Below are 56,220 nucleotides of genomic sequence, written 5' to 3'. Positions count from 1 at the left end.
GATCGTGCTCGCGACGGGGGAGACGATCGCCGTGCGGCCGACCACATTCGGGCGGGATTGGCTGGCGGGTGACCTGCTGGACTCCGTCTCCGCCGGTTCCCAGTGCGTGCTCCCGCTGGCCGCCGTGGCCGGGGTCGTCCTGCGCCGGGGGGAGATCCCCGGATCGCTCGGCACCGAGCCCGAATCCGCAGCCCGGGTCGTGGACCGCATCGGCCTGGCGTTTGTGTTGCGAGACCTCTGCCGACGGCGCTCCAACTTGGAGGTGCACACCCGTGCGGGTGTGCTCCCCGGCACCATCGACCGGGTGGGCCGGGACCACATCGACCTGGCCCTGCACGCGCCGGGTACCCTGCGCCGCGAAGCGGAGGTGCACCAGTACCGCATCGTGCCGGTAGGCGAGATCCAGCTCGTACGGCTGGCCTAACCCTCTGGCCAAACCCTCTGGCCTAATCCTCTGGCCTAATCCTCTGGCCTAATCCTCTGGCCTAATCCTCTGGCCTAATCCTCTGGCCTAATCCTCTGGCCTAACCCTCTGGCCAAACCCTCTGGCCAAACCCTCTGGCCAAACCCTCTGGCCTAATCCTCTGCGCCAACGCTCTGCGCCAACGCTCTGCGCCAACCGTCTGCGCCAACCGTCCGCGCTGAGCCGCCGTGCCTTTCGCGTTCACAGCCCGCAGCAACTCGTCCGAACGAATTCGACGGAGATTTGAGTCTGAACAGCCCGTTTGGTCCCGAGAACGGTTGTTTGACCAAGAATCTCCGTCGAATTGGTTCAACGTCGGGGACAGCGGTCGGCCTGGATGAGCAGCGTGCCCCCGTGCGGTCAGCCCTGACCCTCCGGGAGCGGCACAACCACACGACGAGGATGCATCAATCTAGCCGGGTCAGTCGTCGGGACGGATGATCGTGCCGCCGGACAGCTCGGGGATGTTCCCGAAGTCCGACTGCTGCCACAGCGACATGCGCCGGGCCTCTTCGTACTTGGCCTCGATGAAAGACTCGAGCACGATCCGTTCGACCCGCCACACGCCCGCGCTGCCGGCCCCGATCGTGCCTGCGCCGCCCGCCGGGGTGCTCTGGGTGCCGAGCCGGATGGCCGGCAGCTCACCGGTGCGCACCAGCTCCAGCACCTCGGCCACCGTCAACGAGAGGATCTCCGCGGTGTCGGCCAGGGTGAGGAACCGGCCCACACTGGAAGCAGCCCCGGTATCGTTCATGGATCGATTATCCGTCGGCGGGCGGGCCCTAATCGGGGCGGAGTGAGGCTGTGGATAACTTTCCCGCGTGGGGGCGAAGACGACCACGATGGACGTCGAGGCGGATTCCCGGGTCAAACGGAGTTTCGAGTCGAAACTATTGAGTCGGCACCATCGATCCGGCTCCATCGAGTCAGCACCAATTGAGTCAGTATTGGGGAGGCAGGCGCCCGTGAGCAAGACCGCCAGGAACGCACGACCGAAATTCTGGTTCGATCCGCGATTCGCGATCGGGCTGGCGCTCGTGGTCGCCGCCGTCGGAGGCGTCTATCTGATCGTCTCCGCCGCCGACCGGTCCACGGCGGTGTTCACCGCGCGCTCGGCGCTCGCCGTCGGGGACCGAGTGGAGGCATCCGACCTCGTGGCCACGCAGGTGCGGCTTGGTGTAACGGGAGACCTGTACGTGACCCCCGAAGGGCTGCCGGATGACGGGCTGGTCGTCACCCGCACGATCGCCGCCGGGGAACTCGTGCCTGCGTCCGCGGTCGGGCGCACCGCCGGCACCGAGGTCACGAGCGTGGTCGTTGAGCTGACCAGCGCCCTGGCCTCGAACATCGGTCCCGGCTCCGTGGTCGACGTCTGGTCCGCCCGCAAAACGGACCCGAACACGTTCGGGCCGCCGACGGTGCTCGTCGACCAGGCCGCGGTCGTGCGTCTGGTCGAGCCCACGGGGCTCGTGGCGGGAGGCGGCATCCGAACACTTGAGATCCTGGTGCCGAAGGGAGCCGTCGCGGCGGTGCTGGAGTCCATCGCGAACCGCGACGCCATCGCGGTTGTGCCCGTCAACGCACCGCTGGAGAAGTAAACGTGGCCACCATCGCACTGGCACTCGACCGGAACACCGAAGACCGTCTGCTGATCGACATCATCGAGCAGGGCCATGTGATCGTGGCGCGTTCGACGACTGCGGGCGAAGTGATCCTCGCCCTGCGGCAGTGCGCGCCCGAGGTGGTGATCGTCGGAGCCGGCCGCAGCACGCTCACGGCCGAGCTGATCACCGCCTGCGACGCCCACGGCGCCCGGGTGATCGCGCTCGCCGCCAACGACCAGGACCGACGCAATGCGGCCGGGCTCGGCCTCTTCGACGTGGTCGACGCCGCCGCCGACTGGGCCGAGACTGAGGCGCTGATCGGCGCCGGGGTCGCCATTCCGCTGCGGGTCGGCGATCCGGCGGGCTTGCCCGGCACAAAACGGCAGGGCACGGTCATCGCCGTCTGGGGGCCGGCCGGCGCCCCGGGGCGCACCACTCTGGCGATCAACATCGCGGCGGAGATCGCCGCTGCCGGGCATACCGTCGCCCTGGCGGACATCGACACCTACAGCGGTTCGGTGGCGCCGAGCCTGGGGATGCTCGACGAGGCGCCGGGCTTCGCCGCTGCGTGCCGCCTGGCCGGCTCGGACAGCTTCACCCGGTCCGAATTTGAGCGCATCGCGCAGCGCTACAACTCACCGCAGGGAGCCTTCTGGGTGCTCACCGGCATCGGGCGGCCGTCGCGCTGGCCCGAGCTCTCCACCGAGCGGGTGACGCGCACCATCAACGCGCTCCGTGTCTGGGTCGACTACGTCGTGCTCGACACCGGGTTCAGCCTTGAGAGCGACGAGGAGATCTCCAGTGACCTGTTCGCCCCGCGCCGCAACGCGGCCACCCTGACGGGTCTCGGACTGGCTGACCACGTCGTCGCCTGCGGCCTTGCCGACCCGGTCGGGATGGCCCGGTTCCTGCGCGCCTGGGTGGACCTGGCCGAGGTGGTCACGACCGATCAGGTCAGCGTGGTCATGAACCGGGTGCGCCGGGGCGCGGTCGGGCTGGATGCGAACGGGCAGGTCGTATCGGCGCTCCGCCGGTTCGGCGGCATCGAGTCGCCGATTCTGGTGCCGCAGGACCAGGTGTCCACGGATGCGGCCATCGTCGCCGGGCGCACGCTGCGGGATGCCGCGCCGAAGTCCCCGGCGCGCACCAGCATCCGTCGCTTCGTGCGCACGGAGCTGCTGCCGGTGCCCGCGCCCGCCACGGGGCGACGGCGCCGGGAATCGAGATGGCGCCGGCCAGCGGTGGCCACCTGAGCCCACCGTCGGCGTCGAATCCCGCGTCGAACCCCGCGTCGACTTGCGCGTCGACCCTTGTGCCGACCCCGGTGCGGAAGGCCGCACCGGCGCTCATTCCTGAAGCGGGATCACCTCAACCCGGTCGCCGGGGCCCGTGACGACCAGCACCCGCTTTCCGGTTACGCCGGTGAGGGCCTGGGCGAGATGCTCCACCGTTGCCGAGCTACCGGCGCCGTCGGCGCGCTTCAGCACGAAGACGGCCGCGCCTCCGGTCGCTGCGCCGATTGCGAGGCTGAGGGGTTCCGGGTCGGCGTCCGTTACCAGGAGCACGCGGCCGATGGTGCGCGCCGGCTGCGGGGCCTCTGCACTCACCGAGCGGTCTCGTCGCCAGACAGCGAAATGATACCCAGCGGCGAGGCCGGTGGCTACCAGCAGCCCCAGCGAGGCCCGCACCCGGTCGATCACGCTGTCCCCGGTGAAGTCGCCGAGGGCGAACTCGAAGAGCCGGTAGCCGATCACCAGAAGCGTCACGATGGCAACGACCGCGCTCACGCCGAACACCAGGATCAGGTACACCCTTCGTCCCGTGGAGCGGACCTCCGCGGGGGAGAGCGGCGTCGTAGGCTGCCAGGCCAGCCACCACACCGGGCCGCCGACGACGAGGGCGCTGATGCCGCCCAGCAGGAGGGTTCGGGTTCCTGAACCGGCGAGCGGGGTGGTCGTGGCGGCGAGGATCGCGTTCACGACCACGCCCAGCCCGGAGGCCGCGGCCACGAGACCCACGCCGGAGGTCACAAGCTTCGTCGCCACCCTCGTCGTGTCCGACCGGGCCAGGGTCAGGCCCCGGTGGTAGCTCCAGACGAGTGCGCCGATGAAGGCGACCGAGACGCCGAAACCCAGTAGGTCGAGGATGTCGGTGACCGGGTCGGTGCGGTCGAAAGCCAGTCTGAGCAGCAGGAACAGCACGGTTCCGACCCCGCTCAGCGTCAGGATGGCCGCCCCGGCCACGCCGACGGCCACGACCATTAGATCGGCGAGGCCGCCGCGCAGGTCGCGGGCCTGGCTGCGGATCCAGTGCCACCACCAGATGACCAGCCCGCCGGCGAACCAGATGAGCGCCTGGAGGGTCAACTCCCACCAGGGTTCGCCCGGGGTGAGGCTCGGTGCGGCGTCGACGGCGGCGTCGAGAAGAGAGCTGAGGGCCGTGACGGCGCCGCCCACCGCGATCACGAGACCGAAGACGGAACCGAGGATCGGGGCCACGGTGACCAGCTGGGTGGGGCTCTTCTCCTCGTGCCGGGACATCCACAGGTGCCAGACCCACACGCCGGCCCAGACCACTCCGGTGGCGAAGAGACGCGGTTGCCAGTCCCCGCGCACGAGCACGGCCGCCGTGGTCAGCAGGGCGGTGCTGAACGTGACAAGGGAGACCGTATACAGGCCGGCCAGGTAGAGCCCCCAGGCGACGGATGATCGTTCCGCGCCGTCCATTCGGCGCCACAGCACCCACCAGAGTACGGCCGCGAACGGGCCGGCGATGAGGGTGAACGCGAGCGAGCGGGCGAGCCCGGTGATGTCGCTGGAGGTAAGTGCGTTGCCGGTGTCGAGGAGGCGCCCGAGCAGTCCGCTCACTCCGATGGCGGCAATCACGACCAGGGCGAAGAGCAGAATGTATACGATCACCCGGCGTACCGTGGGCTGGGCCGCGCTCTCCCCGGATGGCGTCGATTTGCGCACCGCGATCACGATGCCGGCGATACCGCCGCCGATCACCAGGACGGCAACCAGCAGCACCACGCTGACCATCAGGAACCGGCCTTCGGATTCGGGCAGATGTTGAGTTCGTAGGGGGCGTCATCGATCAACCACGTGCCGTCGACGGCCACCAGGTCGAAGACACCCTGGGTCTCGTACTCGTCGGCTCCGAAGGGGCCGCTGCCGTAGGAGGTGACGATGGACACCTTCACGTCGGCCGACTCGGCCCGCTCGGTGGTCGACACGAGAGTGACCCGCATGTTGTCGGTGGGGCCCCGGTCGAAGTCCTCGCAGCCATTGAAAGCGTCCTCGGTGAGGTACGCGCCAGCGGCCTGCTCGTCGCCGTCGATGACGGCCGCGGAATAGTCCTGGACGAGGCCTTCCGGGGTGTCGGCGTCAAGCTGTTCGGGTTCGCCGCCGGTGAAGACGACGACGAGGGCGATGACCACCAGCGCTCCGATCACGGACAGTAGGACAACCAGGGTCCGATCGGGCTTTCCATTTGCTGTGCTCATCTGTTCAGCATGGCCCAAACTACGAGACGGCACCACGACGGCGGTGGCACGTGTCCGGGGGACCTAGGCTATTGCTGTGTCGACGCTCAGTAATCTCGTACTTGCCCAGGGCCGCAGCAGTGCGGAGGATGTGGACTGGCTCCATATGCTTGTCGCGGATGGCCAGCTCCTGGCCGATCTCGCCTTCGCGGACATCGTCGTGTGGGTGCCCAGCAGCACCGGGAGCTTCGTGGCCGTCGCCCACGCCAGGCCGTCGAGCGCCGCCACCCTCTTCTATCGTGACTTCGTCGGGCAGAGCATCAAGGTCGAGTGGCGACAGCAGGTCACCGAGGCTTTCGAAACGGCGAAGATCGTCGACACCACGGCCCCCGACTGGTACGAGGAGACCCCTACCCGGGTGCGCGCGATCCCGGTGCGGCGGCGGCTCAGTTCCACGGGTTCCCAGATCTCGGACACGCCGGTGGCGGTGCTCACCCGGCACACCAACCTGAGTGAGGCGCGCACGCCGAGCCGGCAGGAGCTGACCTTCAACGACTGCGCCAATGACCTCTTCGCCATGATCGCGTCCGGCGATTTTCCCGATCTGGGCGCCCCCACCGGCCCGAGGCGCGGCGCCCCGCGCGCCTCGGACGGACTCATCCGTCTCGACGTCGACGGCGTGACCACGTTCGCGAGCCCGAATGCCCTCTCCGCCTTCAACCGAATGGGGTTCGCCGACGAGCTGGAGGGCGAGTCCCTCGCCGAGGTGACCACGAGCCTGCTCACTGGAACGGCGGTTGTCGACGAGACCCTGCCGCTCGTGGTCACCGGCCGGGCGCCATGGCGCACCGACGTGGAGGCCCGCGGCGTGACGGTCTCGCTGCGTGCCATCCCGATCCGCAACCGGGGCGAACGGATCGGAGCCATCGTGCTCTGCCGGGACGTCACCGAGCTGCGGCACCAGGAACGTGAGCTGATCACGAAGGATGCCACCATCCGGGAGATTCACCACCGGGTCAAGAACAACCTGCAGACGGTGGCCTCGCTCCTGCGGATCCAGGCGCGCCGCACGCATTCCGACACGGCCAGGGAAGCGCTCAACCAGGCGATGCGCCGCGTGGCCGCCATCGCCGTCGTGCACGACACACTGTCCGAGGGCCTCAGCCAGAAGGTCGACTTCGACGTGGTGTTCGACCGGGTGTTGCTGCTGATCATGGAGGTGGCGTCCGCGCACAACACGACGGCGCATCCGAAGTCGTCCGGCAGTTTCGGCATTCTTCCCAGCGCCTACGCGACGCCGCTCGCCCTCGCGCTGACAGAGCTCGTGACGAACGCCGTCGAGCATGGGCTGGCCGGACGCGAGGGGGAGGTGTCGATCGAGGCCGAGCGTAACGAGGAGACCCTCACCGTGCGGGTGCGGGACAACGGCACGGGCCTGCCGGAGGGCAAGGTCGGGTCGGGACTCGGAACCCAGATCGTGCGCACCCTGATCCAGGGAGAGCTTAGCGGCAGTATCGACTGGCACACCATGATGGGCAGCGGCACCGAAGTGACCATCGAGATCCCGCTGCGGTACATGCGCGAAGCGTAGGGCCGGGCGCGGGGTGACGCCGTGGGGTGTCGCCTCGGGTTCCGAGCGCGTCGCGCGCAACGAAGAAAGGCCCGGCTGTTCAGCTAGGCCTTTCTCTGTGATCCCGTGGTGCGGGGGGGGGGGGGGGGGGTNNGGGGGGGGGGGGGGGCGTGCTAGGACGCGCGCCGGGCCCGGGCCGCGCGTCGCTTGAGCGCGCGACGCTCGTCTTCGCTCAGTCCACCCCAGACGCCGGAGTCTTGTCCGGTTTCGAGGGCGTACTGCAGACACACCTCGGTGACGTTGCAACGGGCGCAGACCGACTTGGCCTTCTCGATCTGGTCCACAGCGGGGCCAGTATTACCGACCGGAAAGAAGAGTTCCGGGTCGGCGGTGAGGCAGGCAGCTTTGTCGCGCCAGTCCATAGGGGTGCTCCTTTATTGCAGGGATGCCTGGCCGATTGGCCGAAGATGAAAGGCTGCCGATTGCAGGAAGGGTAGTAGATCTACTCGTTCAGATCGACTCACGTCCCTGTGAGCGTCAACCGGGCCTCAAAAATGATCGCATAATGGTGGAGTCAAATCAATAGTTTTGAATGGGATATCTCTGTGAATGCACGGTCAGACCACAGCGGCGACGACGAGAACCAGGCCGGCCGGGTGCGTCGGCCGGGGGCCGTGCTGCTCCTCGCCGCGATCCTCTGCGCGGAGGCGGCCCTCCTCTGGGTCGCGGTCGCGTGGCTCATTCTCGAGTTGCTGATCGCGACGCCGACCTCCCTGGCCACGGCCCTCGCCATCCTGGTGCTGGTGCTGATCGCCGCGTCCTGGGTAACCGCCATCGCGGTCAACTCCCTGCGGCGCCGGTCCTGGATCCGGGGCGCTGCCGTCACCTGGCAGATGGTGCAGATCGCCGTCGCCATCGGCTCCTTCCAGGGGTTCTACGCCCGGCCCGACCTCGGCTGGGCGCTTCTTCTGCCGTCGGTCGTGGTCCTCGTGCTGCTGTTCCAGCGGCGCGTAATCGCAGAAACGACGTCAGCGCGCTCCGAGGACGGCTTGCCGCAGTAGCGGCGCAGTAGCGGCGCAGCAGGGCCGCAGCTGGGCCGCTCCGGCTTCGGCAGCGGCGGGGTGGGTAAGACGTGCGTTCGAGCGCTCCGGGGGCCGGTAGGGGCCACCTGCGGCCGGCGGGGGCAGCGCAGGGACCGTGCCGGGACTGTGCCGGCCGCGTGGCGGCATCCGTTTGGTCAGGCCGGCAGGCCGAGCTTCTTGCGCAGGCTCGCGACATGGCCGGTGGCCTTCACGTTGTAGAGGGCTAGCTCGACCATGCCGGTCTCGTCGATCACGACGGTGGAACGCAGCACGCCCGTGACGGTCTTGCCGTAGAGGTTCTTCTCACCCCAGGCGCCGTAGCCCGTGTGCACCGCGAGGTCGGTGTCGCTGAGGAGCGCGAACGTGAGCTGCTCGGTCTCCTGGAACTTCTTCAGCTTGACCGGGGCATCCTTCGACACGCCGAGCACCTGGTAGCCGGCCGATGCCAGTGAGCTGAGGTTGTCGCGGAAGTCGCAGGCCTGCTTCGTGCAGCCGGGCGTCATCGCCGCCGGGTAGAAGTACACGACGACCTTCGAGCCGGCGAAATCGGCCAGCGACACGGCGTTCCCGTCCTGGTCGGACAGGGTGAACGGAGGGGCTTGGTCGCCGGTCGCGAGCCGCGTGGAATCGGTCATCCCCCCACGCTACTGGTCCCGCCTGTACCCATTTTCCGCCCATCCCTGACGAATTCGACGGTGATTTGGGGTCAGGCACCCGTTTTTTGGCCCTGCACGGCTTTCTAGAGCAAAATCTCCGTCGAATTCGTTCAATGCAGGGGCTGCTGGCTCGGGGTGGTGGGTGACAGGGGCTAGTGGGTGGGGGCGGCGGCGAAGGTGGCGAGCAAACGCTGCAGCGAGTCCAGGCGCACCTTGCCGGTCTCGCCGAGCTTGCCGGCGCTAACGGCCTCATTGATCGCGCAGTCGGGCGAGTTCGGCAGGTGGGTGCAGCCGCGCGGACACTTTTGGGAGATCAGGGCCAGGTCGGTGAAGGCCTTGAGGATGTTGTCGGTGTTGATGTGGCCGAGACCGAAGGAGCGCACGCCGGGGGTGTCGATGACCCAGCCCCGGCCGGCATCCGTTTGCAGTCGCAACGAGATGGTCGACGAAGACGTGTGCCGGCCGCGGCCGGTCACCGTGTTGACGACTCCGACGGCGCGGTGGGCGCCCGGAACCAGGGCGTTGACGAGAGTGGACTTGCCGACGCCGGAGTGACCGACGAAGACCGTGTCGTGGCCGACCAGGGCCGCGGAGATCTCCGCCAGCGGCATGGCGTCGTCGCGGCTCTCGAAGACGGGCAGGTCGAGGCCGGCGAAGTTGCGGAGGAAGGCGGTGGGGTCGGCCAGGTCGGTCTTGGTAATGCAGAGAATGGGATTCACGCCCGCGTCGTAGGCGGCGACGAGGTAGCGATCGACGAGACGGATGCGCGGCTCCGGGTTGGCGGCGGCCACCACGATCAGCATCTGGTCGGCGTTGGCGACGATCACTCGCTCCACGGCGTCGGTGTCGTCTGCGCTGCGGCGCAGCAGCGTCGTGCGCGGCACGATCCGCACGATCCGGGACAGGCTGCCCGGTGCTCCGGTCGTGTCGCCGACGATGTCGACGCGGTCGCCGGTGACGACGGCCTGCTTGCGCAGTTCGCTCGCCCGAGCGGCGGTCACTCGGCGCTCGGCAGGCAAGTTCTCGTCGAGCATGACGGTGTACCGGCCCCGGTCGACCGAGAGGATGCGCCCGGTCAGCGCGTTCTCGTGGTCGGGGCGGGTCTTGGTGCGTGGTTTGCTGCCCTTGCGGTTGGGGCGCACACGCACGCTCGACTCGTCGAACTCGGGCTCATCGTCGTCGGCACTCGCCCACCACGTCACGACGGGGCTCCGGAAACGAGCGTCGACCAGAGGTCGGTGAACTGGGGAAGGGTCTTGGCGGTCGTGTCGATGTTCTCGATCAGCACGCCGGGAACGAGGAGACCGATCAGCGCGCCTGCGGTCGCCATCCGGTGGTCGTCGTAGGTGTTCCACGGCCCACCGTGCAGCGGGCGCGGGTCGATCCGCAACCCGTCGGGCAGCTCGGTGACGGAACCGCCGAGCCCGTTGATCTCCGCGGCGAGGGCCGCCAACCGGTCGGTTTCGTGGTGCCGGATGTGCCCGATCCCGGTGATCGTGCTCGGGGACTCGGCCAGGGCGGCCAGGGCCACGAGCGTGGGCGCGAGCTCTCCGCCGGTCGACAGGTCGAGCTCCACGCCCCGGATGCGGCCGGTCCCGGAGACCGTGAGCCGGTCGCCCTCCCGAGACACCTCGGCGCCGAAGCGCGGCAGCAGGTCGGCCAGGTCGGCGCCGACCTGGGTGGTGGTCTCGGGCCAGCCGGAGATGGTGACGCTGCCCCCGGCCACGAGGGCCGCGGCGAGGAACGGCGCCGCGTTCGAGAGATCGGGTTCGATGTCGACCTCGGCGCCCTGGATCGGGCCGGGAGCCACGATCCACTCGCCGACGGCCGGGCTGTGCACCGTGACGCCGCGCCGGGCCAGCGTGGCGATGGTCATCTCGATGTGCGGCAGGCTGGGCAGGCGCTCGCCGGAATGGCGCAGGTGCAGGCCCTGCCCGAAGCGCGGCGCGGCGAGCAGCAGGCCGGAGACGAACTGGCTCGACGTGGACGCGTCGATGGTGATCTCCCCGCCGACTAGCGTGCCGGTGCCGTGCACGGTGAAGGGCAGGGCGCCGCGACCGTCGTCGTTGATGTCGGCGCCGAGGGCCCGCAGGGACGAGATGGTGGTGCCCATCGGGCGGCGGCGTGCGCCGGCGTCCCCGTCGAAGGTGGTCGGCCCGAGGCCGAGCGTCGCGACCGGCGGCAGGAAACGCATCACGGTGCCGGCGAGACCGCAGTCGACGGTCGTCGACCCGAGCAGCTCCCCGGGGGTGATCCTCAGGTCGGAACCGAACTCCCCGGCGCCGGGGACCTCCTCGATGACGGTGCCCAGTTGACGCAGCGCCGCGACCATCAAGTCGCTGTCCCGCGAGTGCAGCGGGGCACGCAACAGCGACGGATGCGCGGCGAGGGCGCTGAGCACCAGCTCCCGGTTGGTCAGCGACTTCGACCCCGGCAGGGATACGGACGCTGAAAGCGGGCCGGCGGCCGTCGGAGCGTGCCAGCGGGCATCCGTCACTTCGGGCGACGTGTCGCCGTAGGGATCGAACTCAGGCTTGGAATATCTCGAGATCAACATCGGTTATCAGAATAGTCGGTGATGAAAAAAAGAGGGAGGCCAGGGTGACGCTGTCCATGGTGCTGGAGCGACCTGCGGTCGTTTCACGCGACGGCTTAGGATTGTCCGTGATGACAACCGATGCGATCGAAATGCGAGACCTGTTCGAAGAGCAGGCGCTGCCCTTTATCGACCAGCTGTACGCCGCGGCCATGCGCATGACGCGCAACCCCTCCGACGCCCAGGATCTGGTTCAGGAAACGTTCGTGAAAGCGTTCGCTGCGTTCAAACAGTTCGAGCAGGGCACGAATCTCAAGGCCTGGCTGTACCGCATCCTGACCAACACCTTCATCAACACGTACCGCAAGAAGCAGCGTGAGCCGTTCCAGGGCACCATCGACGATCTCGCGGACTGGCAGCTCGGCGGCGCGGAGTCCCGCACGGCGATGGCGAATCGTTCGGCGGAGGCCGAGGCCATCGACCACCTGCCGGACAGCGCCGTCAAGGACGCTTTGCAGTCCATCCCGGAGGACTTCCGGCTGGCTGTCTACTTCGCCGACGTGGAGGGGTTCTCTTACCAGGAGATCGCCGAAATCATGAAAACACCCATTGGCACCGTGATGAGTCGCCTGCATCGTGGCCGGCGCCTCCTGCGCGACCTGTTGGCCGGTTACGCCCTTGAGCGCGGCCTGGGAACAGCGGCGGGCCAGACTCGAACCGGGAGCACACCAGCATGACCGATTATGGCTGCGAGAAGGCCAAGGCCGAACTCGAGGAATACCTGCACAACGAACTGTGCGGCGAAGACGCGTCTGACATTCAGGAGCACCTTGCCCACTGCAGCGACTGCAGCGACGAGCACCTGGTCGGGCGCACACTGACCGAGGCTGTGCAGCGCGCATGCCGTGAAATGGCCCCCGAAGACCTGCGCGACCAGGTGTTGCTGAAGCTGCGCACCATCCAGTCCGCCCACTAGCCGATCGGCAGGTCGGCGTCCTCCTCACCGGCGTCGTCGATGTTCTTCTCCTCGGGGAGCGGCTCGTCGACCGAGCCGAGCACGAACAGGGCCCCGGTCGGGTCGGTGACCAGCGCGAAGGTGCCGAACTCCGCCGTCCACGGCTCACGGACGACCGTGCCGCCGAGCTCTGTCACGGTCGTGACGGCCGCGTGCACGTCAGGCACCCCGAGATAGAGCTGCCAGTGCGAGGGCACGCTGTCGGGCAGGTGTTCCGCGGCGTCGAAGACGCCCGTCACCATCTCACCCTCCGCCCCGATCGTGCTGTAGCGGAAGTCCTCCGTGTCGCTCAGGACGACCGGTTTCCAGCCGAACACCTCGGTGTAGAAATCGAGAGCGGCGGAATAGGAGCGGGTGTTCAGCTCGTGCCAGACCGGTGAGCCCGCCTCGCCGAAGACGTCGAAGCCGGTGAACTCGTCGGCCTGCCACACCCCGAAGGGCGCACCCGTCGGGTCCATCAGGATGGCCATGCGGCCCATGGTTCCCACCGTCATCGGCTCGGCCAGCACGTCTGCGCCGGCCGCGCGGGCGGCGGCGACGGCGGCGTCGGCATCCGTCACCGACAGGTAGGTGGTCCACGCGTCGGGCAGTCGGGAACCCGGCTCCTGTGAGCTCATGCCGGCGACGTCCGCGTCGCCCTTCCGGAAGGTGACGTAGTTGCCGTACTCCGAACCGGAATCGCTGGCCGTCCAGCCGAACAGCCGTGTGTAGAACTCCCGGGCGCGCGGCAGGTCGGAGGTCATCAGGTCGGCCCAGCAGGGCTGACCGGTTCGGTTCGCGTGCGGTGCGGGCATGGCGGATCTCCTTGTCGATGGCCGATGCGTCGGCGGGCGGTGCGGCCAGCCTAGATGAGTGAGTCCTGATAGCCGAGGGGCGATAGGGGTTCGCGGTTCCGAAACGGTTGTTCCCGGTGCTGACGCCGGGCGATCAGGGGACCGTGACGCTGGATGAAGTGTGGCCCGCCGTGTCTTTTGAGTCCGAAGCCGTGCAGTAGCGCTGTCCCGAACGAATTCGACGGAGATTCCGCCCCAAATCAACCCAAAACATCCGGAAATGCTGTTTTGGAAGAAAATCTCCGTCGAATTGGTTCGACGCCGGGTCATGACCAGCGCTACGCGGTCGTCGCCTCTGATCTTGCGGGGGTGACACAGCCCGTCGATCAGGCCTCACCCGTCGAGGACTGGGCCGTAGCGTCCGGTGCGGCCCATTCTGTCGAACGGTTCTGCCGGTCGGCGCAGGTCACAGGGTAAGCGCCTGGCGTAGTAGTTCGGCCTGCTCGACCGCGTGACGCTTCGCCGAGCCCGCCGCCGGCGACGCCGACGCCGCCCGGGAGAACAGGGTCACCGGGCGCGGGCCCAGCTTGTTCGTCTCGAGGTAGAAGAACGGCCAGGCACCCTGGTTCTCCGGCTCGTCCTGCACCCAGGCGAGTTCAGCGTCGGGGTACTGGTCTGCGACCTGCTTGAGTTCGACGGCGGGCAGCGGGTAGAACTGCTCCAGGCGAACCAGCGCGATCTCCGGGTTCGGGTTCTTGTCGAGTTCGGCGAGCAGGTCGTAGTAGAGCTTGCCGGCCAGGAACAGCACCCGCTTGACGCGCGGCTTGTCGGTGATCCGGGCGTCGTCGATGACCGGTTCGAACCGGCCGGTGGTGAAGTCGGCCACCTCGCTGGTCGCGCCGCGCAGGCGCAGCATCGACTTCGGAGTGAAGACGATCAGCGGGCGCCGCGGGCGCATGTAGGCCTGACGGCGCAGCAGGTGGAAGTACGACGCGGGCGTCGACGGGCGAGCGACGGTCATGTTGTCTTCCGCGCACAGCTGCAGGTAGCGCTCGATCCGGGCGGACGAGTGGTCCGGCCCCTGGCCCTCGTAGCCGTGCGGCAGCAGCAGCACAACGGATGACCGCTGGCCCCACTTCTGCTCGGCGGAGGAGACGAACTCGTCGATGACCGTCTGGGCACCGTTGGCGAAGTCGCCGAACTGCGCCTCCCAGAGCACCAGGGCGTCGGCGCGTTCCACCGAGTAGCCGTACTCGAAGCCCATGGCCGCGTATTCGCTGAGCAGCGAGTCGTAGATCCAGAACCGGGCCTGGTCTTCGCTGAGGTTCGCCAAGGGCAGCCATTCCTGGCCGTTGATGCGGTCGTGCAGCACCGCGTGACGCTGCACGAACGTGCCGCGGCGGGCATCCTGGCCGGCGAAGCGCACCGGGGTGCGCTCGAGCAGCAGGGAGCCGAGGGCGAGGAGTTCGCCGAAGCTCCAGTCGATTTTGCCGTTGCGACTCATGTCGTTGCGCTTCTGCATCAGCTGCTGCAGCTTACTGTGCACGGTGAAGCCGGCGGGCTTGTTCAGGAAGGCATCGCCGATCAGGTGCACGACCGCCTCGGGCACCCCGGTGGTGGCCGGTTCCCCGACCGCGTCGTCGTGCTTGTCGGTACCGTGCTTCTCGGCACCGATGCCCTGCGGCGCCGCACCGGCCGCGCTGACGATCGGGATCGACGAGGACTGCGCCGCGTGCGTCTCCATGAACGCGCGCTCGAGGCGGTCCTGGAAATCCGCGTGCGAGGCCTCGTATTCCTCCTGCGTGATGTCGCCGCGACCGACGAGAGCCTCGGTGAAAAGCTTCCGGACGGAGCGCTTGGCCTCGATCAGGTTGTACATCAACGGCTGGGTCATCGAGGGGTCGTCGCCCTCGTTGTGCCCGCGGCGGCGGTAGCAGACGAGGTCGATGACGACGTCCCGCTTGAATTCCTGACGGTAGGCGAAGGCGAGCTCCGCGACCCGCACCACGGCCTCGGGGTCGTCCCCGTTGACGTGGAAGATGGGCGCCTGGATGGTCTTGGCGACATCCGTCGAGTACACCGAGGTGCGTCCGTCACCGGGCAGTGTGGTGAAGCCGACCTGGTTGTTGACGACCAGATGGATGGTGCCGCCGGTGCGGAACCCGCGCAGTTGGGACATCTGGAGCGTCTCCAGGACGATGCCCTGGCCGGCCATGGCCGCGTCGCCGTGCACGAGGACGGGGAGGGTGGAGAAGGTGCCGATCGGCTTGCGGTCCTGCTTGGCGCGCACGATGCCCTCGAGGACGCCGTCGACGGCCTCGAGGTGGGACGGGTTCGCGGCCAGGTAGACCGGCATCTCCGTGCCGTTGGTGGCACGGAAGGTGCCCTCGGTGCCCAGGTGGTACTTGACGTCGCCGGAGCCCTGCACGGTGCGGGGATCCTGCGTGCCCTCGAACTCGCGGAAGATCTGACCGTAGGTCTTGCCTGCGATGTTGGTGAGCACGTTCAGGCGCCCGCGGTGGGCCATGCCGATGCAGACCTCGTCGAGGCCGGCATCCGCGGCACCCTGCAGGATCGAGTCGAGCAGCGCGATGGTGGACTCGCCGCCCTCGAGGCTGAACCGCTTCTGGCCGACGTACTTGGTCTGTAGGAAGGTCTCGAAGGCCTCCGCCTCGTTGAGCTTGCCGAGGATGCGCATCTGCTCGTCATGCGTGGGCTTGACGTAGCTCTTCTCCATCTTTTCCTGCATCCACTTGCGCTGGGCAGGGTCCTGGATGTGCATGTACTCGATGCCGGTCGTGCGGCAGTAGGAGTCGCGCAGCACGCCGAGGATGTCGCGCAGGAGCATCAGGCGTTTGCTGCCGAACCCGCCGGTGACGAACTCGCGGTCCAGGTCCCAGAAGGTCAGCCCGTGGTTCGAGATTTCCAGGTCGGGGTGGGAGCGCTGCGTGTATTCAAGCGGGTCGATGTCGGCCATCAGGTGGCCGCGCACGCGGAACGCGTTGATGAGCTCCTGCACGCGGGCGGTCTTGTCGACGGCGCTGGCCAGGTCGACGCTGATGTCGGGCGCCCAGTGGATCGGGTCGTACGGGATGCGCAGGGCCGAGAAGATGTCCTCGTAGAAGTTGTGCTGCCCGATCAGGAGCTCGTGCACGATCTTGAGGAATTCGCCCGAGCCGGCACCCTGGATGACCCGGTGGTCGTAGGTGCTGGTCAGCGTGATGGTCTTGGAGATGGCGAGGCCGGTCAGGGTCTTGCCGCTGGAACCCTGGAACTCGGCCGGGTAATCGAGGGCGCCGGCGCCGATGATGCAGCCCTGGCCCTTCATCAGGCGCGGCACGGAGTGCACCGTGCCGATGCCACCGGGGTTGGTGAGGGAGACCGTGGCGCCGGAGAAGTCATCCGCCGTCAGCTTGCCCTTGCGGGCCCGAGTGACGAGGTCTTCGTAGGAGGAGAGGTACTCGCCGAAGGTCATCGTGTCCGCGCGCTTGATGGCCGGGACCATCAGGGAGCGGGTGCCATCGGGCTTGGGCAGGTCGATCGCGATGCCGAGGCCGACGTGCGCGGGAGCGATGACCGAGGGCTTGCCCTCAATCTCGTTGTAGTAGACGTTCTGGCTGGGGAACATCTTCAGCGCCTGGATCAGCGCCCAACCGATCAGGTGCGTGAACGACACCTTGCCGCCGCGCGAGCGCTTCATGTGGTTGTTCATCACGATGCGGTTGTCGATGAGGAGCTTCGCCGGGATGGTGCGCACGCTGGTGGCCGTGGGCACGGTCAGGCTGGCCGCCATGTTCGCCGCGAGGCTCTTGGACATGCCGCGGAGCGGGGTGACGACGTCGACCTCGGTGGCCTCGGCGGCGGTCGGCTGCGAGTTCGTGATCGGAATGTCGGCCGGCACGGGGACCCGCTTGGGCGCGCTGGACGTCGTGCGCGCGGTGCGCTGCCCGCCGACGACGGGGATGGGCGCCGTGATCGGGGCCGGCTCCGCCGCTGAGGCGGCCGGGGTTGCGGGGGCGCTTGCCGCGGGCGTGGTCACGTCGGGAGCGATCACGGCGGGCGCGTCGCCTGCGGGTGCGCTGCTCGCGGGAGCCTCTGAACCGTCGCTGCGGCCGTTCGCGGTCCGGTGGTAGCTCTCGAGGACGGGCCACCAGGACTCGTCCACCAGCTTCTTGTCGACGAGGTACCGTTCGTACAGTTCGTCGACGAGCCACTCGTTCGCTCCGAATTCACCCGACGTCGTCTCGTCGGATCCACTACCGGTCAACTGGCTTGACACAGCCGGTTCCCACTCTCTACGTTGATTTTGAATGTCCCGAGCGGTCGTGCACGCCCGGCGCGGTCTGCCCGTCCAGCCTAATCCCCTCGGGCCTGGCTGCGGGCATCCCCGCGGGGCGCTAGCGTTATTTCCATGCAGTTCTATGGAGCGGTACCCAGCCACGACCTCACGTATTCCGACGTCTTCCTTGTGCCGAGTCAATCGGATGTGAGCAGCCGCCTCGATGTCTCCCTCGCCCCGGGCGACGGCAGCGGCGCCACCATCCCCATCGTCTCGGCGAACATGAACTCGGTCACCGGGCCGCGCCTGGCGGCCGCGCTCGCTCGCCGCGGCGGGCTCGGCGTGCTGCCGCAGGACATGCACCTGCAGGAACTCGACGCCGCGATCCGCTGGGTCAAGGCCCAATCCACCCGCTTCGACACCCCCTTCAACTTCGCCCCGGGGGACACCGTGGCGCTCGCCCTGCGGCAAGTGCCGGCTGTGGCCGGCCAGGGATTGGTCATCAACGACCAGAACGGCGACTACCTGGGTGCCATCGACGCGTCCCGGCTGGCGACGGCGCTGCCCGACGCGCTCCTCGGAGACCTCCTGCACGGCACGATGACCTCCCTCGACGCCGACGATATCGAAGGCCCGCGCCGCGCTTTCGACGTGATGACCGCGGCCGAGCTCGACTTCGCCACCGTGCAGCACCACGGCCGGGTGATCGGCACCCTCAGCCGCAAGAGCGCGCTTCGCTCCACCCTGTATCAGCCCGCGCTGGACGCGCAGGGCCGACTGCGCGTGGCCGCGGCGGTCGGCATCAACGGCGACATCGCGGCCAAGGCCCGGGCGCTCGTCGCCGCGGGGGTCGACGTTCTTGTGATCGACACCGCGCACGGCCACCAGGGCGGCATGACGCGGGCGATCGAGATCGTCGCCGACCTGGGCCTCGGCATCCCCATCGTGGCCGGCAACGTCGTGACCGCGGATGCCGTGGGTGACCTCGTTGGCGCCGGCGCCACCATCGTAAAGGTCGGCGTCGGCCCCGGCGCCATGTGCACCACGCGCATGATGACGGCGGTCGGCCGCCCCCAGTTCTCGGCCGTGCTCGAGACCGCGGCCGCCGCCCGGGAACTCGGAGCGCACGTATGGGCCGACGGCGGGGTGCGCTACCCGCGCGACGTGGCGCTCGCGCTCGCCGCCGGCGCGGCATCCGTCATGATCGGATCCTGGTTCGCCGGCACGATCGAGGCACCCGGCCTGCTCGACCGGGACGCCGCCGGCGGCATTTACAAGGAGAGCTGGGGGATGGCCTCCACCAGGGCTGTGCGCCAGCGGTTCGACCGCCTCGACGCCTACGGGCTGGCCCGCAAGACGCTCTTTGCCGAGGGGATCTCCAGCTCGAAGATCTACCTGGACCCGCTGCGGCCGTCCGTCGAGGACCTGCTCGACATGATCACCTCCGGCGTGCGCAGCTCGTTCACTTATGCGGGCGCGACCTCGGTCGCGGAGTTCCACACCCGTTCGCTGGTCGGGATACAGTCGGCGGCCGGCTACGAGGAGGGCAAGGCCCTGCCCGTCTCCTGGTAGAGGTGGGGGGCCTGACACCCGGGAACGACTCGTGGCCTCGGTGCCGGGCGGTAGACTGAGCGGAATAATGGACGACCCCCCTCCTGCGCATGCGCCCGGTTTCTCGCCCGGAAATTCTTCCCGTCACCCGAACGGCGTCTCGGTCATGAACTTCGGCGCCGCCGTCGTCGAGGTCCGCCATGTATGAGTGGATCATGCTCGCCGCGGGGCTCCTCCTCACCATCGGCACCGGCCTGTTCGTCGCCAGCGAGTTCGCCCTGGTCAACCTGGACCGGTCGGAGCTCGAGGCCCGCCGCGATCGAGGAGAGACCCGACTCGGCCTGACCATCGCCGCACTCAGGATCACCTCGACGCACCTCTCCAGCGCCCAACTGGGCATCACCCTCACCACCCTGCTCACCGGTTACACCATGGAGCCGGCTCTGACCATGCTGCTGTCGCCGTCGCTGATCGGCCTGGGACTGTCCACGGCGGTGGTGCCGGTCGTCGCGGTCACGACCGCGGTCATCGTCGCCACACTCGCCTCGATGATCATCGGCGAGCTGGTGCCGAAGAATTTCGCCCTCGCTCTGCCCGTGCAGACCGCGAAGCTGGTCATACCGTTCCAGACACTGTTCACGACCGTGTTCAAACCAGCCGTCGTCGTGCTCAACGGCAGCGCCAACGGTGTGCTGCGGTCGATCGGGATCGAGCCGAAGGAAGAGCTGTCCGGGGCGCGCACCGCGGAGGAGCTGTCCTCCCTCGTGCGGCGCTCGGCCAGTGCCGGGCTGCTGGAGAAAGACACCGCCACACTCCTGCACCGCACGCTGCTCTTCTCCGGGCATACCGCCTCGGACGTGATGACGCCCCGCCCGCGGGTGGCCAGCATCGAGCGCACCGCCTCCGCCCAGGCCGTCATCGACCTCACCCGCCAAACCGGGTATTCCCGCTTCCCAGTCGTCGACGAGGGCGTCGACGACATCGTCGGGATCGTGCACGTGAAGCAGGCCGTGGCCGTTCCCCGACGTCGCCGGGCGGATGTCCCGGTATCGGCCCTGCAGTCCGAGGCCATCCGGGTGCCCGAGACCATGAAACTCGACGGACTGCTGGTCGAGCTGCGCGGCCGCGGTTACCAGATGGCCATCGTCGTCGACGAATACGGCGGCACGGCCGGAGTGGCCACGCTCGAGGACCTGGTCGAGGAACTCGTCGGAGAGGTTGCCGACGAGCACGACCGCACCCGCGCCGGTGTGGTGTTGTCTACCGACTCTCTGACATTCCCTGGCATGCTCCGCCCGGACGAGTTGCTCGACCGCACGGGCATCGTGATCTCGGAGGACGGCCCCTACGAAACCGTGGGTGGGTTCGTGATGAGCGAATTAGGTCGCCTGCCCGTGGTCGGCGACGTCGTGCAGCTGGCCGGCGGCGTGCTGTCCGTGGAACGCCTCGACGGCCGACGGATCGACCGGCTCCGCTTCACACCCTGCGGCGAGCCCGTCGAGCCCGAGGAGGGCGGCGAGCCTGCCCAGGGCGACCGCGGTACCAGGACCGACAAGAAATCCGAAAAAAAGTTGGACAAAAAGGGTGACCGCAAGAAGAACGGCACGGAGCGCACGGTGAGTGACCATGAGTGACTGGGCGGGGCTGGTCTGGCTGGTCGTGCTGCTCGCGGCCAACGCCTTTTTCGTCGCCGCGGAATTCGCGGTCATCTCCGCGCGCCGGTCCCAGATCGAACCTCTCGCCGAGGCCGGCGAGAAGCGCGCAATCACAGCGCTGTGGGCGATGGAACACGCCACCCTCATGTTGGCGACCACCCAGCTGGGCATCACGGTCTGCTCGCTGCTCATCCTGAACGTCTCGGAGCCGGCGATCCACCACCTGCTCGAGATCCCGCTGGGCCTGACCCCGCTACCGGAGGAGGCCATCGGCGTGATCGCCTTCGTGATCACTCTGCTGCTGGTCTCCTACCTGCATGTCGTGTTCGGTGAGATGGTGCCGAAGAACCTGTCGTTCTCCATCCCCGACCGGGCCGTGCTCGTGCTCGCCCCGCCGCTCGTCTTTTTCGGCCGCCTGGTCAAGCCCGTGATCGTGACGCTCAACGCCACCGCCAACCTGGTGGTGCGAATGTTCGGGGTCCAGCCCAAGGAGGAGGCCACCAGCACCTACACGTTGGACGAGGTGGCGACCATCGTCTCCCAGTCGACCCGGGAGGGCGTGCTGCGGGACGGCACCGGGGCACTCAGCGCCACGTTCGAGTTCACCACCCGCAAGGTGCGGGACGTCGCGGTGAACCTCGACGGCCTGATCAGCCTGCCCGAGGCGGCCACCCCCGCAGACGTGGAGAAGGCTGTCACCAGACACGGTTTCTCCCGCTATGTTCTGGTGAACGAGTCAGGTGAACCAACCGGGTACGTTCACCTGAAGGACGTCATCGACCTCGACGGCGACACGGCCACCTCGGTCGGGCAGGGCAGCTACGCGGAGCCGATCCCGGGCAAGCGCATCCGTTTGCTGGCGTCGATCTTCGAGGACACCGACCTCGAAGATGCCCTGGCCACCATGCGGCGTTCCGGCGCGCACCTGGCGCGCTCGTTCACCGCGACCGGTGAGACCGTGGGGGTGCTGTTCCTCGAGGACATCATCGAAGAGCTGGTCGGCGAAGTGCAGGACGCGACCCGCCGCCTGTAGCCGTTCTCAGGCGGCCGGCCACCGGGCGCGCAGGTACTGCGGCGGCCAGTAGTCCACGCCGGCGCCGAGCTCGTGGGCGGCCCGCAGCGGGAAGTGCGGGTCGCGCAGGAGCTCGCGGCCCAGAAGGACCGCGTCGGCCCGGCCGGATGCCACGATCTGCTCGGCCTGGTGCGCGGTGGTGATCAGCCCCACGGCGCTGACCCGCACGTCCGCCGCCGTTTTCACGTGCTCGGCGAGCGGCACCTGGTAGCCGGGACCCAGCGGGATGCGCACCCCGGTCACGTTGCCGCCGGAGGAGATGTCGAAGAAGTCGGCGCCGGCGGCCGCGGCCCAGCCGGCGACCTCGGCCGTCTCGTCTTCGGTCCAGCCGCCCGGGGTGTAATCGGTGGCGGAGAACCGCACGAACAGGGCGCGCTCCTCGCCGATGGCCGCGCGCACGGCGGCCACGACCTGAAGCAGCAGGCGGGCCCGGTTCGGCAGCCCGCCGCCGAACCCGTCGGTGCGCCGGTTGCTCAGCGGGGACAGGAACTGGTGCAGCAGGTAGCCGTGCGCCGCGTGCAGCTCCACGACGTCGAACCCGGCCTCCACCGCCCGGAGCGCGGCGGACGCGAACCCGTCAACGATTCCCTGGATGCCCGCGGCATCCAGGGCCACGGGCGGTGCGTAGCCGGGGAACGGCACGGCCGAGGCCGACACGGTCGGCCAGCCGCCGTCATCCGTCGCCATAGTGCCGTGCCGGTCTCCGCCCCAGGCCGGCCAGACGGAAGCCTTGCGCCCCGCGTGGGAAAGCTGGATGCCGGCCTTCGCGCCCTGCGCATGAAGGAAGGCCACGATCGGTGCCCAGGCGGCGGTCTGTTCCGCGTTCCAAAGGCCGGTGTCGGCGTAGGAGATGCGGCCCTCCGGGCTGATCGCGGTTGCCTCGACCAGGATCAGGCCGGCGCCGCCCGCGGCCAGCGCGCCCAGGTGAACGAGGTGCCAGTCCCGCGGGACGCCGTCTTTCTCCCGCACCGCGTATTGGCACATCGGCGCCGCCCAGATGCGGTTGCGCAGGGTGACGTCGCGCACGGTGAACGGTTCGAACAGGGCGGTAACAGCCACGGATTTCCCCCAAGGGTCGAGTGGGCGGGCGAAGCGGCCGGCCCGACGCACTCAAAACAACCTATCGTGAGTGCATGAGCGAACCACGGGGATGGCTGGAATGGGACGACGCACGGGCGCGCGAGCGGATCGCGGTTCCCCGGGCGGACGACGACAAGTACCGCCGCGGCGTGCTGGGCGTGCGCACGGGCTCCGACGAGTACCCCGGGGCCGCGGTGCTCGGAGTCGAGGCGGCCCTCCGCACCGGGGTCGGGATGGTGCGCTACCTCGGCCCGAGACGGGCGTGCGACCTGGTGCTGCAGCGACGCCCGGAGGCCGTCACCGCCCCCGGGCAGGTGCAGGCCTGGCTGCTCGGCTCGGGCCAGGACGCCGCCGCGCGCGACCGGGTGACCGAGGCCGCGCTGCTCGGCGCCCTGGCCGAGGGGCTGCCCACGGTGTGCGATGCTGGGGCCCTCGACCTGGTCGGCCGGGCGACCGGGCCCGTCGTGATCACCCCGCACTACCGCGAACTCGCCCGGCTGCTTACCCGCCTGCTCTCCCCGCAGGGCGAGTCGGTGGCCGGCTCCGAGGTGGCCGCTGCGCCGGGAGAGTGGGCCGTGCGCGCCGCGTCCGGCCTGGGCGTCACGGTGCTGCTCAAGGGAAGCGTCACCTGGATCGCGGCGCCCGACGGCACCCGGCTGACGGTGTCGAAGGCGCCCTCCTGGCTGGCGACGGCCGGATCCGGGGACGTGCTCGGCGGCATCCTCGGCGCCCTCCTGGCCACGCATTCACGGGCGATCCAGACGGATGCCGCCGCGCCGGCCCATCTCGCGGCGACGGCCGCCCTGGTGCACGCCCGGGCAGCGGCCCGGGCGTCCAACGGAGGTCCGATCACCGCGCTCGACATCGCCGGCGCGGTGCCGGCCACGATCGCGGACCTGCTCGGCTCGCGTTGACCGCCGCGCTGGGCCCCGCGCTGACTGTCCCGGTGCGGCGGCGGAGCCGTGGGGGTGTGCGAAGGTGGAGCGTGCCCCAATCCGTCGCAGAACACCTGGCCGCCGGAGCCGGCGTGCCGACATCGCGAACGCTGCTCTGGGCCGGCTTCGCACTGGTGCACGGCGTGCTCTGGTGGCTCTGTTTCGCGTCCCCCGGCTGGCCGCTGGGCGATGTGGAGGTCGTCTACCTCGGCTGGGCGACCGACGCGGCATCCGGTGCCGACGTCGTGGGCATCACCACCGGCTTCGTCTACCCGCTGCTGGCCCTCCTGCCCATCCTGGCGCCGCTCGCGTTCGGCCCCGACCTCTACGCCGCCGGCTGGCTCGGGCTCGTGACCCTGCTGAACGCCGGGACCTTCGCGCTGCTGCTCGGGCGGGGCCGCAACCGGCGTGCCCTGGCCGCGGCGGCCTGGTGGCTGGGTTTCCTGCTGCTGCTCGGGCCCGTCGCCCTCGCCCGGATCGATGCGGTCACCGTGCCGCTGGCGATCGCCGCACTGCTGTTCGTCGGCGCCCGGCCGGTCTGGGGCACCGTGCTGCTGACTCTGGTCACCTGGGTGAAGATCTGGCCGGTGGCCCTGGTGATCGCGCTATTCGTCGTCTCGAAGGACCGCTGGCGGGTGCTCGTCGCCGCGGCCGGCACGAGCCTGGGCATCGTGCTGGTGGCGCTCGGGCTCGGCAGCGGGCGGAACGTGCTCAGCTTCGTCGGCGAGCAGACGAACCGCGGCATCCAGATCGAGTCCCCGGTCGCCGGCCTCTGGATGTGGCCGGCCGCGCTGGGTCTGCCGGGCAGTTACCTCTACTACGACCGGCAGATCCTCACCTTCCAGATCATCGGCACCGGCACGAACGTCGCCATCGTGGCGATGACCCCCCTGCTCGCCCTCTGCGGGCTGGCCGTGGTGCTCCTGGCCTGCCAGCGGATGCGTGCAGGCGCCGAACCGGCCGGCCTGTTCCCGCCGCTGGCGCTGGCCCTGGTGCTGACCCTGATCGTCGTCAACAAGGTCGGCTCGCCGCAGTTCACGACCTGGCTGGCCGCGCCCATCATTTTCGGGCTGCTGGTGCGGGGGCGTGCCTGGCGGCTCCCGGCCGTGCTCGGGCTTGTCATCGCGGCCCTGACCCAACTCGTCTACCCGCACTTCTACGACCTCTTGCTCGTGGCAGACCCGGCTCTGGTGCTGGTGCTGACCGTGCGCAACGTGCTGGAGGTCGTGCTGCTCGGCTGGGCCGTGTGGCAGATCCTGTTCCCACCCACCCCCTATCAGAAGGAGTAACCCCATGCTGGTTGCATTTTCCGTCGCCCCGTCCGGCTCCCACGATGACGAAGGGTCCGTGCACGACGCGGTCGCCGCGGCCGTGCGCATCGTGCGCGCATCCGGGCTGCCCAACCACACCGATTCGATGTTCACCACCATCGAGGGCGACTGGGACGAGGTCTTCGCGGTGGTCAAGGCCGCCACTGAAGCCGTCGGAGCCTGGGGGCCGCGGGTGTCCCTGGTGCTCAAGGCCGACATCCGGGGCCGCCGCACCGGGGAGCTGACCGGGAAGGTCGAGCGCCTCGAGGCGGCGCTGGCCGAGGCCGCAGCATCGACGGCCGCCACACCGGCCGCGTAGCCAGGTGAATCCCATCTGGTTGCATCGCTCTCCGGGAGTCAGAGCCGACCATACCGCGGGGCGCTGTTTGACCCCGGCGGAACGCCGTACCGGGCGTCTAATCAATTCGACGGAGATTCTGGGTCAAACCCTCGCTTTTGAGCCCAAACGCACTGTTTAGAGCAATATCTCCGTCGAATTCGTTCGGGCCACCGGCCCCGTACTCTGGAGGCAGACCTGCTCACGGCCTCGCCATCGCGGGCAACTTCGGCTACGTCGCCCCGGTCTGGATCGGCCTGGGCCAAAGCTTCTTTGCCCTGTTGCTCACCGTGGGGACGTTCCTCCTGGACCGCACCCGGCGCGGGAACGGTGTGGAGCTCCCGGACGGCACCCAGGCGATCCGCGTGGCCGGCGCGGTCGGCGCGAGGCAGCCGGGCCGTTCGGCAGCCGGGCCGTTCGGCAGCGCCGAAGTCAGTCGCCCTGGAGCAGGATGCCGTCGTGGATGGCGCGCTTGCGCAGGGCGACCTTGGTTCCCACGTCGAAGCCCGCGAGGCGGTACTTCTCCCGGATGCGCTTGAGGTAACTCTTGGCGGTCTCCTCGGAGATGCCGAGCTGGTGCGCGACGGCCTTGACCGGCTCGCCCGCGCCGTAGAGGGCCATCACCCGGCGCTCCTGCGCGCTGAGGCGGGGAGAACCGCCGTTCGCGCCGTTGTTGAGGGCCTCGTCCAGTTCGGCCGAGATGAAGGAGTCGCCGTCATAGGCGGAGCGGATCGCCTCGACGATCATCGTTGCCTCTTCGCTCTTCACCAGGTAGCCGAGCGCACCGGCAGCCAGCGCCTCGCGCACGAGCCCGGCCTCGGAATAGGTGCTCATCAACACCGTCTTCACGCCGGCCGTCTTGAGCGTCGAGATCTTCAGTGAGACCGGGATGTTGTCTTTGAGGTCGAGGTCGAGGAGCACGACGTCGACGGGAAATTCGGGGTGGGTGAGCAGCTCGGGCCAGGTGGTGACGGCGGCGACCATGTTGATGTCGTCCGCGGCCCCCCGGATCCACTCGGTGAGGGCCCCCAACAGCATGCGGTGGTCGTCGACGAGGGCCAACCGGATGGGGTTGTCCTTGCTCGGCGCCTCAGTGCTCAACGTGGTCGTGTTCGTCACTTCTGTCTCCTTGTGCTTCTGGCCCCGAATGAGAAGCTCAACAGCGTAGTTCCACGGACCCTAAGCATCCGCGGGATTGTCGATACTGCATTCGATTTCCAGATGCAGACTTCCGTCCCGGCTGGAATCGACGTGAGGGCCGACTATTCGGATAGCTTGCCACGTCTCGGGGTCCACTCGACGTCGTGGCACACCCGTCGTGGTCAATTCGATCGGAAATCGTAACTTCTGGCGAGCGGAGACGCCGTGCGTGGGTCGGATCGGACCGAGAGAGAGCGAAACGGATGCCTCGTCGCGGGTTGTGTCGCTGATCAGCAGCCAGATCGTGCGCAGAAGGGCATCGCGCTGGTCGGGGTTGAGCATGCCGGCCAGCCCCGCCGGGTCGTGCAGGCCGACGGACGGTCCCAGGAACTCGGACTCGGTGATCGCGTGGTGCAGCCAGGTCTCCCGGCGGCCCCGGATCAGGTGCAGCCGCAGTTGCGTGGCGAGGTCTGCCGCCGTCGTCGACTTCTCGGAACTCAGCGGCAGCGCCGTGCGACCCTTCGCGACGTCGTCGAGCAGAGTCTCCGCGTCGAGGTCGATACGGGCGAGTTCCTCGGAGGCGAACATCCCCACCGCGAACTGCGGCTGGGAGATGGTGCTCTGCACCAGCACCAGGTCGAGCTCACGCTGGGCCATCCGGCGGAATCCCCGCACCGTGGCGACGCCGAGCAGCGGAGGCAGGATGGCGAGGCTGATCGCAAGGAGGTCGGGGGCGAAGGTGAGCGGATCGGCGCGCTCCTCGGTGAGCGCCCCGAGGAAGAGAAGCAGGCCGAGCGCCATCGCGGCCGAGACGAGGTCGTGCCCGCGGCGTACGGTGGCCAGGGAGATGAGCAGGGTGCCGACGGCGGCGGCGGCGGTCGGGTAGACGCCGGAGTCGGTTTCGCCCCACGACCCGATCAGGTCGAGCGCCACCACGGCGGCGCCGGCGGCGATGGCCGCGGCGAACAGCCAGTCCGGCATCCGAGCCGAAAGGCGCTGCACCGTGATCAGTGCCAGGACCGTGCTCGCCATCAGGAGACCCCACGCGATGAGGCTGGGCGTCGGGTCGGGATATTCGGACCACTGCACGGCGAACTGCCCGAACAGGAACAGGGTGATGAAGCCGCCGCTGAACGTCAGGCCGATGCCGAGGTGGCGGCCACCCAGGCCGCTCTGGTTGGCGCGCGTGGTCTGCTCGGTGCGTTCGGGGCGTCGGAAACTGCGCCGGTAAGCCCGGCGTTCCTGGCGGTCCTGATTGCTCGGCTGGTCGGACCCGCCCGCCGCCGCAGCGCGGCGCGCGTCACGGCGGCGGGCGTCGACGATGCCGGGGACGGTCACTTGGGCACCTCGAGCACGACCGTGGTGCCGGAGCCGGGGGAGGAGAAGAGGCGGGCGTTGCCGCCCACGTCGCGCAGGCGGGCCACGACCGATTCGGCGAAACCGAGGCGTTCGGCGCTAACGCCGCTGAGGTCGAAGCCGACCCCTGCGTCGGTGACCATGGCGCGCACGGTTGTGTCGTCATCAGTGATCGTCACGTCGGCGCGGGCGACGCCGGCGTGACGTCGCACGTTCTCGAGGCACTCGCCGAGGGCGAGGAGGAAGGAGTCGAGCACGTCGCTGGGCAGAAGAACCTGTCCGCTGCCGTGCCAGTCCACATCGAGTCCCATCCGCCCGAACCGCTGCTTGACCGATTCGAGGGTGCTTCCGAGCATTGACTCGGTGGCTGGCTCGAGCGTGTAGACCCCGGAGCGGCGCGGGGTGGGGAGGCCGCCGAGCCGTAGCTGCCGCAGCAACCGGGCGTCGTCGCCGGCCTGTTGGCGCAGTGCGGCCGGGCTGACGCCGACGCCGGAGTGCGCGAGGAGGGTGAGGGTGGCTAGCACGGTGTCGTGCAGCAGCCGGGCATCCTGCCGGCGTTGGGCTTCGAGCTCGCTGGCATGGCGCTCGGCGAGGTGGGCGCGGCCGATGAAGGCGATGCGCGCCATGACGCGCGGCACGCTCTGGGCCAGCCACCAGGCCACCAGGGCGATGGCAAGCCAGACGCTGAAGGTGAGCAGGAGGGGCACGGTGGCGTCGGACGAGGCGCGGGTGGCGGCGAGCACGCTGGCAACGGTCGCACCGAATGCCAGGGACAGCACCAGCAGGCGGGCGGCGCTGACAACGAGCACGAGGGCGACGCAGCTCAGGGCTCCGGCGGCGATGCCGCCGATGATGGCCTGCTCGACGAGGTTCAGGCCGGTGGCACGCTGGCCCGACCAGCCCACGAGCAGGATCACGGCGATGCCGGAGACCAGGATCAGAGCGACCCAGCGCATCCGGCCGGACCGGCCGAGCAGGTACTGGCCGGCCACCAGCAGCAGCAGCAGTGGCAGGCTCCGGGCCAGGGTGCTCACGGTCAAGCCGCCCGGGACAAGCATCGCGAGGAGCGCGGCGGCCGAGCCGGCCAATCCGCACAGGCGAGCCGCTCTGCGGAGCAGACGGTCACGTTCCTTGTAGATTCGTTGCATAGCGGCGCTCTCACCCCATTTGCCCTCTATACAGAACCCTACCGGCCCGGTGTCCGTTCCCCCGCGCGCTCCGTGGCATCCGTCGGCGTCCGCGCGACCGACGGCGTTACCAACGGGCGTGACCGGCGACTCAGGGCGTGCTCGATGCCGCTCCGCCGGCAGGTGCGGCGGGTGTGATCGGTGCTCGTGTGACCGCGGCCTCCGGGGTGTCGGCGCCGCCCTGGTCGAGGCGGAACGGCGGGTACTCGTCGCGGAACAGGGCGGTGTAGACGGCTACCCGGAAGATCCAGCGGTCGATGCCGAGGATCAGATCGAACAGGCTGCGCCGGTACCGGCCGGTGAAGAGGAGGATGACCGCGGCGATCAGCACCAGGACCCCGATCAGGGACGGGACGGTGTTCGAGACCGAGTCGCCCTCGTCGTTCCGCCAGATCGTCGCACTTCCGGTCAAGGCCGCCACGATCAGCAGGTGCGGAATCGCCAATAGCCACCATTTGACCAGAACGAGCCCGTGCGAGAGGCGCTCCGGGTAATCGACCTGCAGATCGGCGGGATAGTCGGCCGACGACGCCAGGCTGAAGGGGGGGTACCGGTCGGTGCCGAGCGCCGAGTAGGCGTAGAAGGACACCCGCCAGCTCCAGCGCAGCACCCCGACGTTGAACTGGAAGAGGGCCGTCGGGTATCGACCGGTGAACAGGATGGCGAACCCGGCGACGATGGTGGTGACGACAAACCCGAACCAGAGGAACAGCAGCACCACCACGTGCGGGAAGATCAGGATCCACTTCACCAACCACAACCAGCGGGACAGCCCCTCGTCGAGGGTTCCGGTCAACCGGGCGGGAAACGTCCGTCCACCGGGATGGGCAGGGACCGCGGTCGCCCCGGGTGGGCCTGCTCCGACGAAAGTTGCTGCTCCGAGCGGTGTGTCGGGCGTGGCGCCGGGCCTGGTTGCGGGCAGTGTGCCGCGGCCCAGGCCGATTGCCCCGAACACGGTCAGCATCAGGCCGATGAGAAGGATGAACAGGCCGACCAGAAGCAGCCCCACCGCCAGCGGGGCGAGGAACCCGAGGCGAATGCCGGCCTGCAGGGCGACTGAGACGCCGGAACTGGCATCCTCGTTCATGACGACGACCGCCCAGCTGCCGCTCGTCAGATCCCAGTCGATCTCCTGAGTGCCGGGACCCTCGGCGGAGGACACCCAGAAGTCCTGGGCGCCGGGGGCTTCGGGAGCGCGGCTGCCCGGAATGTCGCGGTACACCGCACGGAAGGGATTGATGTTCAGGTCACGCAGCTCGGTGCTATTCACTCCGGCCAGGTAGCGGTCGACGTCGGCCTGAGACGCGACGCCGATGAAGACGTCCGCTGTGGAGGTGGAGAGCGCGCGGAGTCGGAGAGTGCCGATGTCCGCCGGGACGTCCTTGAGCTCGATCGAGCCGATCCGGGGCGAGGTGAGCGCGAACGACTGTACCGAGAACGAGCGGGCGGGGCTGGTGATGTAGCCGTCCTCGCCCTGCGCGTTGACCACGGCGGTCATCGCCCCGGCCAGGGCCAGCGAGAAGCCGAGCAGGGAGAGGATCGCGCCAAAGATCAACATGATGACGGAACCGGGTTTCATGGCGCGTGTCCTCTCATCGGGTACGTCTCGAGTCAGGGTACGTCTCATTCACGGGCACGACTCGGTTCACGAGGGTGTCGCGTTCCGTGGCCTGCCGGTCGACGTCGTCTTGATCCGGGACCGCGTCAAGCTCGATGCGAGGGAGCGGGACGGCTCAGAACGCGCAGAAGTTGCGCGCCGATGGCCTCGTTCTCGATCAAAAAACCGTCGTGGCCGAAGCCGGAGTGGAGCGTGACGGCATCCGTGTCGTCGATGTTGCCCTGCAGATGGGCGGCGATGACCTGTTGGCCCTCGAGGGGGAAGAGGCGGTCACTGTCGATGCCGACGACGACGCTGAGCGCATCGATGCGGGAGAGGGCGGATGCGACACCGCCGCGGCCGCGGCCGATGTCGTGCGAGTTCATGGCCTCGACCAGCACGATGTAGCTGTTCGCGTCGAACCGCCGGGTGAACTTGTTGCCGTGGAAATCGAGGTAGGACTCGACGGCGAACCGGCCGCCCGCGCCGAGCGGACTGATCTCGCTTTGCCAGCCGCGCTCGAAGCGCAGGTTGAGCTCCTCGGAGCTGCGGTAGTTCAGCAGCGCCATCCGCCGGGCCAGGGCGAGGCCGCGGGTCGGGCCGTCGCCGTCCGCGGCGTCGTAGTAGTCGCCGAAGCGGAAGAGCGGGTCGCTGCGGATGGCTTCGATCTGCACCGAATTCAGCGCGATCTGGTCGGCGGTCGTCACCGGCGGTGCCGCGAGGATTGCCAGGCGGGCGACCCGGGACGGATGCTCGATGGCCCACTCGAGCGCGTGCATCCCGCCCATCGAGCCGCCGACGACGGCGGCCCAACGGTCGATGCCGAGATGGTCTGAGAAGGCGACCTGCGCGGCGACCTGATCGCGAATGGTGAGGTAGGGAAAGCGGGTGCCCCATTCGGAGCCGTCCGGGGCGAGGGAGGCCGGACCGGTGCTGCCCTGGCAGCCACCGATCATGTTCGGGGCAACCACGAACCAGCGGTCGGTGTCGATGGCCAGGCCGGGGCCGACGATCCTGCTCCACCAGCCCGCGGTCGGGTGGCCGTGGCCGGCCGGGCCGACCAGGTGGCTGTCGCCGGTGAGGGCGTGCAGTATGAGCACGGCGTTGTCGCCGCTCGGGGACAGTTCGCCCCAAGTCTCGTAGGCGATCCGCACGGCGCCGAGGCTGCTGCCCCCCTCAAAGTGCAGCGCACCGACGTCGAGGAAACGACGGTTCCCCACGGGGTCGCCGTCGCGCCACGCACCCGTCGCCGGGGGTTTGCCGAGCAGCGACCGCGCCTGGGCTTCGGTCACGAAGCTCGACGGGACGGTGTCTGCCGAATATTGCCAGTCCATAGGCTCCCTATTCTGCCGGGTGAACAGCCCTTCCGGCTTATTGTCACCGCACCGTCTGGTGAGCGCACCGCGCGCCCGGCCGTCGCCGCGGAGTACCCGGCCGGCACTCGGGCCGCACCCGGTTTTCACTCGGGTTGCACTGGGTTTCCACTCCGTTCGCACTCGGCGGAGCCGAATCAGCTCGCCACCCGAACGAATTCGACGGAGATTTTGCCGATTTTGGCCTGAAACGGGCCGAAACCGGGTGTAGAGGGCAAAATCTCCGTCGAATTGGTTACCCACCCGCCTGGGGGGATACCCATCCGGATTGGCAGCGGCTGGGGGCGTGTCAGGCGTTGGCGCGGGATGCCTGCACAACCGCGCGGGCGGCCGCCAGGCCGGTCTCGAGGTCGGCCTTCAAATCGGCGATGTTCTCGATGCCGACGGAGAGGCGTACCAGGCCCGGCGTCACACCGGCCGTGAGCTGCTGCTCCGGGGTGAGCTGCGCGTGCGTGGTCGAGGCCGGGTGGATGACGAGCGACCGCACGTCGCCGATGTTGGCCAGGTGGCTGAACAGGGAAAGGTTGTCGACGAGGGCGCGACCGGCATCCACTCCGCCCTTCAACTCGAAGGACAGCACGGCGCCGACACCGCGGGGCGCGTAGGTGTTGGCGGCGGCGTACCAGGGGCTCGACGGCAGGCCGGCGTAGTTGACCGAGGCGATGTCGGGGTGGTTCTCGAGCCATTCCGCGATGTCCTGGGCGTTCTGCACGTGGCGTTCGATGCGCAGGCTGAGAGTCTCGATGCCCTGGATGAGCTGCCAGGCGCTCGCCGGGGCGATCGCGGATCCGAGGTCGCGCAGCAGCTGCACGCGCGCCTTGATGATGTAGGCGATGCCGTCGCCGACCGCGCCCGTGTAACTGACGCCGTGGTAGGACGGGTCCGGCTCGGTGAGGCCGGGGAACTTCTCCACGTTCTTGGACCATTCGAACGTGCCGCCGTCGACGATGACGCCGCCGATGACGGCACCGTGGCCACCGAGGAACTTGGTCGCCGAGTGGACGACGATGTCCGCGCCGTGCTCGAACGGGCGGATCAGGTAGGGGGTGGCGATGGTGCTGTCGACGATGAGCGGCACCCCGCCGGCGTGCGCCACATCGGCCACGAGACGGATGTCGAGCACATTGATTTTGGGGTTGCCGATGGTCTCGGCGAAGAAGAGCTTGGTGTTGGGGCGCAGCGCCCGGCGCCACTCCTCGGGGTCGTCCTGGTTCTCGACGAAGGTCGTCTCGATGCCCAGCTTGGCCAGCGTGTACTTGAACAGGTTGTAGGTTCCGCCGTAGATTGAACTCGACGAGACGATGTGGTCGCCGGCCTGGGCGATGTTCAGCACCGCGAACGTGGAGGCGGCCTGGCCCGAGGCCAGGAGCAGGGCTGCGGTGCCCCCTTCGAGGGCGGCGACGCGCTCTTCGACGACGGCCTGGGTCGGGTTCATGATACGGGTGTAGATGTTGCCGAATTCGGCCAGTGCGAACAGGTTCTGCGCGTGCTGGGCGCTGTCGAACACGTAGGACGTGGTCTGGTAGATCGGGGTGGCCCTGGCATTGGTGGTCGGGTCGGGCTGGGCACCGGAGTGCACCTGCTTGGTTTCAAACTTCCAGTCTGCAGCGTTGTCGCTCATGAGGTGATCTCCCGGGTGATCCTCGACGAGCGTGGACCTTCCAGCGCTCTGCCAGCGATTCTAGGCAGGGGGTTGTCGAGCTGGCAACGGACACCGCAACACAGCGTCACGAAGCGGTCAGCGCGGCGTGTCGCGCGGTGTGCCGACGGCAGGGTCTGCGGGCGGTGCGTCTGCGGGAGGCTCTGCGGGAGGCTCGGCGGCGAGCGTGCCGGCAGGCGCGTCGAGGTGCGGAAGCACGATAGTGCCGGTGTCGGTGCGCGCCTTCTTGCGGAACAGCCAGCGGGCGCGCGGCTCGATCAGCGGGTGGAACACCCTGCGCACGATCCGCTGCGAGAGGGCGATGGAGATCAGCACGCTGAACCCGATCATCGCGGGCAGCACCCAGCCCGGCTGGGGTCCGCCGAGCACCCCGCTCTCGCGCAGGAGAAACAGCACGAAACTGTGCAGCAGGTAGATGTACATCGTGGCCGCGCCGTAGGGCGTGAACCAGAGCCGTCGCCGGGGCATGAGCACCAGGAATGCCACGATGAGGGCGAACGCGAGCAGCAGCAGACCCAGACGGATGACGCCGGCCCAGAGCTGGTCGTAGCCGAACGCCGGGTAGGCCTCGTCGTAGAGCAGGAACTGGCGCACCTGCGCCTCACGAAGGGCGTCGATGTTCGCCACGATCACGCCCAGCAGTGCCGTGAACAGGGTGAACGCGCCGATCCGCCAGCGCCATACCGCGGTGGCGTGCAGCCCCAGCCAGCGGTCGGTGAGCTTCCACTGGCGTAGCTGCCAGCCGAAGACGAAGAACGGCAGCAGCCCGAGCGTGCGCGACAGCGCGAAGGTGCTGTCGATCGACGCGAAGTACCCGGCGCCGACGGAGATGATCACACTGATCAGCAGCGGATGGCGCAGCAGCACGAGGAAGGGCAGGGCGAGGCGCCAGGCCAGGAGGGCGATCAGGAACCACAGGGTCCAGGAGGGGGACGAGTAGTCCAGGCGGAATTCGCCGCCGAGTAGCCAGTGCACGACTGTCCAGATCGTCTCGAAGATCACGTAGGGGAGCACGATGTCGGTGACCAGACGATGCAGCTGGCGGGTGCCGAGCGGGCCCGACCGGGCGAAGTACCCGCTGACGGCGACGAACAGCGGAACGTGGAAGGCGTAGACGAACAGATAGTACTCGTAGGCGACATCCGACTCGGCGATGAGTTTCAGGATGGCGTGCCCGAGCACAACCAGGGCGATCGCGATCCAGCGCGCATTGTCCCAGAGCGGCACGCGTCGTTTCTGCACGTGCGGAATTCCGGCGGCGCGTGGGCTCATCATGCTGCTTCTCCGACCAGAATGGAACCATGGGTACAAAAAGAGTCGTTGTGACCGGTGCGAGTTCGGGGATCGGTGCCGCCACCGTGCGCCTGTTCCGCCAGCGGGGCTGGGATGTGGTGGGGGTGGCTCGCCGCGCCGACCGCCTCGCGACGCTGCAGGCGGAGACCGGGGCGCAGGTCTTCACGGCCGACCTCACCCGGCAGGCCGACGTGGACGCGCTGCGCGACTATCTCGCGGCGTCCGGGCCGGTGCACGCGCTGGTCAACAACGCGGGCGGCGCAGTGGGGCTGGACACCGTCGAGGAATCGAAGATCGAGGACTGGGCCTGGATGTTCGAGATCAACGTGCTCGCGGTCAAGCGGGTCACGAGCGCCGTGCTGCCCTTGCTGCGGGCCGGGATCCGGGCGGAGGGCGGCGCCGCCGACATCGTCACGGTCACGTCCATTGCGGGTCATGTCGCCTACCTCGGAGGTGGAGGGTATAACGCGGCGAAGTTCGCCGCGCACGCCCTGATGGAAGTCTTGCGCCTGGAATTGAATGGCGAGCCGATCCGGGTGATCGAGGTTGCCCCCGGGATGGTGCAGACCGAGGAATTCGGGCTGGTGCGCTTCAACGGTGATGCGGAGAAGGCTGCCGCGGCCTACGCCGGGGTGCCGAATCCGCTCACCGCCGAAGATATTGCCGAGACGATCGTGTCGAGCGTCGAACGCCCGGCCCACGTCAATCTGGACCTGATCGTGATCAAGCCGGTTGCGCAGGCGGCCCCCACGCGAGTCGCGCGGGGGCCGCTGGCACCCAAAGACTGACGCACTCAAGCGTTCTGCCTAGGGGTGGACCAGGATCTTCACAGCAGTGTCGTTGTGGTTGATCAGGGTGTCGAAGCCCTCGCTGGTGAGGTCGAACTCGTGGCCCATGGTGACCGGGAGGGATTCATGCGAAAGCGGATGCGGGTGGCCGGGCGCCGAGATGAAGATCGGGCCGTCGAGATACTCGTGAAGGTCGGTGCCGCAGATGCCGCACCAGGCGACTGCGATCTTCACTGTGCCGCTGCGGGTCTCCGGATCTTCGATGCTTTCAATGCGGACGTTTTTCTGGCCGTGGAAACGTGCAGCTTTCATTGAGAATCTTCTCCAGTCATGCGTCAAAGGCTCGGCGTAGGCGGATGGTCTGGCCCTCCGGCCCGCGGAACGACACTACTCCCCCCGGCTGGGGTGCAGCCGAGGGGAGTAGTGGTCACGCGGGTCGTACGGTTTCGATCAGTGCTCGGAGGCCTTCTCGGCGCCGAAGCCGGTCATGGACCGCACGGACATTTCCGCGGCCAGCAGCGGGTCTTCCTTGCGAGTGCTGGTGACCGAGCCGAGCCAGCCCAGGAAGAACCCGATTGGGATGGAGATGATGCCGGGGTTGCTCAGTGGGAACCAGGCGAAGTCGACGTCTGCACCGAACATCGACGTCTCCGTGCCGGAGAAGACCGGCGAGAAGATGATCAGACCGACGGTGACCGCAAGGCCGCCGTACATGCTCCACACGGCGCCGCGGGTGGTGAAGCCGCGCCAGAAGAGCGAGTACAGGATGGTCGGCAGGTTGGCGCTCGCCGCGACGGCGAAGGCCAGGGCCACCAGGAAGGCGATGTTCTGCCCCTGCACGCCGATGCCGCCGGCGATCGAGAGGATGCCGATGATGACGACGGTACGACGTGCGACCTTGACCTCGGCGTCGGGGTCACCCTTGCCCTTCTTGATCACGCTCATGTAGATGTCGTGAGCGAAGGAGGTCGCGGCGGTGATCGTGATCCCGGCCACCACGGCCAGGATCGTGGCGAACGCAATGGCCGAGATGAAGCCGAGCAGCAGCGGTCCGCCGAGCGCGAGGGAGAGCAGCGGCGCGGCCGAGTTCACTCCGCCGGGAGCGGCGAGGATGACATCTGCTCCGACGAGCGCGGCGGCACCGAAGCCGAGCACCAGCGTGAACAGATAGAACGCACCGATCAGCCAGATCGCCCAGACGACCGAGCGACGGGCTTCCTTGGCGCTGGGCACCGTGTAGAAGCGCATCAACACGTGCGGCAGGCCCGCGGTGCCGAGCACCAGGGCGATGGCGAGCGAGACGAAGTCGAGCGGGTTCTCGCCGTATTTCAGGCCGGGCACCAGGATGGCGTCGGCCGGCACACTCGTCGAGGCGGCGATGGCCGAGTCGAGAAGCGCCGAGAAGTTGAAGCCGTTGATGGCCAGCACCCAGACGGTCATCGCGAATGCGCCGATGATGAGCAGGAACGCCTTGATGATCTGCACCCAGGTGGTGCCCTTCATGCCACCGATGAGCACGTACATGATCATCAGGCCGCCGACCACGGTGACCACGACGGACTGTCCGACCTTGTCGTTGATGCCGAGGAGCAGCGACACGAGGCCGCCGGCTCCGGCCATCTGGGCGAGGAGGTAGAAGAAGCAGACGGCAAGGGTGGTCGTCGCCGCGGCCACGCGCACGGGACCCTGACGCAGGCGGAAGGAGAGCACATCCGCCATGGTGTACTTGCCGGTGTTGCGCATGAGCTCGGCCACCAGCAGCAGGGCGACGAGCCAGGCCACGAGGAAGCCGATCGAGTACAGGAAGCCGTCGTAACCGCTGACCGCGATCGCCCCGACGATGCCGAGGAACGACGCCGCGGAGAGGTAGTCGCCGGCGATGGCGAACCCGTTCTGCGGGCCGGTGAAGGACCGGCCGCCGGTGTAGTAGTCGGCCGCGGTCTTGTTGTTGCGCCCGGCGCGAATGACGACGATCAGGGTGACCGCCACGAAAGCGAGGAAGATCGAGATGTTCAGCACGGGGTTGTTTTCCGCGGGTTCGACGGCTTGGGCCAGGCGGCCCGGCAGGGACTGCAGAATGCTGGTTGCGATCATTTCTTGTCCATCTCCTCAAGCTCGGCACGCAGCTCGGCCCCGAGGGGGTCGAGACGGCGGTTCGAGTACGACACGTACCACATGGTGATGGCGAAGGTGGTGACGAACTGGCCGAGGCCGAGCACCAGTCCGAGGTTGAACTTGCCGAAGACCGGGATTGCCATCACGTCGGGCAGGTAGGCCGCGACGAGCACGAAGGCGAAGTACCAGATGAAGAAGAAGGCGGCCAGCGGCAGCACGAACCCGCGGCGCTGCTTCTTCAGCTGGATGAACTTCGGCGTCTTCTCATACGCGATGTAGTCGATGGTGGACGGTTTTACTCCGTCCGGGAGTTTGTCTTTCAGTGATTCCGCCATGCGGGCTCCTTTGCTCCGGTGAAGGGATGTGACTGTGTGGGATGGTGCTGGGGTGATCTGTGGGGGTCGACTGGTGCTTCAGGCGTTCGGGCCGACTCCATGCACGGCCTGCTTGAGGGCGTCGAGAACCGTGGGATCCTCGATCGTCGGCGGTACGGTGTAGGCCTCGCCATCGACGATCTGCCGGATGGTCTTGCGGAGAATCTTCCCCGACCGGGTCTTCGGCAGCCTGTCCAGGATGGTCACGTCTCGGAACGCGGCCACCGGCCCGACATGCTCCCGCACCAGCGCGATGAGCTCTGCGCCGAGAGTGTCGTGGTCGATCGTGGCCCCGGACTTGAGCGTGACGAAGCCGGCCGCGCGCTGCCCCTTGAGAGGGTCGCGCACGCCGAGCACCGCGCACTCGGCGACCGCAGGGTGCAGGGTGAGCACCTCCTCGAGCGAGCCGGTGGACAGTCGGTGCCCGGCAACGTTGATCACGTCGTCGGTGCGGCCCATCACATAGAGGTAGCCGTCCTCGTCGAAGTGGCCGGAATCTCCGGTGGCGTAGAAGCCGGGGAAAGCCGACAGGTAGGAGCTTTCGAAGCGGTCTTCGCTGCCCCAGATCCCGAGCAGGGCGCCGGGCGGCAGCGGGAGGCGGATGGCGATGTTGCCGTCCTTGCCGGCCTTCGTGACCGGCTTGCCCTGGGAATCGAGGATGGCGATGTCGTAGCCGGGCACCGGGAACGTGGCCGAGCCCGGTTTCGTCGGGATGTCGGCGATGCCCCGCGGGTTCGCGCAGATCGCCCAGCCGGTCTCGGTCTGCCACCAGTGATCGACCACCGGGCAGTGCAGCCCGTCATTGGCCCAGTGGTATGTCTCCGGGTCGAGGCGTTCGCCGGCCAGGAACAGCCCGTGCAGGCTCTGGATGTCGTGCCCCGCCAGTTCGACCAGGTCAGGGTCGACGCGGCGGATGGCACGGATGGCCGTGGGCGCCGTGAACAGGACTGACACCTGGTAGTCCTCCACCACGCGCCAGAACGCCCCGGCATCCGGGGTGCCGACCGGTTTGCCCTCATAGATGACCGTGGTGGCGCCGACCAGCAGCGGGGCATAGACGATGTAGGAGTGGCCGACCACCCAGCCGACGTCAGAGGCCGCCCAGAAGACGTCGCCGGGCTTGACGTTGTAGATGTTGGCCATCGACCAGGCCAGCGCCACGGCGTGGCCGCCGTTGTCGCGGACGATCCCCTTCGGATTGCCGGTCGTTCCGGAGGTGTACAGGATGTAGAGCGGGTCGTCGGAGCGAAGGCTGATCGGCGCGGCCGGGGAGGCCTCGTTCTCCTCGTGGGCCCAGTCCAGCCAGGCCACATCGCTGGTGCCGGCGTAGTCGGCGGCGCAGCCGGGGACCATCTCCCGGTCGCGCACGATGACGGTGTGCACCGAGCCCTTGCTGCGAGCGAGGGCGCGTTCGACCAGAGGCAGGTATTCGACCGCCCGGCCCGGTTCGAGGCCGCCGGAGGCGGTCACGATCACGGTCGGTCGCGCATCGTCGATCCGCACGGCGAGCTCGCTGGCTGCGAAGCCGCCGAAGACGACGGAGTGGATGGCGCCGATGCGGGCACACGCCAGCATGGCGACGATGGCTTCCGGGATCATCGGCAGGTAGACGATCACCCGGTCACCCTGGCCGACGCCGCTGGCGCGGAGCACCCCGGCGAAGCGCTCGACGCGTCCCAGAAGTTCGCGGTAGCTCAGGCGCACCCGGGTGCCGGACATCGCCGAGTCGTAGATGACGGCTGTCTGTTCGCCGCGGCCGGCAAGCACGTGGCGGTCGAGCGCGTTGTAGCTGGTGTTGAGTTCGCCGTCCGGGAACCAGCGCCAGGCGCCGGGGAAGCGTTCCTCCAGAGCCACCGTCGGCGGAACGGTCCAGTCGATTGCCCGGGCTGCCTGCAGCCAGAACGCCGAACGCGTGCCGTCATCGATGCTTCTCTGCCACAGGTCGTGATACCCCGCCGAAGCTTTCCCTGACATTCGAACCTCTCCGTTGAAGTTCCTATGTATACATAGAATTCGTGAAGTCTGGCACATAACCCGCAATAAGGGAATAACATGTGATTTGTGTATACAGAAACCCCAACGACGGGGACCACGGCTCCGGTTCGCGCAAGTGAACGCGCCTACCGGCAGCTGCGCGGCGAGATTCTCGACGGCCTCCTGGCGCCCGGCACGGGGCTGCTCGAGGTGGAGCAAGCCGCCCGGATCGGGGTGTCGCGCACCCCTCTGCGCGCGGCGATCGCCCGGCTGATCGCCGACGGTCTGGTGGCCGGCCGCACCGGCCGTGGGTTCATGGTCACCGAGATGAGCGTGGACAGAATCGGGGAACTCTACGAGGTGCGACGGGCGTTGGAGGAACACGCCGCCCGGATCGCCGCCGAGCGCCGCGACCCGGCGGTCTTCGAGGCTCTCCGCACGCAGTTCCTTGCGGCCCCGGAGCTGCTCCGGCACGGCAAGGCGGGACTACGGCGCTACTACGAGCTGATCGACGAGTTCGACCTGGCCCTCGACGTGGCCGTGGCGAACCCCTTCCTCGTGGGTGCGCTCGCCGGGGTGCGCACGCACCTCGCCCGCATCCGTCGCCTGGCCCGGGACAACCCGGACCGGCTCCGAAGCGCCGCCGCCGAGCACCTGCTCATCGTGGACGCCGTTCTGGCTGGCGACTCGTCGCTGGCCGCCCACGCCACGCACGTGCACCTCCACCAGAGCCTCACCAGCGTTCTCGCGACCCTCCGGGGATCGTCGGCCGTTCCGGCCGACCCATCGCCTCCACCGCGCTGACCGCACTATTCGAACCAATCGAACCAATCGAACCAATCGAAGGGATCCACCGTGCAGCTCCACCACGTTCGTGTTCATCGCAGCGACGAGAACCTTGCCCGCACCGACCAGCTGGCCTGGAAGATCGCCGAGGTCGCTGCCGACCCGGTCGGGGTGAGCGACGAGGTGACCGAGATGATCGTCAACCGGGTGATCGACAACGCCGCCGTCGCCGCGGCGTCGCTGACCCGGCGCCCGGTGGTGTCGGCCCGCTCGCAGGCGCTGGCGCACCCGCGTTCGTTCAACGGCCTCGGGGCGACCGTGTTCGGTGAGCAGCGCTCCCGCCGGGTGTCACCTGAGTGGGCGGCCTGGGCCAACGGGGTCGCCGTGCGTGAGCTCGACTACCACGACACGTTCCTCGCCGCCGAGTACTCACACCCCGGCGACAACATCCCGCCGGTCGTCGCGGTCGCCCAGCACCTCGCCACCGCCCGCGGATTGACCGGTCGCGACCTCGTGCGCGGCATCGCCACGGGCTACGAGATCCAGATCGACCTGGTCAAGGGCATCAGCCTGCACGCGCACAAGATCGACCACGTGGCCCACCTCGGCCCGTCGGCGGCCGCCGGCATCGGCACCCTGCTCGGGCTCGACCCCGAGACCATCTTCCAGGCGGTGGGGCAGGCGCTGCACACCACGACGGCCACCCGGCAGTCCAGGAAGGGCGAGATCTCCAGCTGGAAGGCACACGCCCCGGCCTTCGCCGGCAAGATGGCGGTGGAGGCGGTCGACCGCGCGATGCGCGGCGAAACCAGCCCCACCCCGATCTACGAGGGTGAAGACGGCGTGATCGCCTGGCTGCTCGACGGGCCGGATGCCGCCTACGAGGTGTCGCTGCCGTCGAATGGTGAAGCCAAGCGCGCCATCCTGGACAGCTACACGAAGGAACACTCGGCGGAGTATCAGGCGCAGGCGTGGATCGACCTGGCCCGGAAGCTGCACCGGGAGCACCCGGCCCTGTCCGATCCGGCAAACGTCGTATCCGTCGTCATCCACACCAGCCACCACACCCACTACGTGATCGGCTCGGGCGCGAACGACCCGCAGAAGTACGACCCCACGGCCAGCCGGGAGACCCTCGACCACTCCATCCCGTACATCTTCACGGTCGCCCTGCAAGACGGCAGCTGGCACCACGTGGATTCCTACCGGCCCGAACGCGCCGGCCGGGCCGACACGATCGCCCTCTGGAACAAGGTGACCACCACGGAAGACAGCGAGTGGACCCGCCGGTACCACTCGCTCGACCCGGCCGAGAAGGCCTTCGGCGGTCGAGTCGAGATCGAGCTCACCGACGGCAGCCGGGTCGTTGACGAGATCGCCGTCGCCGACGCCCATCCGCTCGGCGCGAAGCCGTTCGGGCGGGCCGAATACGTGCACAAGTTCCGCACCCTCGCGGCCGACGTGGTCGAGGAGGGCGAGATCGTGCGCTTCCTCGCCGCGGCCGAACGCCTGCCGCGGCTTGGCGCCGGGGAGCTCGGCCAGCTCACCATCGTGGCCCGTAACGGGTTGCTCGCCTCACTTCCCACCCCGAACGGAATCTTCTGATGTTGTACTCGAAAGTCAGCCCGGCCGCCAAGCGGGCCGCGTTCCGCGAGGACCTGGCGAGCGGCCGGCTGCTGCGCTTCCCCGGTGCGTTCAACCCGCTCTCGGCCCGACTGATCGCGGCCAAGGGCTTCGAAGGGGTGTACATCTCCGGCGCGGTGCTCTCGGCCGACCTGGGTCTGCCCGACATCGGCCTGACCACTCTCACCGAGGTGGCCGGACGGAGCCAGCAGATCGCCCGGATGAGCGACCTGCCCACGATCGTGGACGCCGACACCGGCTTCGGCGAGCCGATGAACGTGGCACGCACGATCCAGACGCTCGAGGATGCCGGCCTGGCCGGCATGCACATCGAGGACCAGGTCAATCCGAAACGCTGCGGTCACCTCGACGGCAAGCAGGTCGTCGACGACGACACGGCGGCCAAGCGCATCCGGGCGGCCGTCGACGCCCGGCGCGACCCGAACTTCCTGATCATGGCGCGCACGGACATCCGTGCCGTCGACGGCCTGGCTGCCGCGGTCGACCGGGCGAAGAAGCTCGTCGACGCCGGGGCCGACGCGATCTTTCCGGAGGCGATGGCATCCCTGGCCGAGTTCGCGGCCATCCGCGCCGCCGTGGACGTGCCGGTGCTGGCGAACATGACCGAGTTCGGCAAGGGCGAGCTCTACACGACCCAGCAGCTGGCGGATGTCGGCATGAACATCGTCATCTTCCCGGTGTCCCTGCTGCGCCTCGCGATGGGGGCGGCCGAACGCGGCCTCGACACCATCGAGGCGCAGGGCTCACTGACCGGCTTGCTGCCGGAGATGCAGCACCGGGCGAGGCTCTACGAGCTGCTCGACTACGAGTCGTACAGCCACTTCGATTCCGGCGTCTTCAACTTCACCCTCAACCCGGATGTTGCCTCGTAGCAGCCCGGCCCCGCATGCAGATCCAGTCTCAACGCAAGGGAGCGACATGAGTCAGAACGAACCGACCATTTACAAGGGCCTCGCCGGCGTCGTGGTCGACCATACGCAGGTGTCCAAGGTCAACCCCGAATCGAACTCGCTGCTGTACCGGGGCTACCCGGTGCAGGAACTCGCGGCACAGAAGAGCTTCGAGGAGGTGGCCTACCTGCTCTGGCACGGCGAGTTGCCGACCGACGTCGAGCTGGGCGAATTCGAGGAGCAGGAACGCTCCCTCCGGCACCTGAATCCTGCGGTGAAGCGCGTCATCGACGAGCTGCCGATGACGGCGCACCCGATGGACGTCGTGCGCACGGCGGTCAGCCTGATCGGCGCGAACGACCCCGATGCGGCCGACGCGTCGCCGGCGGCCAACCGTGCCAAGGGCCTGCGGCTCTGGGCCCAGATGCCGGCGATCGTGGCCTACGACCAGCGCCGCCGCCACGGCCTCGAGCTGATCGAACCGCGCAGCGACCTCGGCTACTCGGCCAACTTCCTGTTCATGACGTTCGGCGAGGTGCCCGAACTCGTGGTCGTGAACGCGTTCGATGTGTCCATGATCATGTATGCGGAGCACTCCTTCAACGCGTCGACGTTCACCGCCCGCGTGATCACCTCGACCCTGTCCGACCTGCACTCCGCGGTCACCGGAGCGATCGGGGCTCTCAAGGGCGCGCTGCACGGCGGGGCGAACGAGGCCGTGATGCACATTTTCGACGAAATCGGGCTCGGCCTGGGCGCCGGGAAGCGCGCCGAGGCGTGGCTGAATGAGACCCTCGCCGCAAAGCGGAAGGTGATGGGCTTCGGCCACAGGGTGTACAAGCACGGGGACTCGCGGGTACCGACCATGCGCACCGCGCTGGTCACCCTGGTCGAGCATTATGACCGGCCGGACCTGCTGGAGCTCTACGAATCCCTCGAGGCGGGGATGACGACGCGCACCGGCATCCTGCCCAACCTGGACTACCCGTCGGGACCGGCGTACAACCTGATGGGATTCGACACCCTCACTTTCACGCCGATCTTCGTCGCGGCGCGACTGACCGGGTGGACCGCGCACATCATCGAGCAGACCGCATCGAATGCCCTGATCCGGCCGCTCTCGCTCTATAACGGCCACGAGGAGCGGCACCTGGCCTGAGCTCATCGTGACCGCGCCGTGACCTACCATTGGGAAATGGGATTCGACGCGGACGACGCTGCACGTGATAAGACCGGAATTGAGCGGGAAGTGCTGGGCTGGGACGTGTTCGCGGACGCGTCCCGCCAGCTGTCGAAGGCGGTGCTGTCGAGCGGTTTCCAGCCGGATGTCGTGATCGCCATCGCCCGCGGCGGGCTGCTGCTCGCCGGCGCCATGTCGTATGCGCTGGGCACCAAGAACTGCGGCAGCATCAACGTGCAGTTCTACACCGGCGTCGACGAGCGCCTCCCCGTGCCGGTCCTGTCGGGACCGATGCTCGACGCGCCGTCGCTAACCGGCCTGCGGGTGCTGCTCGTCGACGACGTCTCCGACTCCGGGCACACCCTCGCGATGGTCGTCGCGCTGCTGCGGGAAACCGCCTGCGAGGTGCGCACCGCCACCCTGTACACGAAGCCTCGCACCGTGCTGGTGCCCGATTTCACCTGGTGTGAAACGGACCGCTGGATCGTGTTCCCCTGGTCCTCGCTGCCTCCCGTAGCGGAGAGCCTCACCGGTGCGAGCCTGCCGGGCGGCGCACAGCTCGATGACGACCTGCCTGTCGCGAGCCTGCTCGCCGCCAGCCTGCCCCTCGTGGCCCGGGGCGCCCTGCTGTGAGCGTGCACCTGGTCGGCGGCGGTTGGAACCCCCGGACAGACGCGGCCGTCTTCGGACCCTTCCTGGCCGAGGCCACGGCGCGCGGAGTCGTGGCAGGCCGCGCGGAGCCTGGCATCGCGATCCTCGTCGTGCGTGCCGAAGACGTCGCCGACCACGCCGCGAACCTGGTCGCCGCCGTTTCCGCGGCCGGCGAGTTCGAGCCGAAGGTCACCGTCGTCGCCCCTGGCGACGTCTTCGCCCTGACCGCTGTGTCCGAGGCCGACGGAATCCTGGTCGGCGGCGGAGTCACCCCCGCCTACCTGGTTGCCGTGGCCCCGATATTCGGTGAGATCCGTCGTCAGGTGGCCGCCGGCATCCCCTATCTCGGATTCTCTGCCGGCGCGATGATCGCGGCCGAGCGTGCCCTGATCGGCGGCTGGCGCATGGGCGGCGTCGAGGTCAGCGGCGAACACGCCGCCGAGGGGCTCGACGAGATCACCGTTGAACCCGGCATCGGGCTGCTCGACGTCACCGTGGAGGTGCACGCCGCCCAGTGGGGCACGCTGTCCCGGTTGGTCGCGGCCACCGAGGCCGGCCTGATCGACGGCGGCCTGGCCGTCGACGAGAACACCGCGCTGGTCGTCGGCGAGGGCGCGCTCAGCGTCGTCGGAGCCGGCAGTGTCTGGCGGGTCAGCGAGGCCGACGGCGGGGTGCTCGTGAGCACCTTCGGGGCCTGAGCCGAGCATCATGCCCGTCACCCTCGCGGCGCTGACCGAGAGCCGGGCCATCGATCTTGGCTGGGCCCAGGCGCTGGCGCCGGTGGGGCCGGAGATCGACCGGATGGCGGAGCTCCTGCGTGCCGAGACTCTGGCCGGCCGTATCTGGCTACCGGCTCCGGAGAACGTCTTCCGCGCCTTCGCCGAGCCGTTCGATGCCGTGCGGGTGCTCATCGTCGGCCAGGACCCGTACCCGACCCGGGGACATCCGATCGGGCTCGCCTTCGCGACCGAGGCACACGTGCGGCCGCTGCCGCGCAGCCTGGCGAACATCTGCCGGGAGCTGCACGACGACGTGGGCGTCACCGCCGCCACCGGAGACCTCTCGCCGTGGTCGCGGCGGGGGGTGCTGCTGCTCAACCGCGTACTCACCGTGCAGGCCGGCCTGGCCGGGTCGCACCGGCGCCGCGGCTGGGAAAGCGTGACCGAGCAGGCCATCCGCGCCCTTGTCGCCCGGGACCGGCCGCTCGTGGCGATTCTGTGGGGGAAGGATGCCGGCACGCTGCGGCCGCTCCTCGGGGACACGCCGGTGATCGAGTCCGCGCACCCGAGCCCGCTGTCGGCCAGGCGCGGATTCTTCGGTTCAAAGCCGTTCAGCCGGGCCAACGAGTACCTCGGCCGCACCGGGGCGGCCCCGGTGGACTGGTCCCTCGGGTAATCTGGAGCTCTCTGGAGGAGTTAGCTGTGCTTGAAGAGGAATACCAGCCGCGTCGGCAATTGCCCCGGCACCTTCGACCGACGCCCGCGGAAGAGGCGCCGTTCGGATTCACCATGCGTGAGGCCCAAATCACCGATCTGCCGTATATCCGGGAGGTCTACAACTACTACGTCGCCAACAGCACGGTCACCTTCGACGTCGACCCGATGACCCTCGCCGAGTGGCGCAGCAAGTTCTACTATCTGGGCAAGCTCGGGATGCCGTTCATCGTGGCCGTCTCCCCGGCCGGCCAGCTGCTCGGCTACGCCCTGGTCAGCCCGTGGAAGCAGAAACGCGCCTACCGGTTCACGGTCGAGAACTCGATCTACCTCGGAGCGGCCTCCACCGGCAAGGGACTGGGCCGGATGCTGCTCGGCGAACTCATCGAGCGCTCCCAGGCGGCCGGGCTCAAGGAGATCATCTCGGTCGTCGCCGACCAGGGCGCCGACGCGTCGATCAAGCTGCACCTCGACTTCGGATTCGCGGAGATCGGCCGGATGGGCAAGGTCGGCTTCAAGTTCGACCGCTGGCTCGGCACCGTGCTCCTGCAGAAGAGCCTCAAATAGGCGCAGCGGCGAGTCTGCGGCCGGCGGACGCCTAAAATCGAGGGATGACCGATGCCCTGCCCACCCTGCCCGAGCGCCACACCGTGTTGCGCTCGTTCGCAGGACACCTCGAGGCCGGCCCCGACGCCGTGTTCAACCGGCTCGTGACGGCGATGGCCTCGGGGGCGGCCGGCGGGGGCAACGTGCACACCGACCGGGACCGACGCCGACTTGTGCTGCGGCGCGGCTGGTGGTACCGCGGCGAGTACCAGGTGCTGCCCGAGGAGGAGGCCGGGTCGCTCGTACAGTACGAGATCATCAACGTCGCGCAGCTGCTGCCGTGGGCCGGGTCGTGGGCGGCGGCATCCGTTCTCCGCGCCGCGCCGCGGGCGTTCCAGGCGTTGCTGACCGGGCTGTCCCACTCTTGAGCGTCGCGCCGCTGAGCGCCTCGCCGCTCCGTCGCGCCGATGCCCGGCATCCCGGCTGGTTAGGCTCGGGGGATGGCCGCTCCGCATGAACTGACCGCTCTCGAACAATGGCAGGCGCTGCAGCGCGGTGAGATCAGCCCCACCGAGCTGACCGAGCACTACCTGGGCCGGATCGAGGCTCAGGACTCTGGCCTCGGCGCGTTCGTGAGCGTGACAGCGGATGCCGCGCGGAAGCGGGCCCGCTTCGTCGAGCAGCTGATGCCGCGCAGCATGCCGCTCTGGGGTCTGCCCTTCGCCGACAAGGACCTGCAGAGCCGCGCCGGCGTGCCGGCCCGGTTCGGATCGCGGCTGATGCAGGATTACGTGCCGGCCGAGTCCGACGATCTCGTGCTCGCCCTGGACGCGGCCGGCGGCGTGAGCCTCGGCAAGACCAGCACGCCCGAGTTCGGGCTGCCGTCGTACACCGAGACGCTGGCCGGGCCGCCCGCGCGCAACCCGTGGGACCGCTCCCGGGGCGCGGGCGGCTCCAGCGGCGGGGCGGCGGTGGCCGTCGCCGCCCGGCTGCTTCCCTTCGCTCCGGGCTCCGACGGCGGCGGCTCGGTGCGGATCCCCGCGGCAGCCTGCGGTCTCGTCGGCCTGAAACCGTCGCGTGGCCGGGTGCCCTCGTCGTCCGGGATCAACACGCTCGGCGGTCTCAGCGTGGCCGGACCGCTGGCACGGACGGTGGCGGATGCCGCCCTGCTGCTGGACGCCATGATCGCGCCGCGAGGCGGGCATCCGCAGCACCTGTACTCGCTCCGGCCCCCCGGCGACGATGCACCTCTGCTGGCCGCCGCCGTGCGCGGCGAGGGCCGGTTCCAGCTCGGCGTGATGACAACCTCCGCCTGGGATGACGCCTACCCGATCGAGATCGCTCCCGAGGCGCTGGCCGCCCTGATGGTGGCCGTCGACGGGTTCGCGAGTATGGGCCATGGCCTGGAGGAGACGGCGCTCGAGCCCGACGACAGCTACGTGCCGGCGTTCCGCGCGATCTGGCAGGCCGGCGCTGCGAGCATCCCCGCCGACACCCCGGAGCAGGAGAAGCTGCTCGAGCCGCTCACCCGCTGGCTGATGAACCGCGGCCGGGAGCTGTCCGCTCGGGATCTGGCTCAGGCGCTCACGGCCCTGTCGGCTTACGAGCGGTCGTTCATCCGCCAGTTGTCCCGGTTCGACGCGGTGCTGACCCCGGCGCTCGCGCTCACGCCGCGCCCGCTGGGCTGGTACGACGCGGTCGACGGGGAGCGCAACTTCGCCCAGCAGGTGCAGTACACCCCGTTCACGTCCATGGTCAACGTGAGCGGACTGCCCGCGATCGTGCTGCCCGTTGCCGAAACCGGGGCTGGACTGCCGATGGGAGTGCAGCTGATCGGCCGGCCGGGCGGGGAGGCCACGCTACTGGCGCTCGGTGCGCAGCTCGAACGGAGGCTGCAGTGGCAGCACCGCACGCCGCCCGAGGCCGGCGGCCTCGGACTCCCGTGCGCCCGCTGAGCGATTCCGAGCGCGCGGTCAAACCAATTCGACGGAGATTTTGGGTCAAGCACCGGTTTTTGAGCCTGAACACGCGGTCTAGAGCAAAATCTCCGTCGAATTCGTTCGGGGTTCGACACGGATTCTCGACCGCGGTGCGCTAGACCAGCGGGGCCTTTGCGGCCGGACGGGACGGCCACCAGAACCTGTCGCCGGTGAGGAACACCAGCGCCGGCACCACGAGGGTGCGCACCACGAGCGTGTCGAGCAGCACGCCGATGCAGACGATGACGCCGATCTGGGTGAGAGCCACGACTGGCAGCACGCCCAGCACGGCGAAGACCGCCGCGATCAGGATGCCGGCGCTCGTGATGACCGCGCCCGTCGACGACAGGGCGCGCACCATGCCCTCCTTCGTGCCGAACCGGATGCTCTCTTCCCGGGCTCGGGTGGTGAGGAAGATGTTGTAGTCCACCCCGAGGGCCACCAGGAAGAGGAACGCGAACAGCACCACGTTGGTGTTGAAGGCGGGGAAGCCCATCAGGTTCTGGAAGATCCAGTTGGAGGCACCGAGGCTGGCGAAGTACGTCGCCAGCACGCTGAGGATCAGCAGAACGGGTGCCACCAGGGAGCGCAGGAGCAGGGCGAGGATGGAGAACACGATCGCCAGGATCATCGGGATGATCAGGGCCTGGTCGGCCTGGGCGCTCGTCTTGTTGTCGAACGCCGTGGCGTCGCTGCCGCCGACCAGCGCCTCGGACACGTCGCCCGAGGTGTCGGCATAGGTGCCGCGCAGTGTGTCGATGACGGAGAAGGTTTCGTCGCTGCCCGGCTCGCTGGACGGGGAGAGGTTCAGCCGGGTCAGGCCGTTCGCGCTCTCGCCGGGCATCACGGACTCGACGCCGGGCGTGTCGGTGGCAAGCGTCGTGGCCTCGGCGGCCGCGGCATCCGGTACCAGCACGATGGTCTGGCTGGTCAAGCCGGCCGAGAAGGATTCCTTCACGATGGCCTGCGCCTGCACCGATTCGGGCTTGCCGAGGAGTTGGTCGGCCTGCGACAGCCCCACGGAGGCGCCGATCAGGCCCAGGCTGAGGGCGCCGATCGCGGCGACGGATGCCGCGGTGACTACGATCGGACGGCGCTGCACGCCCCGACCGAGGTGGGTCCAGAAGCCGGGACGCAGCTCGGCACCGGCGCCCGGCACGAAGCGGGGGATGAACGGCCAGAACAGGCCGCGGCCGCAGACCACAAGGGCAGCCGGCAGCACGACCAGCGCGAAGATGATGGCGATGACGACACCGATAGCGCAGGCGAAACCGAGCGCGCGGTTGCCGGACAGCTCGGCGAACAGCAGGGTGAGCAGGCTGAGCGCGACCGTGCCGCCACTGGCGGCGATGGCCGGGCCGGCACCGCGCACCGCGGCCAGCATGGCGTCGTTGCGGTTCTCGGTGCGGAGTAACTCCTCGCGATAGCGGGCCACGAGCAGCAGGGCGTAATTGGTGCCAGCGCCGAAGACCAGCACGGACTGGATGCCGGCGACGGAGGGGTCGAGGGTGATGCCGAACGGCTCGGCCAGGGCGCCGACGACGACCCCGGACAGGCCGTCCGCGATGCCGACGACGACGAGCGGAACGATCCAGAGCACGGGACTGCGGTAGGTGACGATCAGAAGCACGGCGACGACGATCACGGTGACGAGCAGCAGCCGGAAGTCGGCACCGGCGAAGGCGTTGGTGATGTCGGACTGAAAGCCGACGGCGCCGGTGACGAAGGCGTTCAGACCGCTCGGCAGTGCGTCGGACGCGGCGTCACGGATGCCGGTGGCCGCCCCGCCGATGTCGGCATCGGCCTCGTCCGCGTCCAGCGGAACGATGCTGATCGCGGCCTGCCCGTCATCGCTGAACCGCGGCATGGTGGCCTGCGGCACGATCGACTCCTCGGCGAGGGCGGTGCCGCGTTCGGCGATGGCTGCGATGTCGGCCCGGGTCAGGTCGGCACCCTCCCGGGTCCAGACCACGATCGCGGAGGTCTGCTCGGCGGAGGGGAACTCGGCGAGGAGAGCGTCGACCTGTGCGGCCTGGCTGGATGTGGGCAGCCCGGAGGTGGGAAACTCCTCGGAATCGTCGGAGGGGAGGAGGGAGAAGAGCAGACCGACGGCGACAATCGTCGCGATCAGTACGATCCAGGCCGTGCGTCGACCGGTGATGATCCGCTGAATCGCGAGCAAAATTCCTCCAAGAAGCCTGATTGCTAGGCGTCCTAGCAATCTTCGTAATAGTATGGCTCCTATGGAAGAGCGTCGCAAGTTCGCTCCCGGCTCCGCGGCCGGGGTCGTCGGCGCGCCGGGGAGCGGCGAAAGTCGGGATTCCAGTCTGCCGGTTTCGGACCGGATCGGGTTCCAGCTGCACGACATCGTGCACCTGTCCCGCGCCTTCGAGCGCCAGGTCGGGCAGGCGCTCGAGGTGAACGCCACCGACCTGTCCGCGATGGAGCACCTGATCCGGGAGGGGTCGCTGACCCCGGGCGAGCTGTCCCGCCGCCTGGACATCTCCACGGCGGCAACCACTCTCGTGGTCGACCGGCTCGTGGCCCTCGGTCACGCCCAGCGCCATCCGCACTCGTCGGATCGGCGCAAGGTGGTCGTGGTGCCGGCTCAGGAGTCGGTTTTGCGGGCGTTCCAGCAACTGCTTCCGGTGATCGGGGGAGTGGCGGCGCTCACCCAGGATCTCTCTGATGAGGAACGAGAGGTCATCGAGGCCTTCCTGGCCCGGGTCGTCGACGTTTACCAATCGGCACTCGGCTCGCCGTCCTGAGCCGGTGATCCGCGCCCAGCAGCCCGCGTGCGCCACGCCCGGTGGTCGCCAATTGTTTTGAGTAATTCAAAACAACTGTTAGCGTGGGGCGCATGACGGAAACAGGGCGGGTGCGGGCGGTTGAGGCTTCCGGTCTGCTCGCCGACAGCATCCGTGCGTCTGGGCTCAAGGTCACCGGGCCCCGCTTGGCGGTGCTGCGTGTTCTCGACCAGGCCCCGCACTCGACCGCGGAGCGGCTCTACGCCACGGTTCGAGCCGAGCTGCCGGGCACCTCACTGCAGGCGGTATATGGTGTGCTCGCGGCCTTCACCGGCGCGGGGATCGCCCGCAAGATCGAGCCGGCCGGCTCCCCGGCTCTCTTCGAACGCCGGGTCGGCGACAACCACCACCACATCGTCTGCACCCGGTGCAGCGCGGTGCACGACGTCGACTGCGCCGTGGGTGAGTCCCCCTGCCTAACGCCCTCGAACACCTCCGGATTTACCGTGCAAACCGCCGAGGTCACCTATTGGGGCCTCTGCCCCGATTGCCAGACCTCCACACTCACCGCACTTTCCACACCTGCACCGCTGTCGAACGAAGGAGCACAATGACAATCAAGTCCACCACCACGCAGACGGGAACGCCCGTCGCCAGCGACGAGCACTCCCTGACCGTTGGAACCGAGGGAGCCACTGCCCTGCACGACGTCTACCTGGTCGAGAAGCTCGCCCAGTTCAACCGCGAGCGCATCCCGGAGCGCATCGTGCACGCCAAGGGCGGCGGAGCGCACGGCGTCTTCGAGGTGACCGGAGACGTCTCCGCGTACACCCGCGCCGCCGTCTTCGCGCCCGGAACGACCACCGAGACGCTGCAGCGCTTCTCCAGCGTTGCCGGTGAGCAGGGCAGCCCCGACACCTGGCGCGACGTGCGCGGCTTCTCGGTGAAGTTCTACACCTCCGAGGGCAACTACGACATCGTCGGCAACAACACACCGGTGTTCTTCATCCGCGACGGCATCAAGTTCCCCGACTTCATCCACTCGCAGAAGCGTCTGCCGGGCTCCGGCCTGCGCGACGCGACCATGCAGTGGGACTTCTGGACCCTCTCCCCGGAGTCCGCGCACCAGGTGACCTACCTGATGGGCGACCGCGGCCTGCCGCGCTCCTGGCGCGAGATGCCCGGCTTCGGCTCGCACACCTACCAGTGGATCAACGCCGCCGGTGAGCGCTTCTGGGTCAAGTACCACTTCACCTCCAACCAGGGCAACATCGAGATGGAGGGCTCGGAGGCTGAGCTCATCGCGGGGGCCGACGCCGACTACTACCGTCGCGACCTCTTCGACGCCATCGATGCCGGAAACTTTCCGTCTTGGGACGTCTCGGTGCAGATCATGCCGTACGACGACGCCAAGGCCTACCGGTTCAACCCGTTCGACATCACCAAGGTGTGGCCGCACGCAGACTACCCGCTGGTCAAGGTCGGCACGCACACCCTGAACCGCAACCCGGAGAACTTCTTCGCTGAGATCGAGCAGGCCGCGTTCTCCCCGGCGAACTTCGTGCCCGGCATCGCGGCGAGCCCTGACAAGATGCTGATGGCGCGCATCTTCTCCTACCCGGACGCCCAGCGATACCGAGTCGGCACGAACTTCAACCAGCTGCCGGTGAACGCCGCGAAGGCTCCCGTGAACAACTACTCGCAGGATGGCGCCGCTCGCTATCACTTCAACGCGACGGATGTCCCGAACTACGCTCCGAACTCGCTGGGCGGCCCGGTGGCCGACCCGCAGGCGGCAACCGACGGAAGCTGGGAGAACGACGGCGAACTCGTGCGCGCCGCCGCGCAGCTGCGCAGCGAGGACAGCGACTTCGGCCAGGCCGGGACGCTGTACCGCGAGGTCTACGACGATGCCGCCAAGGCGCGCTTCCTCGACACCATCACCGGTGCCATCAGCGGGGTGGAACGTCCCGAAGTGACCGAGCGAGCTATCGCGTACTGGACCAGCGTCGACGCCGACCTCGGCGTGAAGCTGCGCGCGAACCTCGCGACCTGGGCCGAGGCCGACCTGCTGGCCGAGGCCGCAGCCGGGTACGCCGCCCCGTAGCAGCAGCGCTGCACCCGCAGAATCCGTTCACGACAACGCCCGGCCTTTTCGAGGTCGGGCGTTGTCGTGTCGATGCGCTCGCGAGCTGAGTCAGCGGCAAGCGGAGCGCGGAGCGCGGCGCCCGGTGGACCTGCGCATCCAGCGCTGCGCGTTGGCTACTGCGTTGCGCCGGCGAGCACGGCCGCAAGGGCTGCGCGCAGCCGGGCATCCGCTTCGATGGAGACCTGCTCGATCTCCGGTTTCGTGCTGAGCTGCGCCATGATGGCCGGGTCGAGGGCTTCCACGGTGGTTTCACCGGCCCCCGCGTGGCGGCGCACGACCACGTTGCAGGGGAGCAGGGCGCCGATGCCCGGGTCGGCGGTCACGGCCCGCTGGGCCAGGGCGGGATTGCAGGCACCGAGAATCAGGTAGTCGCCGACGGCGTCGGCGGCCTCCTGGCCGAGCTTGGCGGCGAAGGTGGACTGTATGTCGATTTCGGTCAGTATGCCGAATCCCTGGTCGGCCAGTGCTTCCCGGGCCATCCGGACCGTTTCGTCGAACGAGACATTGACCGTGACGGTGTGTGCGTAGCTCATGCTGTTCCTCCACTTGGGTGACATTCACTCGGTTCATTCACTCGGTGACATTCACTGGGGACCGCGACGCCCCCAGACCATCATGCGCGCCACCGGCCCGATCTGCCACCGTGAACGGGTGGATTCTCGTTAGGTCAGGCATTTCATACGTGGGACATGCTTACCTCGACGGATGCGCCCGGCGCCAGCCGCCCCCGCGCGAGCTGCCGGCCATTCGCGGTCGAGGTTGCTCACGTGCTCTGGCTATCGTCCCCATTCACCCGGTCCACTTTCACCGGCCCCGAGCTGCACCGGTTCGGCCACAAGGGAGCTCAGGGTGGGCGCCTGAACCTACAGGTGCCGCGGCACGTCCGGCTCGTCGTGTGGCCAACTCAGGAGATCCGTCCGGGCACTCCGGACATCCGGGCTGATCCTGCACTGCTTCGCACCGGCTGGTGACTATGGGTGACGGATGTCCTGAGTTGGCCACGCGCGCGCGCTTGGCCGCCCTGACCCGCGGAGGCAGGACGCAGGGCGGCAAGGCCCATCGACCGGAGCCGTGGCGAGCTCGGTGCGCAGCCGGAGTTTCTCCCGTTTGGAGTTCCGCACCGCGACCCGAACCCCGAACGAATTCGACGGAGAATTTTGGCCGAATCGGCCCAAAACAGCGCGAGAAAGCCGTTTCGAAGCAAAATCTCCGTCGAATTCGTTCGACACCAGAAGCCTCGTCCAGGAGGCTCCGGCCAGGAGGATCCGGCTAGGAGGCCAGAGGCGCCGAGTGCGCGGCGACCAGCGCGGAACTCTGCTCCCAGAGGGCGGCGGCCAGCTGAGAGTCGTAGGCCTGCTTGTTCGCCTTCTGGATGCGACGTTTCTCGTAGTACTCGCCCGATGCCCAGTCGGTGCCCGGCGTCGCGGTGGCCAGCCAGACCAGGGTGTCGGCTCCCTGTTCAGCGCCGAGCAGCAGGCGTTTGAGTGGAGTCTGGTAAATGAGGCGCATGAGGGTCGTCGACCCGGTGGAGAAGCTCGTTGCCACCACGCCGGGGTGGAAGGCTGCAGTGGTGAGTCCCTCGTCGCTGTAGCGGCGGTGGAGTTCCCTGGTGAAGAGGATGTTCGCGAGCTTGCCGTCGCCGTACGCCTTGTTCGCGGAATACTTCGTCTCGCCCTGCAGATCGTCGAGGTCGATCTTGCCGAAGAGCTGGTTGGCGGCGCTGGACGTGTTGATCACCCGGGCCCGACTGGCGACGAGTCGGTCCATCAACAGCGTGGTGAGCAGAAAGGGAGCCAGGTGGTTGACCTGGAAGGTCTTCTCATAGCCGTCAACGGTGGTTACGCGGTCGCCCATAATGCCGCCGGCGTTGTTGGCGAGCACGTCGATGCGCGGATAGTGCTTCTGCAGCTCGGCGGCAAGGGCGCGCACCTCGTCGAGGCAGGCGAAGTCGGCCAC

General features: G+C 68.5%; 51 protein-coding genes and 1 pseudogene (2 of these 52 running past the window's edge). 28 read left to right on the top strand and 24 right to left on the bottom strand.

Features of this window, described 5'->3' with window-relative positions; translation table 11 throughout:
* Positions 1-424, top strand: the 3' portion of a protein-coding gene (locus E3T34_RS13480; protein WP_233191220.1) for a hypothetical protein. It extends 242 nt beyond the left edge of the window; the window shows 424 of its 666 coding nt (coding positions 243-666); its start codon lies beyond the left edge, outside the window; its stop codon occupies positions 422-424.
* Positions 425-884: 460 nt separating this feature from the next.
* On the opposite strand, the gene E3T34_RS13475 is transcribed toward E3T34_RS13480, so the two are convergent.
* Entirely contained in the window at positions 885-1,217 is a 333-nt protein-coding gene (locus tag E3T34_RS13475; RefSeq protein WP_134343278.1) for a helix-turn-helix domain-containing protein, read from the bottom strand.
* A gap of 211 nt (positions 1,218-1,428) precedes the next feature.
* Here E3T34_RS13475 and E3T34_RS13470 point away from each other — a divergent pair, with 211 nt between their 5' ends.
* Together E3T34_RS13470 and E3T34_RS13465 are read left to right on the top strand one after the other, a co-directional pair.
* Positions 1,429-2,061, top strand: coding sequence for a hypothetical protein (locus E3T34_RS13470; RefSeq protein WP_134343277.1), 633 nt, complete (start codon positions 1,429-1,431; stop codon positions 2,059-2,061).
* Positions 2,062-2,063: 2 nt separating this feature from the next.
* The gene (locus tag E3T34_RS13465) at positions 2,064-3,320 is read left to right on the top strand and encodes a regulator (RefSeq protein WP_174843142.1); all 1,257 of its coding nucleotides are present in this window, start codon (positions 2,064-2,066) and stop codon (positions 3,318-3,320) included.
* A 93-nt stretch (positions 3,321-3,413) separates the two neighbouring features.
* Here the strand turns inward: E3T34_RS13465 and E3T34_RS13460 are convergent, their stop codons facing one another.
* Complete coding sequence (locus E3T34_RS13460; protein ID WP_241977413.1) at positions 3,414-5,108, bottom strand: DUF5671 domain-containing protein; 1,695 nt, start codon at positions 5,106-5,108, stop codon at positions 3,414-3,416.
* Positions 5,108-5,572, bottom strand: a complete 465-nt coding sequence (locus E3T34_RS13455) for a hypothetical protein (protein ID WP_134343276.1) — start codon at positions 5,570-5,572, stop codon at positions 5,108-5,110. The genes E3T34_RS13460 and E3T34_RS13455 overlap by 1 nt, the downstream gene beginning before the upstream one ends.
* A gap of 76 nt (positions 5,573-5,648) precedes the next feature.
* Here E3T34_RS13455 and E3T34_RS13450 point away from each other — a divergent pair, with 76 nt between their 5' ends.
* On the top strand, positions 5,649-7,142 hold the full coding sequence (locus E3T34_RS13450; RefSeq protein ID WP_104099852.1) for a sensor histidine kinase: 1,494 nt from the start codon (positions 5,649-5,651) through the stop codon (positions 7,140-7,142).
* A 152-nt stretch (positions 7,143-7,294) separates the two neighbouring features.
* On the opposite strand, the gene E3T34_RS13445 is transcribed toward E3T34_RS13450, so the two are convergent.
* On the bottom strand, positions 7,295-7,543 hold the full coding sequence (locus tag E3T34_RS13445) for a WhiB family transcriptional regulator (RefSeq protein ID WP_035837005.1): 249 nt from the start codon (positions 7,541-7,543) through the stop codon (positions 7,295-7,297).
* A 183-nt stretch (positions 7,544-7,726) separates the two neighbouring features.
* On the opposite strand from E3T34_RS13445, the gene E3T34_RS13440 reads away from it, so the two are divergent.
* On the top strand, positions 7,727-8,182 hold the full coding sequence (locus E3T34_RS13440; RefSeq protein WP_233191224.1) for a hypothetical protein: 456 nt from the start codon (positions 7,727-7,729) through the stop codon (positions 8,180-8,182).
* A gap of 176 nt (positions 8,183-8,358) precedes the next feature.
* Here E3T34_RS13440 and bcp read toward each other — a convergent pair whose 3' ends face one another.
* From bcp to aroA, 3 genes are all read right to left on the bottom strand, one after another.
* On the bottom strand, positions 8,359-8,838 hold the full coding sequence (gene bcp / locus E3T34_RS13435; protein ID WP_104099853.1) for a thioredoxin-dependent thiol peroxidase: 480 nt from the start codon (positions 8,836-8,838) through the stop codon (positions 8,359-8,361).
* Positions 8,839-9,011: 173 nt separating this feature from the next.
* Positions 9,012-10,061, bottom strand: a complete 1,050-nt coding sequence (rsgA, locus tag E3T34_RS13430; RefSeq protein ID WP_104099854.1) for a ribosome small subunit-dependent GTPase A — start codon at positions 10,059-10,061, stop codon at positions 9,012-9,014.
* A complete protein-coding gene (gene aroA, locus E3T34_RS13425; protein WP_134343275.1) occupies positions 10,058-11,416 on the bottom strand; it encodes a 3-phosphoshikimate 1-carboxyvinyltransferase in 1,359 nt (452 codons plus the stop codon). The genes rsgA and aroA overlap by 4 nt, the downstream gene beginning before the upstream one ends.
* A gap of 110 nt (positions 11,417-11,526) precedes the next feature.
* Between aroA and E3T34_RS13420 the strand changes: the two genes are divergently transcribed.
* On the top strand, positions 11,527-12,132 hold the full coding sequence (locus E3T34_RS13420) for a sigma-70 family RNA polymerase sigma factor (protein ID WP_233191227.1): 606 nt from the start codon (positions 11,527-11,529) through the stop codon (positions 12,130-12,132).
* The gene (locus tag E3T34_RS13415; protein WP_104099857.1) at positions 12,129-12,371 is read left to right on the top strand and encodes a zf-HC2 domain-containing protein; all 243 of its coding nucleotides are present in this window, start codon (positions 12,129-12,131) and stop codon (positions 12,369-12,371) included. The genes E3T34_RS13420 and E3T34_RS13415 overlap by 4 nt, the downstream gene beginning before the upstream one ends.
* Here E3T34_RS13415 and E3T34_RS13410 read toward each other — a convergent pair.
* A complete protein-coding gene (locus tag E3T34_RS13410) occupies positions 12,368-13,204 on the bottom strand; it encodes a VOC family protein (RefSeq protein ID WP_104099858.1) in 837 nt (278 codons plus the stop codon). The two genes, E3T34_RS13415 and E3T34_RS13410, sit on opposite strands and share 4 nt — an antisense overlap.
* A gap of 445 nt (positions 13,205-13,649) precedes the next feature.
* The gene (locus E3T34_RS13405; RefSeq protein WP_134343274.1) at positions 13,650-17,462 is read right to left on the bottom strand and encodes a multifunctional oxoglutarate decarboxylase/oxoglutarate dehydrogenase thiamine pyrophosphate-binding subunit/dihydrolipoyllysine-residue succinyltransferase subunit; all 3,813 of its coding nucleotides are present in this window, start codon (positions 17,460-17,462) and stop codon (positions 13,650-13,652) included.
* Between the two features lie 132 nt (positions 17,463-17,594).
* Between E3T34_RS13405 and E3T34_RS13400 the strand changes: the two genes are divergently transcribed.
* From E3T34_RS13400 to E3T34_RS13390, 3 genes are all read left to right on the top strand, one after another.
* Entirely contained in the window at positions 17,595-19,034 is a 1,440-nt protein-coding gene (locus E3T34_RS13400; protein ID WP_104099860.1) for a GuaB1 family IMP dehydrogenase-related protein, read from the top strand.
* 179 nt (positions 19,035-19,213) lie between these two features.
* Positions 19,214-20,647 carry a hemolysin family protein gene (locus tag E3T34_RS13395; protein WP_104099861.1) on the top strand — a complete coding sequence of 478 codons (1,434 nt, stop codon included), beginning with the start codon at positions 19,214-19,216 and terminating at the stop codon, positions 20,645-20,647.
* Entirely contained in the window at positions 20,640-21,701 is a 1,062-nt protein-coding gene (locus E3T34_RS13390) for a hemolysin family protein (RefSeq protein WP_104099862.1), read from the top strand. The genes E3T34_RS13395 and E3T34_RS13390 overlap by 8 nt, the downstream gene beginning before the upstream one ends.
* Positions 21,702-21,707: 6 nt before the next feature.
* Here the strand turns inward: E3T34_RS13390 and E3T34_RS13385 are convergent, their stop codons facing one another.
* Complete coding sequence (locus tag E3T34_RS13385; protein WP_134343273.1) at positions 21,708-22,799, bottom strand: NADH:flavin oxidoreductase/NADH oxidase; 1,092 nt, start codon at positions 22,797-22,799, stop codon at positions 21,708-21,710.
* A 74-nt stretch (positions 22,800-22,873) separates the two neighbouring features.
* Between E3T34_RS13385 and E3T34_RS13380 the strand changes: the two genes are divergently transcribed.
* The 3 genes from E3T34_RS13380 (at position 22,874) to E3T34_RS13370 (ending at position 25,384) form a co-directional block, all read left to right on the top strand.
* Positions 22,874-23,734 (top strand): ADP/ATP-dependent (S)-NAD(P)H-hydrate dehydratase, encoded by an 861-nt coding sequence (locus E3T34_RS13380; protein WP_134343272.1) that lies wholly within the window; start codon positions 22,874-22,876, stop codon positions 23,732-23,734.
* Between the two features lie 71 nt (positions 23,735-23,805).
* Positions 23,806-25,044, top strand: coding sequence for a glycosyltransferase 87 family protein (locus E3T34_RS13375; RefSeq protein ID WP_166785904.1), 1,239 nt, complete (start codon positions 23,806-23,808; stop codon positions 25,042-25,044).
* A gap of 4 nt (positions 25,045-25,048) precedes the next feature.
* A complete protein-coding gene (locus tag E3T34_RS13370) occupies positions 25,049-25,384 on the top strand; it encodes a thiamine-binding protein (RefSeq protein WP_104099865.1) in 336 nt (111 codons plus the stop codon).
* A gap of 450 nt (positions 25,385-25,834) precedes the next feature.
* Here the strand turns inward: E3T34_RS13370 and E3T34_RS13365 are convergent, their stop codons facing one another.
* From E3T34_RS13365 to E3T34_RS13335, 7 genes are all read right to left on the bottom strand, one after another.
* Positions 25,835-26,521, bottom strand: coding sequence for a response regulator transcription factor (locus tag E3T34_RS13365; RefSeq protein ID WP_255408575.1), 687 nt, complete (start codon positions 26,519-26,521; stop codon positions 25,835-25,837).
* 60 nt (positions 26,522-26,581) lie between these two features.
* Entirely contained in the window at positions 26,582-27,880 is a 1,299-nt protein-coding gene (locus E3T34_RS13360) for a hypothetical protein (protein ID WP_134343270.1), read from the bottom strand.
* On the bottom strand, positions 27,877-29,046 hold the full coding sequence (locus E3T34_RS13355) for a sensor histidine kinase (protein WP_134343269.1): 1,170 nt from the start codon (positions 29,044-29,046) through the stop codon (positions 27,877-27,879). Before E3T34_RS13355 ends, E3T34_RS13360 begins: the two co-directional genes overlap by 4 nt.
* Positions 29,047-29,176: 130 nt before the next feature.
* A complete protein-coding gene (locus tag E3T34_RS13350; RefSeq protein ID WP_134343268.1) occupies positions 29,177-30,664 on the bottom strand; it encodes a DUF4389 domain-containing protein in 1,488 nt (495 codons plus the stop codon).
* A 125-nt stretch (positions 30,665-30,789) separates the two neighbouring features.
* Positions 30,790-32,016, bottom strand: coding sequence for a homoserine O-acetyltransferase (locus tag E3T34_RS13345; protein WP_134343267.1), 1,227 nt, complete (start codon positions 32,014-32,016; stop codon positions 30,790-30,792).
* 328 nt (positions 32,017-32,344) lie between these two features.
* Complete coding sequence (locus tag E3T34_RS13340; RefSeq protein WP_104099870.1) at positions 32,345-33,676, bottom strand: bifunctional o-acetylhomoserine/o-acetylserine sulfhydrylase; 1,332 nt, start codon at positions 33,674-33,676, stop codon at positions 32,345-32,347.
* 117 nt (positions 33,677-33,793) lie between these two features.
* A complete protein-coding gene (locus tag E3T34_RS13335; protein ID WP_134343266.1) occupies positions 33,794-34,990 on the bottom strand; it encodes an acyltransferase family protein in 1,197 nt (398 codons plus the stop codon).
* A 26-nt stretch (positions 34,991-35,016) separates the two neighbouring features.
* Between E3T34_RS13335 and E3T34_RS13330 the strand changes: the two genes are divergently transcribed.
* Positions 35,017-35,796 carry an SDR family oxidoreductase gene (locus tag E3T34_RS13330; RefSeq protein WP_134343265.1) on the top strand — a complete coding sequence of 260 codons (780 nt, stop codon included), beginning with the start codon at positions 35,017-35,019 and terminating at the stop codon, positions 35,794-35,796.
* Between the two features lie 84 nt (positions 35,797-35,880).
* On the opposite strand, the pseudogene E3T34_RS13325 reads toward E3T34_RS13330, so the two are convergent.
* The 4 genes and pseudogenes from E3T34_RS13325 to E3T34_RS13310 all read right to left on the bottom strand — a co-directional run.
* Positions 35,881-36,108: pseudogene (locus E3T34_RS13325) on the bottom strand (alcohol dehydrogenase catalytic domain-containing protein); the annotation flags it as partial.
* A gap of 138 nt (positions 36,109-36,246) precedes the next feature.
* A complete protein-coding gene (locus E3T34_RS13320; RefSeq protein WP_104170207.1) occupies positions 36,247-37,890 on the bottom strand; it encodes a cation acetate symporter in 1,644 nt (547 codons plus the stop codon).
* Positions 37,887-38,246 (bottom strand): DUF485 domain-containing protein, encoded by a 360-nt coding sequence (locus E3T34_RS13315; RefSeq protein WP_104099874.1) that lies wholly within the window; start codon positions 38,244-38,246, stop codon positions 37,887-37,889. The genes E3T34_RS13320 and E3T34_RS13315 overlap by 4 nt, the downstream gene beginning before the upstream one ends.
* Before the next feature lie 78 nt (positions 38,247-38,324).
* Entirely contained in the window at positions 38,325-40,259 is a 1,935-nt protein-coding gene (locus E3T34_RS13310) for an AMP-binding protein (protein WP_134343264.1), read from the bottom strand.
* A gap of 87 nt (positions 40,260-40,346) precedes the next feature.
* On the opposite strand from E3T34_RS13310, the gene E3T34_RS13305 reads away from it, so the two are divergent.
* The 10 genes from E3T34_RS13305 to E3T34_RS13260 all read left to right on the top strand — a co-directional run bounded on the left by E3T34_RS13305 (position 40,347) and on the right by E3T34_RS13260 (position 49,344).
* The gene (locus E3T34_RS13305) at positions 40,347-41,063 is read left to right on the top strand and encodes a GntR family transcriptional regulator (protein ID WP_104099876.1); all 717 of its coding nucleotides are present in this window, start codon (positions 40,347-40,349) and stop codon (positions 41,061-41,063) included.
* Positions 41,064-41,114: 51 nt separating this feature from the next.
* Positions 41,115-42,650: an MmgE/PrpD family protein gene (locus E3T34_RS13300; RefSeq protein WP_134343263.1), complete on the top strand. Its 1,536-nt coding sequence runs from the start codon at positions 41,115-41,117 to the stop codon at positions 42,648-42,650.
* On the top strand, positions 42,650-43,561 hold the full coding sequence (gene prpB, locus E3T34_RS13295) for a methylisocitrate lyase (protein ID WP_104170203.1): 912 nt from the start codon (positions 42,650-42,652) through the stop codon (positions 43,559-43,561). The genes E3T34_RS13300 and prpB overlap by 1 nt, the downstream gene beginning before the upstream one ends.
* Before the next feature lie 46 nt (positions 43,562-43,607).
* Complete coding sequence (locus E3T34_RS13290) at positions 43,608-44,738, top strand: bifunctional 2-methylcitrate synthase/citrate synthase (protein ID WP_134343262.1); 1,131 nt, start codon at positions 43,608-43,610, stop codon at positions 44,736-44,738.
* A 36-nt stretch (positions 44,739-44,774) separates the two neighbouring features.
* A complete protein-coding gene (locus E3T34_RS13285; RefSeq protein WP_134343261.1) occupies positions 44,775-45,392 on the top strand; it encodes a phosphoribosyltransferase in 618 nt (205 codons plus the stop codon).
* A complete protein-coding gene (locus E3T34_RS13280) occupies positions 45,389-46,108 on the top strand; it encodes a Type 1 glutamine amidotransferase-like domain-containing protein (protein WP_134343260.1) in 720 nt (239 codons plus the stop codon). The genes E3T34_RS13285 and E3T34_RS13280 overlap by 4 nt, the downstream gene beginning before the upstream one ends.
* Positions 46,109-46,118: 10 nt before the next feature.
* Complete coding sequence (locus E3T34_RS13275) at positions 46,119-46,805, top strand: uracil-DNA glycosylase (protein ID WP_134343259.1); 687 nt, start codon at positions 46,119-46,121, stop codon at positions 46,803-46,805.
* A gap of 26 nt (positions 46,806-46,831) precedes the next feature.
* Positions 46,832-47,410 (top strand): GNAT family N-acetyltransferase, encoded by a 579-nt coding sequence (locus tag E3T34_RS13270; RefSeq protein WP_174720224.1) that lies wholly within the window; start codon positions 46,832-46,834, stop codon positions 47,408-47,410.
* Between the two features lie 44 nt (positions 47,411-47,454).
* On the top strand, positions 47,455-47,817 hold the full coding sequence (locus E3T34_RS13265) for a hypothetical protein (RefSeq protein ID WP_134343258.1): 363 nt from the start codon (positions 47,455-47,457) through the stop codon (positions 47,815-47,817).
* Positions 47,818-47,889: 72 nt separating this feature from the next.
* Entirely contained in the window at positions 47,890-49,344 is a 1,455-nt protein-coding gene (locus E3T34_RS13260) for an amidase (RefSeq protein WP_134343257.1), read from the top strand.
* Between the two features lie 139 nt (positions 49,345-49,483).
* Here E3T34_RS13260 and E3T34_RS13255 read toward each other — a convergent pair whose 3' ends face one another.
* Positions 49,484-51,550: an MMPL family transporter gene (locus tag E3T34_RS13255; protein WP_134343256.1), complete on the bottom strand. Its 2,067-nt coding sequence runs from the start codon at positions 51,548-51,550 to the stop codon at positions 49,484-49,486.
* Positions 51,551-51,611: 61 nt separating this feature from the next.
* Here E3T34_RS13255 and E3T34_RS13250 point away from each other — a divergent pair, with 61 nt between their 5' ends.
* From E3T34_RS13250 to E3T34_RS13240, 3 genes are all read left to right on the top strand, one after another.
* Positions 51,612-52,136, top strand: a complete 525-nt coding sequence (locus tag E3T34_RS13250) for a MarR family winged helix-turn-helix transcriptional regulator (protein ID WP_166785903.1) — start codon at positions 51,612-51,614, stop codon at positions 52,134-52,136.
* Positions 52,137-52,228: 92 nt separating this feature from the next.
* On the top strand, positions 52,229-52,729 hold the full coding sequence (locus E3T34_RS13245; protein WP_104099152.1) for a Fur family transcriptional regulator: 501 nt from the start codon (positions 52,229-52,231) through the stop codon (positions 52,727-52,729).
* Positions 52,726-54,222: a catalase gene (locus E3T34_RS13240; RefSeq protein WP_134343255.1), complete on the top strand. Its 1,497-nt coding sequence runs from the start codon at positions 52,726-52,728 to the stop codon at positions 54,220-54,222. Before E3T34_RS13245 ends, E3T34_RS13240 begins: the two co-directional genes overlap by 4 nt.
* A 155-nt stretch (positions 54,223-54,377) precedes the next feature.
* Here E3T34_RS13240 and E3T34_RS13235 read toward each other — a convergent pair whose 3' ends face one another.
* A complete protein-coding gene (locus E3T34_RS13235; RefSeq protein WP_134343254.1) occupies positions 54,378-54,797 on the bottom strand; it encodes a DUF302 domain-containing protein in 420 nt (139 codons plus the stop codon).
* Between the two features lie 156 nt (positions 54,798-54,953).
* Between E3T34_RS13235 and E3T34_RS13230 the strand changes: the two genes are divergently transcribed.
* Positions 54,954-55,235, top strand: coding sequence for a hypothetical protein (locus tag E3T34_RS13230; RefSeq protein WP_134343253.1), 282 nt, complete (start codon positions 54,954-54,956; stop codon positions 55,233-55,235).
* A gap of 298 nt (positions 55,236-55,533) precedes the next feature.
* Here E3T34_RS13230 and E3T34_RS13225 read toward each other — a convergent pair whose 3' ends face one another.
* Positions 55,534-56,220, bottom strand: the 3' portion of a protein-coding gene (locus tag E3T34_RS13225) for an SDR family NAD(P)-dependent oxidoreductase (protein WP_134343252.1). It continues 156 nt past the right edge of the window; the window shows 687 of its 843 coding nt (coding positions 157-843); its start codon lies off the right edge, out of view; its stop codon occupies positions 55,534-55,536.

The organism is Cryobacterium sp. TMT1-62 (assembly GCF_004403145.1).
GTDB lineage: Bacteria > Actinomycetota > Actinomycetes > Actinomycetales > Microbacteriaceae > Cryobacterium > Cryobacterium sandaracinum.
The sequence above is the reverse complement of the archived record's forward strand: the minus strand, read 5'-3'. Positions and strand labels throughout refer to the sequence as shown.

What these genes read in the sequence shown, in the direction of transcription:
- E3T34_RS13475 (WP_134343278.1), bottom strand. Translation starts at nt 1,217, where the DNA reads ATGAACGATACCGGGGCTGCTTCCAGTGTGGGCCGGTTCCTCACCCTG.
- E3T34_RS13460 (WP_241977413.1), bottom strand. Translation starts at nt 5,108, where the DNA reads ATGGTCAGCGTGGTGCTGCTGGTTGCCGTCCTGGTGATCGGCGGCGGT.
- E3T34_RS13455 (WP_134343276.1), bottom strand. Translation starts at nt 5,572, where the DNA reads ATGAGCACAGCAAATGGAAAGCCCGATCGGACCCTGGTTGTCCTACTG.
- E3T34_RS13445 (WP_035837005.1), bottom strand. Translation starts at nt 7,543, where the DNA reads ATGGACTGGCGCGACAAAGCTGCCTGCCTCACCGCCGACCCGGAACTC.
- bcp (WP_104099853.1), bottom strand. Translation starts at nt 8,838, where the DNA reads ATGACCGATTCCACGCGGCTCGCGACCGGCGACCAAGCCCCTCCGTTC.
- aroA (WP_134343275.1), bottom strand. Translation starts at nt 11,416, where the DNA reads ATGTTGATCTCGAGATATTCCAAGCCTGAGTTCGATCCCTACGGCGAC.
- E3T34_RS13420 (WP_233191227.1), top strand. Translation starts at nt 11,527, where the DNA reads ATGACAACCGATGCGATCGAAATGCGAGACCTGTTCGAAGAGCAGGCG.
- E3T34_RS13415 (WP_104099857.1), top strand. Translation starts at nt 12,129, where the DNA reads ATGACCGATTATGGCTGCGAGAAGGCCAAGGCCGAACTCGAGGAATAC.
- E3T34_RS13410 (WP_104099858.1), bottom strand. Translation starts at nt 13,204, where the DNA reads ATGCCCGCACCGCACGCGAACCGAACCGGTCAGCCCTGCTGGGCCGAC.
- E3T34_RS13400 (WP_104099860.1), top strand. Translation starts at nt 17,595, where the DNA reads ATGCAGTTCTATGGAGCGGTACCCAGCCACGACCTCACGTATTCCGAC.
- E3T34_RS13395 (WP_104099861.1), top strand. Translation starts at nt 19,214, where the DNA reads ATGTATGAGTGGATCATGCTCGCCGCGGGGCTCCTCCTCACCATCGGC.
- E3T34_RS13390 (WP_104099862.1), top strand. Translation starts at nt 20,640, where the DNA reads ATGAGTGACTGGGCGGGGCTGGTCTGGCTGGTCGTGCTGCTCGCGGCC.
- E3T34_RS13380 (WP_134343272.1), top strand. Translation starts at nt 22,874, where the DNA reads ATGAGCGAACCACGGGGATGGCTGGAATGGGACGACGCACGGGCGCGC.
- E3T34_RS13370 (WP_104099865.1), top strand. Translation starts at nt 25,049, where the DNA reads ATGCTGGTTGCATTTTCCGTCGCCCCGTCCGGCTCCCACGATGACGAA.
- E3T34_RS13355 (WP_134343269.1), bottom strand. Translation starts at nt 29,046, where the DNA reads ATGCAACGAATCTACAAGGAACGTGACCGTCTGCTCCGCAGAGCGGCT.
- E3T34_RS13350 (WP_134343268.1), bottom strand. Translation starts at nt 30,664, where the DNA reads ATGAAACCCGGTTCCGTCATCATGTTGATCTTTGGCGCGATCCTCTCC.
- E3T34_RS13345 (WP_134343267.1), bottom strand. Translation starts at nt 32,016, where the DNA reads ATGGACTGGCAATATTCGGCAGACACCGTCCCGTCGAGCTTCGTGACC.
- E3T34_RS13340 (WP_104099870.1), bottom strand. Translation starts at nt 33,676, where the DNA reads ATGAGCGACAACGCTGCAGACTGGAAGTTTGAAACCAAGCAGGTGCAC.
- E3T34_RS13335 (WP_134343266.1), bottom strand. Translation starts at nt 34,990, where the DNA reads ATGATGAGCCCACGCGCCGCCGGAATTCCGCACGTGCAGAAACGACGC.
- E3T34_RS13330 (WP_134343265.1), top strand. Translation starts at nt 35,017, where the DNA reads ATGGGTACAAAAAGAGTCGTTGTGACCGGTGCGAGTTCGGGGATCGGT.
- E3T34_RS13320 (WP_104170207.1), bottom strand. Translation starts at nt 37,890, where the DNA reads ATGATCGCAACCAGCATTCTGCAGTCCCTGCCGGGCCGCCTGGCCCAA.
- E3T34_RS13315 (WP_104099874.1), bottom strand. Translation starts at nt 38,246, where the DNA reads ATGGCGGAATCACTGAAAGACAAACTCCCGGACGGAGTAAAACCGTCC.
- E3T34_RS13310 (WP_134343264.1), bottom strand. Translation starts at nt 40,259, where the DNA reads ATGTCAGGGAAAGCTTCGGCGGGGTATCACGACCTGTGGCAGAGAAGC.
- prpB (WP_104170203.1), top strand. Translation starts at nt 42,650, where the DNA reads ATGTTGTACTCGAAAGTCAGCCCGGCCGCCAAGCGGGCCGCGTTCCGC.
- E3T34_RS13290 (WP_134343262.1), top strand. Translation starts at nt 43,608, where the DNA reads ATGAGTCAGAACGAACCGACCATTTACAAGGGCCTCGCCGGCGTCGTG.
- E3T34_RS13285 (WP_134343261.1), top strand. Translation starts at nt 44,775, where the DNA reads ATGGGATTCGACGCGGACGACGCTGCACGTGATAAGACCGGAATTGAG.
- E3T34_RS13275 (WP_134343259.1), top strand. Translation starts at nt 46,119, where the DNA reads ATGCCCGTCACCCTCGCGGCGCTGACCGAGAGCCGGGCCATCGATCTT.
- E3T34_RS13265 (WP_134343258.1), top strand. Translation starts at nt 47,455, where the DNA reads ATGACCGATGCCCTGCCCACCCTGCCCGAGCGCCACACCGTGTTGCGC.
- E3T34_RS13260 (WP_134343257.1), top strand. Translation starts at nt 47,890, where the DNA reads ATGGCCGCTCCGCATGAACTGACCGCTCTCGAACAATGGCAGGCGCTG.
- E3T34_RS13250 (WP_166785903.1), top strand. Translation starts at nt 51,612, where the DNA reads ATGGAAGAGCGTCGCAAGTTCGCTCCCGGCTCCGCGGCCGGGGTCGTC.
- E3T34_RS13245 (WP_104099152.1), top strand. Translation starts at nt 52,229, where the DNA reads ATGACGGAAACAGGGCGGGTGCGGGCGGTTGAGGCTTCCGGTCTGCTC.
- E3T34_RS13240 (WP_134343255.1), top strand. Translation starts at nt 52,726, where the DNA reads ATGACAATCAAGTCCACCACCACGCAGACGGGAACGCCCGTCGCCAGC.
- E3T34_RS13235 (WP_134343254.1), bottom strand. Translation starts at nt 54,797, where the DNA reads ATGAGCTACGCACACACCGTCACGGTCAATGTCTCGTTCGACGAAACG.
- E3T34_RS13230 (WP_134343253.1), top strand. Translation starts at nt 54,954, where the DNA reads ATGCTTACCTCGACGGATGCGCCCGGCGCCAGCCGCCCCCGCGCGAGC.